The organism is Rouxiella sp. Mn2063 (assembly GCF_049319665.1).
In the GTDB taxonomy this organism is placed as follows: Bacteria; Pseudomonadota; Gammaproteobacteria; order Enterobacterales; family Enterobacteriaceae; genus JBMOUD01.
In genome coordinates this window covers 173015-230685 of sequence record NZ_JBMOUD010000006.1, presented here as the reverse complement: position 1 = coordinate 230685, position 57671 = coordinate 173015, and the positions used below count along the sequence as shown (strand labels likewise).

The following is a 57671-nucleotide window of genomic DNA, read 5'->3' as shown; positions in this document are numbered from 1 at the left end:
ACGGTTGGCAATCCCTTCGGCACGGTCGTTATCAAAGCTGATCGCCCATTGCGGTTTGGCCAATGAAACAATTGCGCTATGTACGGAGTCACCGATATCCAGAATACGCTGCTTCCCTGAGACTATCTGGTATCCCACATGGCCTGGTGTATGACCAGGCAAGGGAACAGAACGAATATCCGGCAGGACTTTATCTCCAGGGGCAAACGTTTTGACCTGAGGTTTAATCACCTTAACCAACTCAGCCATATTGGGCATTGTTTGCAGCCATTTCCAGTCAGGGGCCGATATTTGTACCTCGGCATTGGGGAATTGCTGCTTGCCATCAGCAGTGACCAATCCACCAATATGATCGCCATGGACATGAGTAATCAGTACGTCGGTAATCTGCTCGGGCTTTAAGCCAGATTTCTCAAGGCTTTCCACTAATTGACCTTTTGCTTTAGGCCCCAAACCGGTATCGATAAGGATATTCTTTTGGCCTTCTCGAACTAGCAGCCCATCCACACTCAATTTAATACTGTCAGTTGGCGCCCCGGCGGCCGAGAGCACATCGGCAACCGCTTTTTCTCCAACATCGACCCCTAATATTTTGGCATCGTTAGGAAAAACGTTATCTTTGTCGTGCAAAGACGTCACTGCCAATTTCCCTACCTGGAAGGTTTTAAAGGCGGGAGGATCGTTGGCCTGTGGCGTCTCAGCCCATGCGCTGAAAGTACAGCTTGTTGCTAAAAGAACTGGGATTATCAATGGCTTAATCATATTGCTCTCTATCTAAAGATGAGGAACGAAATAGGGTGGTAACGTACGAAAAACGGCCGGTATATTATTAGTACTCACTTGAGAGATACGGCTTAAGCAAGCGTGATAAAAATATAGCTTTTGGGTAAGAGATGTGTCAAATCGATGAAAGATATGGGGAATATAAGAAATTTCGATAATCACTGAATGTATTTTGCACAAAATACGTATGCCGCGTGCTAATGTAAGGAAATTATGCAGAAAAATTTATTAAACAAAAACGTTGTATTTAATGAACATAAAGGGATCTTCGGGGGTTAAATAATGATTTTTCATCAATTAATGAATTTTACGAACAAGCATCGCTGGAAGTTTTACTTGATATGGGTGATACCAACGTTTTTTATTTGGTTTTTCCTAGGGATTTACGCTTGGCGAAGCAATCCTGAAACCCCAGGAGGATTATATATTTTCACTGCATTGGTAGCATGGGCTACCGTACATTTTTCAACAACCATAATACTTGCCATAATACTTGCTATATGGCGAAACTATGTTAGATCAGTATCTAATTAAAAACGAAGGCCACAATAAAGCAGTCTTCGTTTTAAGGATCAGTCAATTATGATTGGCACATTACCTACGATACTCTTGACTATCTATGTCCATCCCCGGAGAGATTTATCTCTCCGGGCATAGAAATGTAATATGGTGTTCCTGAGAACTGAGCACCTAGGTATGTTAGTGACTCTGCAATAGGCCCTCGGAAATCACCAAGGTTAAAATCATAGTAATCATGGTAAGCCCGAACAACGCCATTGTATGTCCACGCACCTCCACTCTGGATATCTAAATAACCGATAGTACGAAGAGTTATATTTCCTAGATATGCAGCAGGAATCATTCCACCGCTTTCGTAAGTGTTATGATTAAAATTGATATCGATGGGAATATTTCCGGTTACACCAGTATTCACAATGTTCATCAGTTCAGGGATGTGCTGAGGGGTGATTTTCAGCCCAACATCTGGAAGATTGACATAACGCTCCTCTCCATTCCCCCACAAGTAATGACCCAATGCAGAAATGGGCGTTACTGTCTTACCGCTCATCTGTTTTAAGCTCATCGAATTATAGTCGTACTTCGCAGGAGCCATTCCACCAAGTTCAGTATGATAAGCTTCATATACATTTAAACGAGGATTCTGACAAAGCTGAGTGTCAGCATTCAACATATATCGAATGTTGTTAGACACTACCTGAATCGTTAAGGGGTCGTTCGCTCCATGAGTTTTTACATAATCTGCCAGCCAGTTCATCGTATCTAAACAGAATTTTTCTGACTGGTAATAGGGCAGCGTTAACATCAAGAAAAGCTGCCCTGATGTAGGGCGATTTGATATAGAAGGACTAAAAGCACCCCCACCATAACCAGCTGGCTCATACCCTGTAGGCGGAGCAGTAATGACCATAGTATCTGACATAAAATTCCCTCTCTTATTTGTTAAAAATACTGTATGTATATACAGCCCAGAAATTCAAAAGGTACTTGCAAGAGTACAAAATGTCAACAATATTTCAGAGACGATCATCATCTAAAAAAGACTATGATCAGGATGTAACCTGAAGGTGCCTTGAAGGGAAAGGGTTTAGCAGATTGTGCTTTTGGATAGAAGAGGGGGTTATTATCCCATACGGGCTAACCACTTTTGACCTGACAGGTTCTGAAATCCTTGGTTATTGTGTCTACTCCGTGACGATTGTTTTGATGTCAGCGTTCGATAGTTTTCCCAGCAACATGATGCCAAAATAGAAGATATAGTAAGACAAAGCGGACTTTTCATTCATCGTTCAGCGCTGAACGCCTATCTGTCCATAACAGGTGAAGAACTTATACATCGCCGCTTTGCTAACAGGGGATATTTTGCTTGTGCTAAAACAGAACCACTTTGCTGCTAAATTCGGTGATTTAGTCTCTATCATCGTGATGTAGCTATTGCTGAAGCTATGTGCTTTTATGCATGATGCTTTGTACTGCGGTAAACGATTCAGAACGCTAAATATGAAACTGAGTCAATAGGGCTTTGAAGAGCTAAATCATTGAAAGGCTCCATCTCATGATGGTTATTGGTCACTAGGTGCAATTTAACATAATATACATTATGCGCACCAAGATAGGGATACGTAGAATCTGGTGTTTGGCGCTGTCATTGTGTTGCTCGCGGATCTGCCATTTTGCGCCATTTCCCATGCCTTTCTTGTTTTCACTCTTTTATCGGTGTCCCTTGATGAAATCTAACCTGCCAACCATATCGCTCTGATCTTTGCCAGATTGAACTGCGCAATGTGCGCCGTACTTTCACGTTGCCTTCCGTTAACTCGAAACTTTGATAAGTCAGAATAACTTCGTTTTCACTGATTTTACTCAGCGCAAAGTTTTCAGCTTCTATTTTCAGTTGCTCGGTTTCACCCAACAACGCCACGACAATATCGTTTCTGTTGTACAGCTTCCCCGAACGGCCAATCTCTGCAAACTCGCTATGCAGCAACTGCTCAAGGATTTTTTCATCGCGGGGCAACGCTGGTTGATGCAAACTGATTTCTAGCTCAACGATGTGTTGCATTAAATCTGCGTGATTTATCATGTCAGAGTCGCCTCAGAAAACAAAAAAATCGCGAGAATGTCTATGCCTTGATTTCCCGTGCCACAACCCTTGCCTTGGCGACTTATCATAAACCTACGTCAACGTAATTCAGATCAAATGAGCTGTCTGATTCATAGAACACAAGATCGTACTCGCCAGTTAACTGAATGGATGATGAATCTGTCCTGAAATAGAACGCAAAGCAGTAAATCTTGGTTTATTTTTCGTCTCGATTCGATCGCGCTACGTAAAATCTGCTAAAGATTATCGATAATCTCCCAGCAGATTTCGTCAGAAGACGTGGACTTCAACAACAAGATTTTGAGTGTTGCTGCTCATATCGTCAAAATTTTCACGTTCAAAATCTTACTCAGTAGATGCATTTTCCATCAAACAGACCCTAGACTATCGTGAAATATGGTGTCTTATTTGAAATTATCAACATATTAACTATAGGATAAAAATCCATACTTTAAGTAGGTTTAATTGTTGTTCATTTTTCCTAAGTAAAATGCTCGCATACCTTCCCCATATTTTTACGATATCGCCCTATTTTCTCTCACTTTTTAATGATTTGCGAAAAACCTCACAAATCGTAAATTCACATAAATTAGGTAGTTCTGACAAAACTTTACTCTGTGATAGTGTGTTTGTGTCGAGCGGGTTATCTTTGCCCCTCAACTGGGAACGTTACCGGAAAGCGCCATAAAAATGCCATTAACTGCATGATATAAATGTAAATAGCATAGAGGTGTAACAATGCAGCATAGCCAAGAAAAGTGTGCGATGTTTGTTTCGTTCGATGCAGTAGCGGTATCTGGGATCACGGTTGAAGCAATGAAAATTGCCAAGCAACTGAAGAACCGAGGTTTTCGGTCTTATCTGGATCTGGGATACGATATCAAGATTGATAAAGGGAATTTTAATAAGCCCTATAATGAGGAAAATGGCATTTATCGCGATGTGTTTACACTGGTTCGTATCGACGATATTACATCCATCCCTAATTACAACATTAGCTTTATAGAACACGCGCATAACGTGTTGATTAGTCAGAAAACTATCATCTCCGACGATGAAAAAACCGTTTTATTACAGACCATAGAACATACTGCCCAACAGCTCGCAGATCGTATTGTTGCCCTGTGGGGAAAGCTCGGTATCAACAATGTTGTCGTAGAAAACGGGACGCTGCCAGAAAACATTATCTATACCAAGGCGCTTTATCTCGCCATTGAACATTACGGTCAACAGCATGATTTAGATAATTTTGTTATCTGGCGCGATCACGACCTGATGTGGAATAGCGAAAAAACCGTGATGAAATACGGCCCTGCGCCCTATTCTTACGCGATTAAACCCGTTAAATCTAAATACATTACCTACGTCACGCTTAATGATCATCTTAGAAAGAAACTAGAAGCCTGGTGTAATTATAATGTTGATGTGAAAGTGAAGAAAAATACCTACGATTTTTCGGATCAAAAAACGCGATACAATATTAGAGAACAATTAAATGTACGCAAGGATGATATCTTAATTGCCAGAACGACCAGGATTATCCCACAAAAAAGACTAGATCGAGATATTACGCTGGTTAGCCATCTTAATACGCTATTCCATAATAGTAATAGCGATCGCCGAGTCTATTTAGCTGTCGCGGGTAATGAAAATGAAAATTACGACTATTTTCAAGAATTGGATACGCTCTCACAAGAGTTAAAGGTGCAGCCATATATCAAATTTATTGGTGCGCTCCCCCATGAGTGTATGCAGTCTGAAAGTGATGCTATCGCGATTGAAGACCTTTATCATTCGTGTGATTTAGTCTCGTTTCTGACATCCTATGATTATGATAGTTATGGAAATCCTATCGGTGAGGCTGTAAGCAGTCGACGTTGTTACATTACAACCAGCTACGAATATTACCAAGAGGTGTATGGCCAGCACGGCTTCGAAGCCCCTGTGATGGCTATATCGGAGTTGCAGGACGGTCTGCCTAATCAAGAATTTATTAATAATTTATTCCAATTTATCAATGATAAGGAATATATGTCGCATGTTGCAGAAAGAAACTTTAACTTGGGTAAACAAGTACTTTCTAATAATGTGATCGATATTTTAAACTTAAATTAATTATCAACTCAGCCTGACTCTCTATTTGTTATTTAAATAGGGCTAATTTCCATACATAACATTCTGGATATTAAATCCTGGAGAAGCTATGCGTGATTCAATTTTCGTGTCAGTAGTGCTGCCCGTTTATAATGAAAGCGATCGTATTGATGAAGTGTTGGTGTCACTATTTAATCAAAAAACTAAAGAGAATCTTATTTCTCATGACACCTATGAATTGATCATAGTTGATAATAATTCAACCGATGACTCTGTTGCTAAAATAAATGCGTTTAGTGCCAAGAACCCATCAATGGATATTCATATTATTAATGAAACCATTCAGGGCGTGTCTTCTGCCAGAAAGCGCGGTATGGATTATGCGTCACTGCGCTCCAAGGCCCGCGATAGTCGTCTTGGACTAAAACGTAAGCATTATATTGTTTCCGCTGATGCCGACTGCACCGTTGATGCTTATTGGTTGTATGAGCTGATTAATACCATGGTGAGCCAACAAGGGGATTTAGGCACCTGTAACTATTACTACAATATCGAAGCTTTTGAAAAGCGCCCTAATCTGTTCAAAGAGATCCAGAAAACGCTGCGTCTGCGCGAATACTCTTTCTCGCTGTTCGGCGGTTTCCCTGATGGTAAAGGCTTTGGCGTGGAGCGCGGCTTATACGACACCATCGGCGGCATTGAAATCTTCTATCAGTTAAACAATGGCCGCTTTGTCGAGCACCTGTCCGATGACTGGGACTTTGGTATCAAAGTTATCGCTTACGGTGGCAAGCCGGTATATGCCAAACATTCCTATGTTGAAATTAATAGCCGCCGGGTCGATACAATTCTTGATGAAGTGATCAACGGCATCGCTTACGGCAGCGACGGCATCATTATCATGAAGGATGTGCGTCCTGACGTGGAGCAGCAAAAACCGACGCTGGTCGATACTACGACAGCGGAGTCGAAACAGGCCTGGGACTATTCGGTAAAAGATTACACGCCGAAAAATATCATTCTGCCAGCCCTGCTCAATCCGCATATTTTGCTAGAAAACAGTGAAGTCAGGGACTTCTTCTCGGGCCCGTTAGCCGACAATTTATATCGCCGCATACATGAGCTAAAGCATGAGATGCGCATTATCGATTTCAAACCTATTCACGCCTATAAAACCCCGGCGTACCGTCTTTATTTTGAGTTCCGCGATGAAATCTTTGCCGCCATGCGCCGCGCCGTTGGCGAAGACATTGGTTTCCCGCCGGCATTGCCTGCGTGTTTCGATAAGGTCAAAGCCGAAGATTTTACCCGTTTTGTTTACTACTTCTGTGAAGACCGCGAGTCCGGTGAAGCCCACAACTATTTTGCTAATGGAGGCGTATTCTAATGAACAACGACGCACTGAACTCATTGTTAGATATTGATGAAAATTACCCGGTTCCGCTCGTGAATGCCTTTTTGGCGAAGCCGGAAAACCACGCTTTTCTCGAATATGTCCATAAAGACCCGTTCGGCTGCCACGTTTTCCCCGGCGATATCAACGATTATCCGTTGCCGTCGTTCTTTGCCGATATGGATAGCGATATTAAAAAAGCGGGTAAAATTCACCTTTGGGCTTATATCCCAACCTGTCGCTATCGCTGCCATTTCTGCCAGTATCCGACGGTAATTTTGAACCCTAAAGCGGCGTCATCACAGGATGTATTCCGCGACTTAGTTGATTTTAATATCAAAGAAGCCCTGATGTGGCTCGAGCGTGTGCCTAACCTGGCGACAGTCGAAGTCGGTGAGTTCAACATTTTTGGCGGTACACCTTCTCTGCTGCCAGAGTCAGAACTACGCCGCATGATGGCGTTTTACAAAAGTCACTTTAACTTCTCTAGCGCCACCATGCGCTTTGAGGGGGAACCCGGCACGCTGAATAAAGAGTATCTGGCGATATTGAAAGATCTCGGCTTTAGCAAAATCAGCTTCGGTACCCAGTCGTTCAATGACGAAATCATCACCGCCTGCGGGCGCATGCACTCGGCTGACGAGTGCGTGGAAACTATTTTCCAAGCGCGGGATATTGATATCGATTGGGTCAGCGTCGACCTCATTTACGGCATGCTTGGCCAGACGGTAGACGATGTGAAGTACGACATGGAAAAGACCCTAGAGCTAGGGCTGTCCCACGTTGTTTGTACCAAATTGCACATGGATGAATTCATCAAAAACCGTACCGGCGTATCGGGCGAACGTGAAAGTCTGTGGCAGAAGAAAGGCCTGATTAATATCAATAATATGACCTTCCCAGGGCTGGGAAAACAGTATCAGATGCGTGAGTTAGTGGAAAAATATCTGGCCGACGGCTATACCGAACACCCAACCATGTACTTCCACCGTAACGATCAGCAGCCAGAAAAATGGAAAGGCCTGATCACCGACCTCGATAAGCAGTACCCAGAGGTCGCGATTGGTCTGGGCGGTAGTTCTAAATCGACCCGTTCCGAAGCCATCAATATTACTGGCTATAAAAAGTACAAAGAAGCGTTAAATGAAAACCGTCTGCCTATCGAAGAAAGCCGGGGTTTCTCGCCAATTCAGCGTGAAGTTAACGCCTTCAAAATGGCGCTTTCTACCCTGATTCCAGTAGACGATAAGGTGTTCAAGCAACGCTTTGACGGCAATAGCTTCTTCGAGAACCAAATCATCAACCGCACCTTAGATAAGCTGGTTCAGAAAGAGTTGGTGACAATTTCAGGTGACGTTGTCACGTTGACGCCAATTGGTATCACATTGGTTGAAGCCATTATTAACACTCAATTCTCGGCCGAGTCTGAATAAGGAGCGAATTTATGGCAACCACATCTGTTGCATCCAAACCCGTATTCAGCCTCTATTACATTGGCATAGATACTGAAGCTGGCGTGACTAACGAACAGTTTGAAGCTTTTGTCCGTGAAAAAGGGGTACAAATCCCCTGCTATCCCGGTTGGCGCTGGACGCTGCTGCGAGGTTTACGCGGTGAGCGCGCCGGGCAGTTTTTGATGCTGTATGAAATTGAAAGCCAGGCCCATCGCGACCGTTACGTTACGGCTACCGGTCAAAAAACCGAGGAGGCCAAAGCTTTTTGGCAACAGAACGCCGCCGCACTGGAGATCCTTGCCGAGTGGAGAAAACTCGGCACCTTCAGTCAACTGCCGACGCTATTCACCGACTATCAGTTGCTAGCGGAGAACGCTAAAAGTGATGTGCCTCATGGCCCGCGCTATCAGGAGCGTCCGGGTGAAGAACCCATTGCACGCATCATCGGCATTCACAATCTGGCGCTGCGTGAAGGCGTAATGCCAGAGCAGTTTGAGCAATTTATTGCCGAAAATCATCATCGTATTGAAGATTACCCAGACTGGAAGTTCCATTTGCTCAAAGGCGAACGCGGCAACCGGCTGGATCAATATGTGGTGATGATGGAGATAGCGAGTCTGGCGGCGCTGGACGTGTTCTACCCAGAGCCGGATATCGCCACCGATGAAGCGGCTAAGTTTGCCAAAGCGCATCGCGATACTAAGCAGATGTACGAAGAGTGGAAGCAACTGGCGTCGTTCTCTGGCTCACCGCAGATTTATACCGACTATTTATCGGTTGCTGAAAGCCGGCCAGGGATAGAAAGCGCGTCTGCTGAGGAGAGCCGCTCGTTATGACAATTAATCTTTTGAGCCGCAATGCCACGGACAATGTTCGTCAGCAAATCGCTACCCGTACGATTTTCTTTCTTGCCGGGTTAGGCATGTCGGCCTGGGCACCGTTAATCCCGTTCGTGAAGTCGCGAATTGGTATTGATGAAGGCTCGCTCGGTTTGCTGCTGTTTTGTATCGGCGCAGGCTCAATGTTGATTATGCCCTTTACCGGTTTTCTGATTGGTAAGTTGGGCTGTCGTAAGATTATTTTGAGTGCAGGTTTTTTGCTATGCCTTGATTTACCGCTACTGACATTAATCGACGCCCCGCTGTTGATGGGGGCGGCATTATTAGTGTTTGGCGCGATCAACGGAATAATGGATGTGGCGATGAATTCGCAGGCCATTATTGTGGAACGAGAAAGCGGACAGGCAAAAATGTCCGGCTTTCATGGTTTCTACAGTATTGGCAGCATTTCAGGTGCTGGCAGCGTGAGTATATTGCTGTGGATGGGGGTAACCCCATCCTTTTCCATCGGCCTGATTGCCACGCTTATCGCTCTCCTGTTGCTTATCGCATCGGCAGATTTATTAGCCAAAAGTGAAATTGACGGTGAGCAAAAAGGCGGCACATTGTTTGCGCTGTCCCATAGCAAGATTCTGTTTATTGCCCTGCTGTGTTTTTTTGTGTTCCTGACCGAGGGCGCGATGCTCGACTGGTCATCACTGTTCCTTAATGCAGAACGTGGGGTTGAAAAATCACAGGCAGGATTGGGCTATACGCTATATGCCATCGCAGTTACCTGCGGCCGCCTTTATGGTGACCGACTGGTTAACGCTATCGGTCGCTATCGCATGCTGCTACTCGGCAGTCTGTGCGCGGCAGGTGGTTTGCTGCTGGTGACGTCGATTAATGTGGCGTGGATCTCGTTTGTCGGGCTGATTTTAGTCGGCATCGGTATCTCCAATATCGTGCCAATTCTGTTCAATGCCGCAGGAAATCAACAGCAGGTTCCACCGAATCTGGCTTTCCCGGCGGTGACGCTGGTTGGTTATGTCGGCTTACTGGCAGGTCCTGCGCTAATCGGTTTTATCGCCAAATACTCCAACCTGACGCTGGCCTTTAGCTGCGCCATTTTCTGTCTGTTGTTGGTCAGTATCAGCGCCAGGGCGGTAACGCGCTAAGCATTCGAAAAATAAATGAACTCGAAAAACTCACCTATTTTACGATTTAGAATAAAGAGGAGATCTTCATGAACGCATCATCAAGCCCTGTTTTCTCTCTGCATTATGTGGGTATCAATCTCAAGCGAGGCGTTGCCTCGGATCAATTCGAAGCTTTTGTGCGTCAGAAAGGTGTGAATATCCCGGCCTATCCGGGATGGCAATGGACGCTGTTACGCGGGCTGCGTGGTGAGCGAGAAAATCAGTATTTGATGGTTTATCAAGCCAAAGATGCGGCGACTTACGCGCGTTATATTGATGGTAATGGCGTACCGACTGAAGAAGCACACAACTTTTGGCAGCAACACCCAGAAGCGGCCGAATTGATTGCTGAGTGGAAAACTTTCGGTACCTTTGCCGAGCTGCCGACCATTTATACTTATTACAGTCTGGTGGCTGAAAATACCAACAGCTCATTACCGGCAGGCCCGAATTATCTCAACGTGCCGGGTGAGGAAAAAATCGAGCGTATCGTCGGTATCCATAATCTGGCGTTAAAACCGGGTGTTTCTGCTGCACAGTTTGAGAAATTTATTACCGATAACATTCACCGGGTGGAAGATTATCCGGGTTGGAAGTTCCATATGCTGAAAGGTCAGAGCGGCAACCGTTTGGATCAGTACGCCGTGATGTTGATTATCGAGAGTCTGGATTCACTGAATTCGTTCCACCCTGATATGGATGTATCAACACAGAAAGCGCTGACGTTTGTGGCCGAGCATCAGGATACCGAGCTGATGTATACCGAGTGGAAAGAGCTGGCCTCCTTCTCAGGTGCACCGCAGATCTATACTGATTACATCACGATTGGCGGTAATCAAGGGTAAGCATCACGTATTATCATCTCTGATGGTTAATCTAAAGCAGCCTTCCCCGGCTGCTTTTTTTCTGGCTTTTATTCTTTCTCCTCGCCACAGAATGCGTGATTACACTGCCAATTCTCACCTTAAAAGCCAAAGAATGATGTCGGTTTTTTCTTGGTTAACCTGTGTTAGGTTCACTTGGTACTTGTTACTACGACAAGGTATTATGTTTTTTTGACGATTTTATGCGCCATTTTGGAGTTTCTTTATGTCTATTCGTCGCTACAGTATCGAGAGTCGCCGCGCAGAATTATTTGAACGTATCAAGTACGACATTCCTCTTATCGTTGCTCAGGCTTTACGTGAAGATCTAGGCGGCGAAGTGGACGCCAGCCGCGATTTAACGGCTCAGCTTTTATCTGCGGATAAGCATGCATCGGCGACTGTGATCACTCGTGAAGCGGGAATTTTCTGTGGAAAAAGCTGGGTAAATGAAGTCTTTCAACAGCTTGGTGAAGGTAAAATCGACATAAATTGGCGAGTTGAAGATGGCGATCGCCTGGAAGCTAATCAGCATCTTTGGGATATTTCAGGCCCTGCCAGATTACTGCTGACAGGCGAAAGAACGGCACTTAACTTTGCACAAACTTTATCCGGTGTTGCCAGCACCGTTAACCATTATGTCAAGCTTCTGGAAGGGACCCAAACTCGCTTGCTTGATACTCGCAAAACACTACCGGGTTTACGCACCGCACTGAAATATGCCGTCCTTTGTGGCGGTGGTGACAACCATCGTTTAGGGCTAGCTGACGCATTTCTTATCAAAGAAAATCACATTATCGCCTGTGGCTCAATTAAAGCTGCCATCGATCGCGCACATTGTATACATGCAGATGTTCCAGTTGAGGTCGAAGTGGAATCCATCACAGAACTCAAGGCCGCCTTGGAAGCCGGTGCTGACATTATCATGCTGGATAATTTCACCTTGGATATGATGCGTCAAGGCGTAACCCTGACAGCCGGTCGCGCATTGCTTGAAGTTTCGGGCAATGTTACTGATAGCAGCCTGCGAGAATTTGCAGAAACCGGTGTTAATTACATTTCTGTAGGGGCACTCACCAAACACGTGCGCGCGATGGATCTGTCGATGCGTTTCCGCTAGATTTTAGTGGCTTCCCGGCCCTCTATTATGAGGGTCGGCATATTTCCTGGTCGACGCTTATTGAGTATATTTGATAGTTTCTATGTTTTTCTTTACATATAATCTTTGTAGCCAGCGATCTTTCCCATCAAATTGTGCTTTGAATAATGCTCTGCCATGCAACATTTTATTATTATCAATAATTAATGCTGAACCTGGCATGAGTAAGGCTCCAAAAGAATGTTCATTAAATAGCGCGCGCATTTTTTCAAATAGTACACAGGCTTCAGCCTGTAAACAATATGTAACACCTCTATTGAAATTAAAAGAATACCCTTCTCGACCATTATTATTAACCAGGGAGCGTAGATAATAAATATCGTTTCCATTAGAGAAAGAAAATGGTGCTCTAATGAAGTATTTTTTCTCGTGAAGAAGTTGTATTTCTTCCTCCGATAGACTCGACAATGCTGACTTAATATTGACGAGCATTGTAGGGATATTTTGTTCTTTTCTGCTTCTTACCGCTGTGAGCAAGAGATAATCAGGTTTATCAAGATCAAAAGCGATTTCCGTATGAAATTCAAGATCGATTTCCGAGCCAGTCCCTGATGCTAATGTTTCGTTTCCTTTTATCGGATAGAGATCATGGATGAATAAACCATTGTTTTCACACGCATACGAATAAGGCCTACCGAGTAAAGATGATAAATAGATAAGCGTTTTCTCTGTTATATAACTGCCTTTAGGTTTTTCAATTATTTCAGTATGAGGTGTTTCGGGTTTGTCAGCATCGATGGGGAACCCTGAGATAATTGCATAGCCATAGTTATTAACTTTTTTACGTATAATGTCGGAGATAGTACCGCTAGGATCTAAAATACTACCCACTCTTTCCCATAATTTAAGAATGTTTTTATTATCCCTTAGTTCATTCTCATCAATAAGTAACTCAAATCTCTTTGCAATGTCTGGCGGGATAGTAAAATTAGGCGAGTCATCATCTGAGCCTGAAGTTAACATTGAAAAACATTCCGGTTTTACTTTATTACCGATCATATAGACCTCATGAAATTTTATAGGATTTCGTTTTCCTCAACGGTTGTACATCTTCTTTCACCTACCTTTTCAGCCGTACGGCAAAATCAAGCATGCGATTCAGTGGAACAAGTGCTTTCGCGCGAATCGCGGCGTCTACCTGAATTTCATGGTGTATCCCGCCCTGTTCTAATCCTTCGGCAATCGCTTTTAGACCGTTCAGCGCCATCCATGGACAGTACGCACAACTGCGGCAAGTAGCACCTTCACCAGCCGTCGGTGCAGCAAATAGCTCTTTATCCGGACAGACCTGTTGCATTTTGTAAAAAATACCGCGATCGGTGGCCACGATCAGTTGCCTATTCGGCAGATTTTTTGCCGCTTGGATAAGCTGACTTGTCGCCCCTACGACGTCAGCCAAATTGACTACTCCCAGTGGCGACTCTGGATGCACCAATATTGCTGCATCCGGGTATAAGGTTTTCATGCGTATTAACGCCTGAGTTTTGAATTCATCATGGACAATACAGGCGCCATGCCAACACAAGATGTCCGCTCCGGTCTGCTTCTGCACATAGTTGCCAAGGTGGCGATCCGGGGCCCAAATGATTTTCTCCCCCAGACTGTCGAGGTAATCAATTAATTCAACCGCAATACTGGACGTCACCACCCAATCGGCGCGCGCTTTCACCGCCGCTGAGGTATTCGCGTAGACCACTACGGTACGATCGGGGTGACTGTCACAAAAAGCGTGAAACTCTGCTTCGGGGCATCCCAGATCAAGAGAACATTCCGCATCCAACGTCGGCATCAGTACTTGTTTTTCTGGGTTGAGAATTTTGGCGGTTTCACCCATAAAACGTACGCCAGCGACCAGCAGAGTTGAGGCCGGGTGAGTACTACCGAAACGTGCCATCTCCAACGAATCTGCCACGCAACCGCCAGTTTCCTCCGCGAGGGACTGAATTTCCGGGTCGGTATAATAATGTGCCACCATCACCGCATTGCGCTGCTTGAGCAAGATTTTAATCTTTTCTCGATAAAACATTTTTTCCCCGGCATCCAGTGGCACTGGTTTGAGCGGGAACGGGTAAATCTGTGCATTGATATCAAACATTTCACTCATTTTACCGCCTCATGATCGATGGACGCCTTACGGTCATATCTTCTGTATCTACCCCTCAAGTTTTATATACTAAACACAATGCCGTTATTTATGCAAAAAAAAACCATTTTTTTGTTTTGATGTTTTTTTTGTTTAATATTTTAAATTTAGTAAAGATGGGAGATAACCAGGGGGAACAAACGCTGGGGTTGTAAGTTTACAGGGATAATTATGGCTTCACAGACTACTGCCGGCCGAGTTCAGCGAAACAGTAACCCACTTTCCCATGGCGGCCTTAAAGCGCCGCCATGGGAGTTAACTTAGAATGCGGCCCACCATAATCTAAATTTCAATCCCCAATAGCTGGTCCAGCCGGTAGTGCTTTGTACAACCTGACCTTTATTGATGATCACAAAAGTGGGTGTCACGCCAATATTCCAACGGGCAGAAAGAGAACCTTGTGGATCATTAACCACCGGTATCTTCATGCTTTTCGCCGTTAACCAGCGTTCTACCTGCTGGTTATCGCCTGAACGTAAAGCGATGCTCAGAATGTTTTCTCCATTACCAGCCAGCTCGCTTACCGTTGGCGTAGTGAATTTACACACGCCACACCATGTCGCCCAAAAATAGACTAATAACGGCTTATCCTGGCTACGTTCAGCCAGAGATAAGGTTTCGCCATTGAGGGTTTGCAACACCTGAGTATCAAATTCAGGTGGTGCCTGTGGCGCGCGAAACATATCCATCGCAAACGTAATAACCAGCAGCAGAACCGCCAATACGGCCAGTTCTTTTGCCCAACGGGTCAGCCTTTTCATTTTTTGATCTTGGCCAGTTGCTCTTTAATGACGTCTTCAAGCTGTTCATAAGAAATGGCACCGGGTACAAGCTCATCGCCAATTAAAGTTGCCGGCGTTCCTTGAATGCCGAGCTGCTGTGCCAGCTGCATGTTAATCGCCAATTCGCCGGCGCTTTCTTCATTAGGCTCGACGTGTTTTACCCCGGTTTTTTGTTCCGCCGCGGCGATGCTGGCATCATCATGGAAGCCTTTTTTCGCCATTAACCGTTGATGCAGCGCCCAAAACTGTTCTGGATGCTGCTTCCAGGTGGTTAAAGCAATACGCGCTGAGCTCACCGAGCTTTCACCTTTAAACGGTAGGAATTTAACCACTAACGCCACTTGCGGATACTGTTTGATAATCTTCTCTAGTAACGGGTCAAAGCGCTTGCAGTATGGGCAGTTATAGTCGGTAAACAACACCATCGTTAGCGCGGGTTTCTCTGCCCCCATGCGCGGACTGTTAGGGTCTTCAAACAGTATTTTGTGTTGTTGTTTAATGATTTGGCTTCTCACCTGCCCTTGTTCTTGATCCGCCTGTTGCTGCCAGGCATCGGCTGCCTGAGCCAGAATATCCGGGTTGGCGACCAGCGTTTCACGGATCATCTGTTTAATGCGTGCTTCTTGTTCTGGGGTGAACGGCGCGGCGGTTGCCCAAAGTGGGGTCAAAACTAACATCAATAGTATGGTGAAAAGTTTCATTATTGGTTTCCTTTGGCTTCGGCCATGTTATCCAGGACGGACTGACGAGTAAGTAGCGGAGATAAGATCACGCCATGAGGCATACCCGGACCGTAAATTTGGTTAAAAGGTACCGCGACACTGCCGCGTTTTTGTAAGAAGGCGCTGATTTCAGCAGATGGGCGACTCCAGTCACCGCGTAAGGCGACAACATCATCAGCTAGTAATAGTTTTTGCACATCACTGCGCATCAACACATTGAATTTATTAGCCTTACAGGTTACGCACCAGTCGGCTGTCACATCGATAAATACGCGCTTGTTGTCAGCCAACGCTTGAGTAATGGCCTGCTCTGACAGCGGTTGCCAGCGCACGTTATCCTGTAGAGGCTGCCGCCAAAGATTGGCTGTCAACGAACCAATTAGCAGCACAACTCCTATCAATAGCAGTATGCCTGCTGTGAGTAATCCGGCTGTGCGCCAGCCACGGTAACGAACCACTGCTACTAGCATAATCAGCAGTAAAACCGCGGCAATTCCCCAAGTAATGACCGCACCAACATGCGGGATCATCAGACTCAGTAACCACAGACAGGAAATAAACATCAACAAGCCTAGTGCCAGGCGCACTTTATTCATCCAAAGCCCGGGACGTGGCAGGCACAGTGCCAACGATGGCCAACCAGCGATCAGCAGCCAAGGCAGACTCATGCCGATGCCTAATGCAATAAACAATCCCCATAGCACTGGCAGTGGTGCGACTAAGGCAAAGGCGACGGCAGTCCCAAGGAATGGCGCCGAACAAGGCGTGGCTAATAGCGTGGCAAATGCGCCCTGCCAGAAATGTCCGCTAAGTCCATGCTGGTTGTGCGTTGCCAGACGAGTGTTCAACGATGATGATAGTTGTAGATGGAACAGACCAAAAAGATTAGCGCTGAAGGCGAACGTCACCAGTACCATAAAGCCGATAAACAACGGATTTTGGAACTGAATTCCCCATCCTAACGCGTGATTGCTTAAACGCAGGACAGTCATTAACAACGCAAGTGCCAGGAATGAGGCCACAATGCCGGTTGATGAAGCAATAAATTGCCAGCGAATACTGCGCCGATCGCGCTGTTCTACCTGAAGAATCGAGCCTAATTTCATGCCCAAAACCGGTAAAACACAGGGCATTAAGTTCAGAATAAAACCACCGGCTAGCGCCATCAGCACAACTTGCCATAGCGGCATCGCATCATTGCCTTCAATGGCTAGCGGCGAACCAATGCTAACGGTTAATTGTTGGGATATCCCGCCATCTGCCAGCACTAATGAAAGTGACTTACCTTTTAAATCTGGTGCGGCATCACCCCAACCGTCGCTTACCGGTACGCGGGCGGTCATCTCTTCACCACGAACGACAATCGTTGGCTTGCCTAAATCCGTGTCCGCCAAGGTATCGAAAAACAGCGCCGGCTGTTGCCAGCCTTCTGCACGCTGAGCGTGGATTTGCAATTCACCACTACGATATCCAGCCTGCACGTCTTTCACTAAACCGTCAGCGATCGGTACTTGCCCCATCGCTTGGGCAAAATCGTGATTAAACTGATCGTCGTTAGCGGAGGTCAGATCAAGTTTGAACGGATAATCCGTCAGAATGCAGACATTGCTGCAGGTTGACAGCGTCAACACTCCTGACAACTGTGTCGGCACTTCACCCCGAATTACGATGGGTAATGTGACTTTCTGGTGATAGCCCTGAGTCGAGATCCCCGCCACATTAAAACGCGATGGCGTTGGCCAGAACCACTGAATATCCGAGAGTTGATGGTCCCAATGAATCGAAGGCGCAATGCCGCCTTCCCCCGGAGAACGCCAATAGGTTTTCCAACCTTGTTGCAGTTCAACGCTGAGCAGCAGGCGAGTTTCGCCCTGTTGGGAGGTATCAGCACGCAGTTGGACTGCGGCATGAGTGTTTTGCGGGCTTTTTAGCCAACCACTATCCGCCGCCTGAACCGCAGGCAGCAATAGCAATATCAGACAGGCAATACCTGTTCTGATGATATTTAACATGTTGTTTCTCCATAAATAAAAATATCAACCGAACCTAGCGGACGGTGTTTTTATTCACGGAAGACGCATAATCGAAGATGGACCCGCAGGGTCGTCGGAGAGATAACTCTTGGTGGAGGCAGCGTGAGGCGTGCCAGTATCACCGGAGCCAAAAGTAAGATCAGCAGCGCCAGCCCAAATAAGGCGGCTTCAAACAGAATTGGCGGTACCGAGAAAAGAGATTTTGAACTGAGTTCACAGGGCGTGGATTGGGCTTCAGCCGAACTTTTACTGGCATCTTGACCGCTCAATTCGACAGCAGGAACTGAACTTGACACGGGTTGCCAACCCGTAACGCGTTGCAATTGACTAAAGCCCGCCATGCGCTGCGTCATACATGTCAGTACGACCAGGCAAGCCAGGAATAGAAACCATTTTGCAATACGTTGCTGTTTAACCATGCCATCCTCAAGCGGTAAGTGCCGAGTATTATAGTGGCTGAATGCGATTGGTCAAAATTTTATGTAGAAATCATGTTGAACTGGATGATTTCGCATGGCAGCAGTTCGCTACCTATCTTGACCCAACTTTAAGATTTTCGCCCAGTTAGCTGATGATGGCGCTTAAAAATATCATCATCCACAGTCTATTCATAAAGTTTATGAATAAATAAAAAGGCCTATAGTTGCATAACAACTATAGGCTCAACAATTGAGAAGAAAATTATATAAAAACATCTAACCTATACTGCTGGGGGAGAGAGAGTAGTACTGCGTTACCAATAAAAAAACGAACGAGCATTTAATTCAATAACAATGTTGAAATTATTACTGAAGATAAAAATCGGCCTTAAATAGTTCCACGTTATTTACTGACAGAATTAATATCGACAGAAAAAGATATTAAGTGAGGCACAGTTCGTTCCAATAACTGTAACGCACTGTGCGTTGATAATCTCTACTTCTGACGATACCAAGAAGGGTCAATGTTACCTGTCTCAATACCATATAAATTTCCAGTAGGAAGGATAGCTTCAAAGATACGATTAGTGTCTACGCCAGACTCAGCACTGAGAACTGACGCGCATTTGCTTTTAACACGCTGCAAAAATGAAGGTGCAGATGTAGGTTTGCTCAGGTTTCGTTGCGACATAAGATTCTCCGTACTGTTAAGTGGGTGTCACGGGTTGATGGAGTCAGTTAAACGCAGAATAATCAAAGATTGAAATACTCATTTAAGATTAATATATCTTTAATTTATCTATACCAATAAACGCCAAGATGAAGGCAGCCAAGACGGAGAGAATATGTTGCTAGTAAATTCATTTCTTATCTCAGGATAGCAATTATTGTTGTTTTACATCTTTGCTCCCCTTTATCAATAATCGATTAATAACCATCATATTTGAAGTTGTCTCTACGTTGGGATCACTTGACCGTAGTCAGTTCATCGGGATGCATTCCCTTTCCGCCTTGAGGCAACGTCAATTATTTGGGACGTATACCAGATTAATTCATTATATAGGGGTCAAATTATGGGATATTTGCTAAGCATACTGGATAAAAGTCCAGTCAATGCGAATGAGCACCCGACTCAAGCGCTAAAAGATACGTTGGCGTTAGCACAGAAAGCGGAGCAATGGGGTTATCACCGTTTTTGGCTGGCCGAGCATCATAATACTCAAGAGGTGGCAATTTCGTCCCCTGAAGTCGCTATTGCCTGGATAGCCGCGCATACCAAACATATTCGTGTGGGATCTGGCGGCGTGATGTTACAGCATTACAGCCCTTATAAAGTGGCGGAGAATTTCAACCTGCTGGCTTCCCTTGCACCGGGGCGTATTGACCTCGGAGTGGGCAAAGCCCCCGGCGGTTTACCGCTATCTACCCGCGCTTTACAAGACGGTATCGATGCACAAAAAAAAGGGGATTTCCCCGCTCAGCTGAAACAATTGAATGCCTGGTTGCATCCTCATGTTGATGCGACAGAAAAAGACACGCTGTTTGCTACCCCGCTACCTCATCAGCCAGCAAACGGCTTTTTATTGGGTGCCAGTGAACAAAGCGCAGAACTCGCTGCCAGCCTGGGCTGGGGGTTTGTCTTTGCCGCTCATTTGAATGCCGATGCCGAGACAATTGCGCGTTCACTTGCACTCTATCATCAACAGTTACCCGGCCGACGTGCGATATTGGCGGTGCCGGTTATTGTTGCTAACACAAGTGAAGAAGCCGACCGACTGGCAGGCGATCGTCAGCAATATCGAGTGACCGCAGATAACGGACAAAAAGTCACGGTAGGCAGCATAGAACAGGCCGAAGCTTATATTCGCCAATCTAGTGCTGCGACTCATAAGATTGAAGAACGACAATCGACCATTATAAAAGGTACCGCTGAGCAAGTTCATGCGCAGTTAGCCGCGCTGCAAAAACAATATGGTGTTGAGGAGTTTGTTATTGATACTCCCTTGGCCGATCCACAGGCGCGTTCAACCTCTCTGGAGTTATTGGCTGCTTGGCAATTATCGGCTCATCCAGAGCTTAGCCACACCATTAATAAGCGTTCTGCTACAGCAACAGTATAAGAATAAGAGAGGAATGATGAGCGACATTATCAGGTTGGCCAAAGAAGACGAAGCGGAGGAACTGCACGCGTTATTGCAGCGCGCCTATGCCCCCTTACTGGCGATGAATATTCATTTCACCATCACGCAAGCCAGTGTTGAGGATGTTCGTGAAGTTATTCGTAAAGAATCCACCTTTGTGCTTGAGAGCGAATATGGGATCACCGCCACCTTGACCGCTCGCTTTCCCTGGACAGCAGATAATCATGATGTCGCGCCTTGGCCTTTTATTCATTGGTTTGCCGTTGATGACCGTTTTAAAAAACAAGGCCAGGGTAATAAACTACTGACTTACGTCGAAGAAACATTTTTGAATAATACCTTAAAAGTACCAGCTGTTTATTTGGCGACCGCCATTCGCCATCCCTGGCTAACCGCATTATATCGGCGCCGTGGTTATGAGCCTTTTCATACAACGGTCACACCACTCGGCGTTGAGTTGGTGTATCTACGAAAAATACTCAATCAGGCGTTGTATCAAAACAGTAAACAGAAAGAATACATCCGCACGGTACCTGATACGCCTATTTTTGCCTGATCGCTGTTTTACCTAATAACTATTTTATCTAATAAATGGCTTAACTAATAACTGTTTGGTTCGATAAACTGTAACGATACTGCAATTATGATAGTCACCATGCCCCGCTTTCTCTCCTACCTAGGGCTTTGAAGCCCTACTGCACGAAACCACGCTACGCGTATATTTTTTAAGCTATCAGGGCGAGTGACAAAATATGCATTTTGTTTACTCCCCCCCGTTAACGCCAGCACAGATAAGGCTTTCATCATTTTTAGCGTTAATAAACCCGGTAATGAAATCAACGTAAAACGATCCGTAAAAGCGACGAATTTAATAGATTTAACACCATATCGAATCATTCTTCCCACGCTAATCATAAATATGTGTATTTAAGATTACACTTAGGAAAAAAATCCTTCCTCAACTTGAGGTAAATCCGTTATTTATCGCGAATAAACTAAATATTCGATGGGCACTGGATTTTAGTTATGGTGCGTAGTATAAAGATGAAACCTCTTTTTTTTAATATTATTGACGACAATACTTTAGAATTTCCGATTATTGATATGAATGTATCACACTCATATATATACCGGTTACTCGTACCCCTGCACGTTTAAAAGAGGAAAGAAAATTATCTCAGATAATGAGATTCAATAGCCAATTAATTAATAGTTGTATTTAATTGTTTCAAATATTTTCAAAGAATAAAAATATGTTTTACCTGGCAATTTAATGACTCATTCCGTCAGGAGTTTTTCAATGCTTATTTATTCGATTAGTAAAGTAGGTCCGAGAAATAACGTGACTCTGGAAACCAGATTATAGCCAGCATCGCGCTCATGAAAATTTAAATAATCTCCCTGCGGAGATATACCAAAACAGTTAGAAAACACTAATCAGGCCTGTCGCTGATAACAGGTGTAGGCACTGGTGGATACTAAAATGGGAAGATTACCGTGACGAGTCTTAGTAATTTGAATGCAAATGCCAACATGTCTTCAGCTGACTTACCAATGTTCGATAATGAAAGTCCAGATTTTGAACTCACTTCCCCTCAGCAAGGCATCTGGTTTGATCAGATAGCCAACCCCGAACTCCCCTATTACAACATTGGTATGCTTCTTGAAATCAAGGGCGAATTAGATGTAGCGCTGTTCGAACAAGCGTTTCAGTTGGTTGTCGATCGCCATGAATCTTTGCGTCTGGTTCTCAGTGTGCAGGATGGCAATGTACGTCAGAGAGTCGCGCCTTACGTCAAATCTAAGCTGAGTGTCGTTGAGCTTTCTGGCGAACAGACGAGCGAAGAACATGCAAGGGCGTATCTACAAGAGATTTTTCGTCAACCGTTCAATCTGCTGGGTGAAGCGCTTTGGGAAGCCAGGTTAGTTCGCTGCGGGCCAGAGCGATACTACTTGCTGCATCGCAGCCACCATTTGGTATGTGACGGTGTCACGGCCTATTTACTCCTTCATGCCGTTGGTGGTGCTTACAACGGTCTGCTGCGTGGTGATGATAATCCTCCGCCAGGAAACTCTTATCTCTCGTTCCTTGCAGAAGACCGCGCTTATTTAGAATCAAGCCGTTTCGAACGTGACAAGGCTTTCTGGACATCGTTGTATGCCGAGTTGCCACCGGCCTTGCTACAGCCACGTATTACCGCTACAGACAAACGCCCGGCGGTCAGTGCGCTAAGCCAAATGATGATCCCTCGGGTTTTGTTTAATAACCTTGAGCAGTTTGCAAGAAGTAAGGGTTTATCACTCCCTCATGTTTTCATGAGTACCATCAGTACCTATTTCAGCCGTACCACGGGCGTCGATTCTATCGTGATTGGCACGCCGGTCCACAACCGGACAACGACTTATCAGAAAAACACGGTGGGGATGTTTTCCTCCTTAAACCCTATCCGTATCGATGTGGACTCCGACGCCTCGTTTCTGGAACTGATGCAAACGACGTCTTCCACGTTGCGCCAGAGCTATCGGCATCAACGCTTCCCTATAGCAGAACTTAACCGAATTTTAAAACTGGGCCAGGCGGGCCGTCGGCAACTGTTTGATCTATCACTGTCTTTTGAAAGTCTTGATGGAAATATGGTATTTGGCGACAGTCCGATAGAATTAATCCCACAGTACAACGGATATGAGCGCCTGCCGCTGGCGATTTTCGTTTGTGACTACAACCCAAATGAAGACGTTTATCTGGACTTCAACTTCAATACGGCGTTTTTCACGCTCGAACAAGTCCAGCAGATTCAAACACGCATTATTTCAATGCTGCATCAGGTCGTCGAACAACAAGACACGCCGGTTTCGCACTTCCCAATTATGCCAATGGCTGAACGGCAGCAAGTGTTACAGACATTCAATGCCACTGAATGCCTGTATTCTCAAGACGAGTTTATACACACATTCTTCGAGCAACAGGCGGAACGCCAACCGGACGCCTGTGCCGTTCGCGATCACAACGGCGAGGCGCTGACATACGCCGCACTGAACCATAAAGCTAATCAACTGGCGCATCACTTGCTTGATATCGGGGTCACACCAGATAGCCGCGTGGCGATCTGCGCCGAACGTAGCGCATCGATGGTCATTGGTTTACTGGCGATCCTAAAAGCAGGCGGTTGTTATGTGCCGTTAGATCCCACTTATCCAGCAGACCGCATAGCCTACATGCTGCAGGACAGTGCTCCCGTTGCCATCCTGGCGCAAAATGCAACATTAAGTTCACTCTCAAGTGCGTCAGTGCCGGTGATTAATCTGGATATTGTGTCATTGCAGGAGCAATCGGTTGCCAATCCACAAATACCAGGCCTGACTGTCACCCATTTGGCCTACGTGCTCTATACATCAGGCTCTACCGGTACGCCTAAAGGCGTGATGAACGAGCACCGTGGCGTAGTCAACCGCCTGCGCTGGGCGCAAGACGTCTACGCCGTCAATGAAACCGACCGCATTCTACAAAAGACCCCTTTCGGCTTTGACGTATCGGTCTGGGAATTCTTCCTGCCTTTGCTCGCCGGTGCCCAGTTACACATGGCGCGGCCGGGCGGCCATCAGGATCCGGCTTATATCGCAGACATCATCCGTGAACGCGGCATTACCCTGATGCACTTCGTGCCCTCGATGCTTGATGTCTTTTTGGAGCATGGCGACAACCAAGGCTTCAACGATCTGCGGCACGTGCTGTGTAGTGGTGAGGCCTTGCCAGGGCATCTGGTTCGTCGTTTCAAGGCACAACTGCCACACATTGCGCTGCATAATCTATATGGCCCGACCGAAGCGGCTATCGACGTCACCGCATGGGATTGCTCGGGCTCCGACACGCCTGACAATACGCCAATCGGCAAACCGGTAGCCAACACCCATATTTACTTACTTGATGCCCATCAACAGCCCGCTCCGCTAGGCGTTGTGGGAGAGATTTACATCGGTGGAATTCAAGTTGCTCGCGGCTATCTGAACCGTGAACAACTGAGCGCCGAGCGTTTTCTGACCGACCCATTCAGCAATGACCCAACAGCACGTCTCTACCGGACCGGCGATCTCGGCCGTTGGTTAGCGGATGGTACCGTGGAGTATCTGGGGCGTAATGATTTCCAGGTGAAAATCCGTGGCTTGCGTATCGAGCTGGGTGAAATTGAAGCGCGTCTGGCCGACCACGAGGCGCTAAGAGACGCCGTGGTCATAGCCCGTGAAGATGTACCGGGCGATAAACGTCTGGTCGCCTATTTCATCGCCGATGCAGAAGTCAGCCCTGACGAACTGCGCGCGTTTTTACAGACACAACTGCCGGATTATATGGTCCCTGCGGCCTACGTGCGCCTGGAGTCTCTGCAACTGACCTCAAATGGCAAACTGGATCGTAATGCCCTGCCTGCTCCCGGTCAGTCATCGCTGATTAGCCGCGAATACGAGGCGCCGATTGGCGATACCGAAATCTCCATCGCTGATATCTGGAAAACGCTGCTGGGTGTTGATCAGGTTGGTCGCCATGACCATTTCTTTGAGCTGGGTGGGCATTCGTTGTTGGCCGTCAAGCTGATAGAACATATGCGACAAATTGGCTTGAGCATCGATGTTCGTGTGCTGTTCAGTCAGCCGACGCTAGCTGCCCTGGCGGCTGCCGTCGGCGGCGGTACGGAAATAGTGATACCGGCTAATTTGATCCCCGAGAACTGCGAACGCATCACCCCAGATATGTTGCCGCTGGTCGCACTTACTCAGGAGGCTATCGACAACATTGTGGCCAAGGTGCCAGGAGGCGTCGCCAACGTACAGGATATCTACGCCCTGGCGCCGCTACAGGAAGGTATTCTTTATCATCATATCTTCGCTGAGCACGGCGATCCCTATGTGCTGAAATCCGTCTTTGCCTTCCAAGATCAAGCCAGCCTGCACGCTTTCAGTCAGGCACTACAACAATTGATCCAGCGTCACGATATCCTGCGCACCGCCCTGTTATGGGAAGGACTGGACGAATCGGTACAAGTCGTGTGTCGTCATGCCACTCTGGCGACGGAAACTCTCGACCTTGATCCGGCACAAGGCGATATCGCTACGCAACTGCAACAGCGTTATGACTCGCAACACTATCGCCTGGATCTGGGACAGGCGCCGCTAATGCGACTGGTCAGCGCCTACGATGCCCCTCAACAGCGTATTGTCTCGCTACTGCTGTGCCATCACCTCGTGCTCGACCACACGGCTCTGGAAGTGATGCGTGAAGAAATTCAGGCTCTGATGCAGGGTCAAGGCCATGACCTACCGGCCTCGGTGCCGTACCGCAACTATGTAGCTCAGGCTCGTCTTGGTGTCAGCATCGAAGCCCATGAAGCCTTCTTCCGCGACATGCTCGGCGATGTCGATGAGCCGACTTTGCCCTTCGAGCTGCGCGATGTACAAAGCGACGGGAGCGCAATTGAAGAGGTTTATCACCGTATTGATAGCACCTTAAGCCAACGCTTGCGTAAACAGGCTCGGCTATCCGGGGTAAGTGCGGCCAGTCTGATGCACCTAGCCTGGGCGCAAGTCGTCGGACGTTTTTCAGGACGCGATACCGTGGTATTCGGTACCGTGCTGGTCGGTCGTATGAGCGGTGCAGCGGGAACAGACCGCGCATTGGGTATGTTCATCAATACCTTGCCAATCCGTATAGACTTAGAGCAGCAGCAGGCACAGGCTGGCGTTCAAACGGCTCATGCACAGTTGTCTGCACTACTGGAGCATGAACACGCTTCGCTAGCACTGGCACAGCGTTGCAGCGGCGTGTCGGGCGATCTCCCGCTGTTCAGTGCTCTGCTCAACTACCGACACACTGACGGCGAAGCCTTGAGTAAGGACGCCGGCGCAGTATGGGCTGGCATTCAAGTATTGAACGTTGAGGAGCGCAGTAATTACTTATTAGCATTGAACGTAGACGATCTGGGAGAGGATTTCATATTCAATGCCCAGACCGTTGTCGAAATTGGCGCACAACGTGTCTGTAATTATATGCAGGCCGCATTAGAAAGCCTGGTCGATGCGCTTGAATATGCACCTCAAGCCCCATTACACAGTCTCTCACTTTTGCCTGAACAAGAGCGCCATCAACTGTTGGTCGATTTCAATGCCACTGACGTCGATTATTCGTTGGATCAGACGCTGCACGGGTTGTTTGAAGCACAGGTCGAACGCACACCACAAGCGGTTGCGGTGGTGCACGGCGATATCCGCATAAGTTATGGTGAGCTAAATAATCGGGCCAACCAATTGGCCTATCACCTGCTCGAGATCGGGGTACAACCCGATAGCCGGGTGGCGATTTGTGCCGAGCGTAGCGAGTCGATGGTCATTGGTTTACTGGCAATCCTAAAAGCGGGTGGCTGTTATGTGCCGTTAGATCCCACTTATCCTGTGGACCGAATTGCCTATATGCTACAGGACAGTGCTCCCGTTGCCATCTTGGCGCAAAATACAACATTGAGCCTGCTTTCGAGTGCTTCGGATACGTCAGTGCCGGTCATTAACCTCGATGCCCAGCCATTATCGTCTCAATCGATTGCTAATCCACGACTACCGAATCTGACCTCAGACCATTTGGCCTACGTGCTGTATACCTCCGGCTCCACTGGCATGCCTAAAGGCGTGATGAACGAGCACCGTGGCGTAGTCAATCGCCTGCGCTGGGCGCAAGATCTTTACACCGTCAATAACACTGACCGCGTCCTGCAAAAGACCCCCTTCGGCTTCGACGTATCCGTTTGGGAATTCTTCCTCCCGTTGCTCGCCGGTGCCCAGTTACATATGGCACGTCCGGGCGGTCATCAGGACCCGGCCTATATTGCACAAATAATCCGTGAACACGGCATTACCGTGATGCACTTCGTGCCGTCGATGCTCGATGTCTTCCTCGAGTATGGCGACACCCAGGGTTTCAGCGATCTGCGGCACGTGCTGTGCAGCGGAGAGGCCTTGCCAGGACATCTGGTTCGCCGTTTCAAGGCGCAACTGCCACACATTGCACTGCACAACCTGTATGGTCCGACCGAAGCGGCTATCGACGTCACCGCATGGGACTGCTCAGGCACCGATACACCTGATAACACCCCAATCGGCAAACCGGTGGCCAACACCCGTATTTACTTGCTTGATGCCCATCAACAACCTGTTCCATTGGGCGTTGCGGGAGAGATTTATATCGGCGGGGTTCAAGTTGCACGCGGCTATCTGAACCGTGAGCAACTGACGGCCGAGCGTTTCCTGAAAGACCCGTTCAGCGATGCTCCCCATGCGCGCCTCTATAGAACCGGCGATCTGGGCCGTTGGTTGGCCGACGGGACCGTTGAATATCTGGGGCGTAATGACTTCCAGGTGAAAATCCGTGGCCTGCGTATTGAACTCGGTGAAATCGAAGCGCATTTGCTGGCCTACGAAGGTGTCAGAGATGCAGTAGTGATCGCTCGCCAGGAAACCGAAGGTGATGCCTATTTAGTTGGCTACTTGGTCGGCAATACCGCAAACGAGATTTCTGTGCAGGCGTTGCAGGAGTATCTGCGCTTACACGTCCCCGACTACATGGTACCGAGATATCTTATCCAGCTCGACCAGTTCCCGCTCAATGTCAACGGTAAGCTGGATCGCAAAGCCTTGCCAGAACCTGAACATACTCAGGAAAACACCGAAATAACCGCGCCATCCACCGCGCTGGAACACGCGATCGCGCAGCTGTGGAAAGACAACCTGAAACGAGATGTATTAGGCGTACATGATAACTATTTCATGCTCGGCGGTGATTCTCTGAAAGTCATCCATCTGCAAATCAAAGCGCGTGAACAAGATATCGCGCTCACGCTGGCGCAGATTTATCAGAACCCAACCATCGCTCAACTGGCTAAGTTGGTTAATACCCAGCAGGCCGTGCCATCACAATTGTCGTCCGTAATGCATGTGCAGCCTTTTGCCCAAGTTTCAGAAGAGTACCGCTTGGCCAGCGAAGGCATGTTCGATGATATGTTCGCCGCGTCTCAGCTCCAGGTCGGTATGATCTACCACTCGATGATGCACCCGGACTCGGCTATCTATCACGACATCTTCCGCTATCGACTGCGTCTGCAATGGGATGCAACATCATGGAGCCAAGCTTGCACCGCCTTGATTAAACGTCATCCGGCCTTGCGTATGTCGTTTGATTTAAGCCACAGCGAAACCCCTATGGCGCGCGTGCACTCCACGGTGATATCACCTGTGCAAGTGATGGATGTTATCGCGTTGAGCCCAACAGAGCGGACACAGGCAGTGGCCACTTATGTTGAAGAGCGTAAGCGTCATCGCCAAGATTGGCAGCAGGCGCCGCTGTATCAGTTCGGTGTATTTGTCTCCGCAAACGACATTGACCTGGTATTTAGCTTCCATCACGCCATCCTCGACGGTTGGAGTGTTGCAACGCTGATGCGCGATCTGATCACGCTCTATACCTCGGCACAGCAAGCAGATGTCCTGCCAATCCTGACCACTACGCCAGCTGACTTTATCGTCTTGGAGCAGCAGGCCGTGGCAACGGATGAGCATCGCCTGTTCTGGAAAGAATACCTGCAAGATGCGCCGGCCGCCTCGATGACCAGTTGGGCTCATGTGCTCGCTCCAGATGCACTACCACACCGCTCGGCCTATCGTGAAATGCCAGCGGCAGATCTGGTGCGACTCGAGGCATTCTGTACAGCACATGACTTGCCGTTGCGCTCAGTCTTACTGACGGCTCACGGCTTTGCACAAGCCATCATGTCCAACCAGCAAGAAGTGCTGTGCGGCGTCATCAGTCACGGTCGGCCTGAGTTCGAGGATGCCAGCGCGATTTTAGGTCTGTTCCTCAACACCCTGCCTATGCGTCTTAACACGTTGGGCAAAAGTTGGGTTGAACTGGTTCGCAACGCGATCGCTCAGGAACAACAGATGTTTGCTCATCGTCGCTATCCGTTTGCGCTGATCCACCGCGAAACCGATATCGCCTTGAATGTCGTATTCAACTATGTCGATTTTTATGTGCTCAATGATGTGTTGTCCCAACACGATGAAATCCTTATCGATTGGGACACCACCGAAGCCAGTAACTTTGACCTGCTGACCACCATCGGCCGTAATCAAAGCACTGGATCACTGATGGTAAAAATGGATTACCGCACTGCCCGCGTTGCCGAAAATCAGGCCCAGGCTTATAGCGAGTATCTGGTGCGCATATTGGCATTGATGGTAGATGCACCGCATGCCAGCCCTAGTATACCGGCGTGGTCACCGGCTCTCGAACAGACCACACTCACCCCGGTTGCGACATTTGATCGCGTTAATCTGGCGAGTATGTTGTTAGACAGCTTTGCCCGCTATGAGCAACGAACTGCCATGAGTTTCGGTGAAACCCAGCTGTCATATCGACAACTGAGAGACGCCAGCGCACAAATGGCGAGCTGGCTGCATCGGCACAACATCGGTCGAGGAGACCGAGTCGCAATCATGATGCCGCGTTCGCCGGAGCTTATCGTGGCGCTGCTCGGTGTTATCGCATCTGGCGCCGCGTATGTACCGATTGACCTCAACTTCCCGGGCGATCGTATCCGCATGATTCTCGACGACTCGCAGCCTAGTTTGGTTCTGTTCGCCGATGCCTCTGAAAGGTTACTGGCTTCACTGCCGGAACACACCAACAGACAGCATTGGGATAGCGTGAGCGCAGAGTTCGACCATAACCTAGCGCGCTGCTATCAGCAGGTAGCCGCCCTCGCGGCGGACATTAAAGCCGAGGACAATGCTTACATACTCTATACGTCGGGTTCGACAGGCCGTCCAAAAGGTGTGGCGATGCCACATCGTGCCTTGAGCAATTTGATCCTCTGGCAGAATCGAGAACAGGCACCGGGTATTAACCAGCTTGTCTCATTGAAAACCCTGCAATATTCATCTATCTCATTTGATGTCTCGTTCCAGGAAATTCTATCGACTCTCACCTGCGGTGCTGAGCTGGTGATTATCGAAGAGGCGCTGCGTTATGACTTCATCAAATTGTTGAAGTTGATCGACGCACAGCAGATTAACCGCCTGTTCTTACCTTACGTCGCCTTCCAGGGGTTGGCCGAAGTGGCGATGCAATTGGGCATTTATCCCCTATCACTGCGTCGAATCAACGTGGCCGGTGAACAGTTGAAGATCACTCATGAGATCCGCGACCTGATTAGCCACCTCGACGATTGTCAGGTGGAAAACCACTACGGGCCAACCGAGTCGCATGTCGTCACGCGTCTGAAGCTCGACGGTGAAGCTGCAGCCTGGCCAAGCATGCCGTCGATCGGTACGCCTGTCGACGGAGTAACAATGCATGTTCTGGATGCCACAGGCCATGCTTGCCAAGTCGGGGTAATAGGCGGGCTGTTTATTGAAGGTCCTTGTCTGGCAAACGGCTACTGGGGTCGCACCGATTTGACCGAGGAACGCTTTATCTCTCGGCAAATAGAAGGCCAAACTCGCAGGTTATACGAAACCGGAGACATCGGTTTTTACCTGCCTGACGGCGAGTTGGTCTATCAAGGCCGTAGTGATGCTCAGGTCAAGATCCGTGGCTACCGTATCGAGCTGGGTGAGATAGAAGTCGCGATGCTTGGCTCTGCCCGATTCGGCGCGGACATCCAGCAAGTCGCCGTGATCGACAAGCCTGCAAACGATGGCAGCCGCTATCTGGTGGGCTTTGTGCAGACAATGCCGGGAAGCGTGCTGGATCTGGATCAACTCAAAGCCGAGATGCGTCTGGCGTTACCTGATTATATGGTGCCAAACACGCTGGTCAGTATTGAGCAACTCCCTGTCGGTCCTACCGGAAAAATCGACCGCCTGAAACTGCAAAAGGTGGAGATTCAACATGCCTTGACGCGGCCATTCACCGCGCCGCGAAATGCCACTGAAATCATGTTGCAAGGTTACTGGCAGGAAGCATTGGGTCTGGAAGATATCAGTATCCATGACAACTTCTTCGAGGTGGGCGGTAACTCGCTCAAAGCCGTACAGCTGGTCGCGAAGCTGGTGATACATCAAGGACTGGAGCCATCATTATCCGACTTCATCCAGGCTCCAACGATTGCTGAATTTGCCCAAGTGCTGCAACGGACCGAAAGCGAACACACCGAGACAAGCACACTGGTGGACTTCAAGAACGCGCCGGGCAAACCACCGGTGTTCCTGGTCCACCCGATAGGCGGTAACGTGCTGTGTTATGCGCCGCTGGCGCGCAGCCTTAAGGGCCAGGTTAATCTTATGGCATTGCAGGCACCGGGCTCCTGGGACGACCGTGAACCAATCCGAACGGTACTCGGCCAAGCGGTGTACTACGCAGATGCTATCGAGCAAGTCGTCCCGCATGGTGCGCTAAATATCGGCGGCTGGTCGTATGGCGGCGTCGTAGCGTATGAACTGGCCTGCGAGTTGCAGCGTCGCGGGCGGCTAATACACAACCTGTTCTTGCTCGACACCATCGTGCGTATCAATCAAGGCCAGGTACAGGTCGAACGCTCTGAGTTCCTCAACTGGTTCATGTGGGAATTGCTCAGCGGTGACGGTCAGAAGGAATACGACAGTGAGCCGATGGACTTCTCATTGATGAGTGATGCAGAAGCCTTCACTGCAATCCGGCAGACCGGTATCAATATGGGCAGTTTCGACGAAAACCTGACGGTGGCGACACTGGATCAGTTGTTCCGAGTATTCCATGCCAACTGGCAAGGAATGCTGGAGTACGGCTTCCCGCCACGAGACTTGCCGGTGACGCTATTCGCGGCGGATGTCGAACTCCCCGGCGTATTGCAAGGCCCGCATGAGCTGGTGGGTACAGCCTTTAACGATCCGTACCGCGGGTGGCGCGCAGTTTCTCCTCAGGTACAGCGTATTAGCGTAGAAGGCGACCACCTGACGATGATGCGCGACCCCTATGTACAGCGGGTTGGCAGCTTCATCAAGTTACATATGGATATCGCACTAACAGGCAACGTGGAACACGAGGCCGGACTCACAACGCCGTCAGATTTGAATGGCTTGATACAGGTGAAAACAGCATGACAGAACGTAGAAAAGCCATTATCGCAGGCGCCGGTGTCGGCGGCCTGACTGCGGGCATCGCACTACAACGAGCGGGATGGCAGGTAAAGATATTCGAGGCGGCGCCGATGCTGCGCACCGGCGGCACCGGTTTATCTATTATGGCTAATGCCATGGCGGCACTGAATTCGATCGGTGCCGATGGGCCGGTCGAACAAGCAGGCCAGGTGATCCGCAAGTTCTATTTCAAAAAACCGGGGGGAAAGCTTATCAGCCGGATCCCGATTAATGAGATAGGCGAGCAATTAGGCCACCCCAATATCAGCATCCAGCGGCCTTTGCTATTGCGTGCGCTGGCACAACAGCTGGCACCCGATACGCTGGTCACCAGTATGCGCTGCTCAGGGTATACGAATCACGCCAATGGCGTGACCGTAAGCTTTGAAGATGGCAGCACCCATGAAGCTGACCTGCTAATTGGCGCGGACGGTTTCAACTCGGTTATCCGCCGACAGATGCTGGGCGATACACCGATACGTCATCCTGGCTATATCGCATGGCTGGCGGTCACGCCGTTCAGCCATCCGGTCATGACTGAAGGTTACGTCGCGCACTATTGGGGCCGCGGCAAGCGCTTCGGCGTTTGTAGTGTGGGCAATGGGCATGTCTATTGGTGGGGCACCTGTAACCAGAAAAACGCCTCACCCGACGATTATAGCGTCAGCAAACAGGATGTGCTCGATGCCTATGCTGGGTGGGCGCCGGAAGTCTGTGCCGCCATTGAGGCAACGCCCGAGGATATTATCTTTAAAATACATGCCAGGGATCGCCAACCCGTTGAACAGTTCTGCGACGGACATGTCGCGCTGTTGGGCGATGCGGCTCATCCGATGTTGACGAGCCTGGGTCAAGGGGCTGCACAGTCTATCGAAGACGCAGTAATACTGGCAGAACGACTGGCAACGACCCCAGATCTGCGCACCGCTCTGGAGGAATACCAAGCGTATCGACATCCCCGCGCGAACGAAATGGTCAACTCAGCACGTTTCATGAGTGGCATCGAGCAGGTAGAATCCGGCATCGCCTGCTGGCTGCGCGATTGGTATATACGCCTGACGCCTAAGAACAACATGCGTAAAAAGAACCTCAATATCCTGTCGTTTAACTCAACAATGGGTAAGAAGTGATCCACTGACTCTGTTGCAAAAACACAGTCGCGGGATTTGAGGACTTACCGTACAAAAAGTACGGTAAGATAAAAAGATCTTCTGAAAAACCTATGTTTAGGTAATGGTGTCTATTTAATGCTATTTTTCGATTGAATAGGCACCCTTTTAGGCCGTTTACATGCTGGCAGTTTCGCTGCTGACGATTGCTCGCCGACAATTACAGGCCAATCATCCTGGCAAATTTATGGGTTCAAGTGACAAAAATAAAGGTACCACAATGAAGTCTATGACTTTTTTTAGTCGATTTGAGGCAGATATTTTAGCGGATCGCAAAACGATTACTCTACGTGACCATAGTGAATCAGATTTTCAGGCCGGTGATAAAGTTCGCGTTTCTCGTCATGAAGATGATGTGTACTTCTGCGATATACAAGTACTGGCAGTGCAACCGGTCAAATTATCAGAACTTAACGATGACCACGCACGCCAAGAGAATATGTCCCTTCCCCAGCTACGAACAACCATTACTGATATTTATCCCGGGATCACTGAACTGTTTATGATTAAATTTGTACGGCTTTAGCCCACAATTAATAGGGCATGGCGAGCCAAGCCAGTGCAGAGACAGCGCTAAGTACGACGGGTAATTATGTCTAAAACAGGAAGACGCCTGCAGGCTAAATGGCTCTACAGGCGCCCTCCCATTTGTTTACTCTTCTGGATTCACAAAACCAATACATAGCGGATAGCTATCATGCTTGTTGTCCAGCCGGAATGTGACCTGGCTTATTGCATCGATCCGCAGTTGTGGCCACTGTTGCATCACTTTCTTGAATGAAATATCAGAACACTTCCCCTCTGACTGGCCAATCAGCATGACACCTGAGCGTCTGATATCAGCAAGGCGGATGTGTGCATTATAAACATTGGGCTCAGAAGTATTACTCCACGGCGTAATGATCTTGGGACGCGAAGGAACATAGAACGTTAGCCACTCGGCTAAATATTCACCGCCAACATAGCTTATCGGTGTGCCATAACGTTGCTGCCACACTTGGCCGAGTTCGCGGCTGAACGGAATGATGCCATTCATTTTTTGTCCAGCATTAGCAACATTGGTTAGCATTACAACTGAATACCCAACCAGAAGCAGGCAACCTGTACTTATTAGCCCGATGTATCCACCGCGCACCGGTTGTACCTTGGTGTTATCTACACAACTCACAAATAACGCGGGTGCCAGAATGAAGAACGGCTGTAGCCATTCGGTCAATCTGCCGCCCTGATGGAAAAGGAACCACACAAAAATAACCAGCAGCGGTGATAGGTACGTTAGCAGCATTACCTGATTAAAAGGCTGCTGTGGCCATTTTACGCTGGCTTTACTGCGCGACAATATCCACCATAAGATCACTAAAGGATAATAAATACTCAGAATATTAATAAATAATCCAGGGTTAAACTGGTTATTAATTTGTGAGTCTACCCAGCGGAATGCGACAAAGTTATGTTCCCATTGCCAGTACATGTTGGGGGCGATAAGAATCAAACCTATAAGGAGTGAAATATAAAAAACAGGATAGCGATAGCACTGTCGAATCTTTGGCACAATTAGCGTTGCGATAAAGACAGAGGCCACAAACGCCAGGCTTGAATATTTAGCCATTGTTGCCAAACCCGCCGCAACGGAAAATAATAACCACCAATTCGGATTTTTGGTAATTGCCAGAAAGAAAAATAGCATCATCCACGGCCATAGCATAACCAGCAAGTAATTATCATTATAGCTGATAATATCAAAGTTAATCACACCCGAAAGGTTGAGTGTCAGTAATGCAAGCCACGCAAGACGCTCACTTCCACTGAGATACTTTGCCAGTAACCAACTGCCAACCATGCCAATTGCAATGGCAAGAAAATGTGTCGCGTACCAGTAAACATTAAGAGGGACGTTTGTCATCCACAATGCAGGTCGCATGGCCAAGCCAACTAACCACGGATTTTTAGGGGAACCCCATTCAGCATTTTGCGCCCAGTTGAGTGCTTCTATAGCATCGTATGGTACTGTCGGATCCAGACTAATTGTCACCAGACTCCATAAAAGTGCATATCCTCCAACCCACATAATTAAAAGAATACGATTCACTCAACGTCCTTAATAGAAATGAATAAAAACACAATTTTTATAGTATATAGGGCTGATAATAAACTTTAAGGAAACGAGATGGTGTTCAAAAAAAAGCCACATACTCAATGAATAATGCATCGCGTATAGATGACGGCCCCAATGGGCAGAATTCATTATAATGGCACATTAGAATCGTGCATGTATTTTGGCGGGTAATCTGAGCTATCGCTGTAAATCATCACAGGAAAACGCCTCCAAATATCCATTTCAGAGGCAGTTTGAGCGGGGTATTATATTTTATCTACAGTTATTCTTATCCTGAAAAACGGATAAGAGCAGTTCAATCCTCTTAGCGGGCCCAGCGCGATGCACGAATAATCGAGCAGAAATTACCTTTCACAAATTCCGGCTCTTTATCGGCAATAACATCGGCTTTTACATTGCCGAACGTGGTCTGTGGTTTATTCTTAATCCCCTCATAAAATGCCTGAATGATCTCTTCTTTGAAGTTATCTCCCCGAGGATGTTCAGCCACCACTTGTTCTCTAATGCTGGAGTCATAACCTGCGTAGTTGATACCCAGAACATCCATTTCAACACCAGCAGTTACCAGCGCAATAACTGGGTCCATAAATTCAGGGATACCCGGTGTGGTATGCAACGCAATTGCCGTCCATACTTTATCGATATCCTGCTGGTTAACCCCGTGTTGCTGCAAAAAATCGCGGGCGACATTCGCCCCGTCGACTTCAAAGCGATGATCACAACTGCAATGTTCATGAGTTAAGCCCATATCGTGGAACATACAGCCGATGTAGAGCAGTTCTGGGTCGGCCTGAATATTACGTTGTTGTCCTGCCAATGCCGCCCAGTAGTAAACGCGGCTTGAATGGTGAAATAACAAATCAGACTCAGTGTCTCTGACTAATTCAGTTGCTGCACGCGCCATCGCCGTATCGGGGATGTAGATGCCGTTGATATTTAATTTCATGTCATTTCTCCTGTCGCTTTCCACAATGGATTGCATGTAGATACGATAAAGTTCAAACTAAATGTCGACAATCGTCGCAATGCGACCTATCAAGACATAATGAGTATGTCAGACATGGAATCAGGAAAATGATCAAAGAGATGGTGATTTTGGCCGTACCCGGCGTGCAAATGCTCGATGTTTCCGGGCCTTTGGATGTGTTTGCCGAGGCAAATAATCAGTTGGGGCGAATATTATATCGCCCAAGAGTGATGGGCCTTGATAGCACAAATATCACCACATCTTCTGGCATTAAGATCATGGCTGATATGTCAATCAGCGATCGGGATACGACGCCAATTGATAGCTTTTTAGTCGCCGGTGCCCCAAACATTGATGACTACCGCTGTCATAGCGGGTTAACAAATGCCTTAGTGAAACAGGCACAGCGCAGTCGGCGTTATGGTTCGGTATGCAGTGGCGCGTTATTGCTGGCAGAAGCGGGATTACTCAACGGGCGACGCGTGACTACGCATTGGGCCGTCGCTGGGCGATTAGCCGAAGAGTATCCGCAGGTGCAGGTTGAGGCTGACGCGATATGTATTGCCGATGGGCCGCTGAGAACCGCCGCAGGAGTGACCTCTGGTCTGGATTTAGCATTAATGATGGTCGAGGAAGATGTGGGCCGCGATGTCGCGCTTGCAGTGGCGGCTCAGTTGGTGATGTTTTTTAAACGTCCCGGAGGGCAGTTGCAATTTAGTCGCCACGGTAACGCTAATCTTTCTGGTCGTTCAGCGTTACAAGAACTTCAGCGGTGGACCATTGCAACGCTAGATCAACCGCATAATATGCAATCTTTAGCCCAACATATTGGCTTGAGTGCTCGTCATCTTAGCCGACTTTTTATGCAAGAGCTGCAACTGACCCCAGCACAATGGCTCGATCAGCAGCGCATTAGCCACGCACGTCATTTATTAGAGTCGACTGAACTTGCGCCGAAGCAAATTGCGGCACAATGTGGTTTTTCTAGCGTCGATATATTGCGCCGTGCTTTTATTCGTCAGTTAAACGTCACTCCCGCGCAATATCGGAAAAATAACCGTCGTCTTTGAGCACGGTCAATCACAGTAAATTAATGGTATGTAGCGCTTTGGGCTATTGCTTTGATATTCCGTGCCCAAATACTGCAATACCAGCATGTTATGTGACATTTCTTTCCCCTCTGACTATTAGACTTTCCATGTCTTATTTTATTACTAAAGGCTTGAAAACAGTTCCCACTTTCGTTTTTCAGCAGTGGAATAACTAAGAAAGGAAAATAACATGGAAAAGTCAGCCTATTTAATGCCTCTCAACCATTTACTTTTTACAACAATAATCACCCTATGTGCTGCAAACATATCCATAGCGTCTGCCAACTCACACCCTGACCCACAGGAGCAGCAGCAAAAAAAGATCGTGTCTCAGGTCGCTTATAAAATGCAGACTCATCACCCTATCACGCCTTATGATTATCAACCGAATCCCCGCTTAGAGAATGTAGAAGCTAAAAAATGTTATTGGTTAACCCCTTTCCAACCTAGCGAAGGATGTCAGTACCAACAGCAACAGCAGCATTACAATGTGCTACTAGGCAAGTGGCGAAAAGCGCCTCCGCTTTCGCTGCAGCAAAAACAGTTCGGTGTGACGGTTAATCTGTAAATCGTGGACCGCAGAGAGGCCGCAGAGGGTCTCTCTTCAAAAATATGTAAAGAAAATCAAGCAAGTCGATGATTATTTTCAACGCAAACATCACGCTATGAGATATGCTCAGCACATTGCTCAAATCATGTGGGTTGATGATGTTATGAAAGTGCGCTTATTTCCTGCCGGTTCTGCTTTGCCTCTCTTAGTTGCCGGTGCTTTCTTTATGGAAAACCTTGATGCAACGGCGATTGTTACCGCATTGCCGCAGATGGCGCGCTCATTCAACGTGCTTGCCGTTGATATGAATATTGGTATTTCCGCTTATATTCTTACACTAACCGTATTCATCCCCGCCAGCGGTTGGATAGCCAATCGTTTCGGTGCTCGATATGTATTTTCCTCTGCGATTGTCCTCTTTACTTTAGCCTCAATACTCTGTGCATTCAGTACCAGCCTAACGAGCTTTACCGCAGCACGAATGCTACAAGGCTTTGCCGGTTCATTGATGGTGCCGGTAGGTCGTTTAGTTGTATTACGCAGTATTTCGAAGGCAGACTTGATTCGTGCTGTTGCCACCATTACCTGGCCCGGCTTAGTTGCACCAGTATTAGGCCCGCCGATTGGCGGATTTATTACTACTTATGCCTCTTGGCACTGGATATTCTTTTTAAATGTTCCGCTGGGCATTTTCGCTTTGTTCTTTAGTCTGCGTTTAATTCCTCAACAGCAGGGAGAAAAAGGGATCCCTTTCGATTTTACCGGCTTTATTTTAACTGGCAGCGCCTGCCTTGGATTAATGTTCGGCTTAGATATGTTCAGTCAAAATCATCAGGCCGGCTGGTTACCTGGCGTCATTCTGGCGGCTAGTGTGCTACTCGGTGTTTTAGCCGTGCGACATTCATTGCGTAGCCCCCATCCTTTACTCCCCTTGGTGGCGTTGAAAATAAAAAGTTACGCCGTCACTGTATTCGGCGGCTCTTTGTTTCGCATTGCCATCAATGCCCTGCCGTTTATGTTGCCGCTGTTATTCCAACTCGGTTACGACATGAGTGCTTTCAATGCCGGTCTGCTGGTACTGGCGGTATTTGCCGGGAATCTGGTAATGAAGCCTTTTACCTCAGCCATTCTGCACAGATTTCCGTTCCGTACAGTATTGGTGATTAACGGCTTACTTAACGCTTTGACGATTTTTGCCTGCGCATTACTAACCCCGCAAGTGCCTACGGCACTGACTTTGCTACTGCTGTTTGTTAGCGGAATGACGCGCTCAATGCAATTTACCGCGCTCAATACTCTGGCCTTTTCCCAGATCCCGGCGGAGAAAATGATTGGCGCCAATACCCTATTTAATACCGCACAACAATTTTCGGCGGGTATTGGTATTGCCTTTGGTGCTTTAGCGCTGCGTTTTGCTGATTATTTCTATCCCACCGAACAAGGGGCGGTTTTACCGAGTTTTCATGTGGCGTTTTTGCTGGTTGGAATACTCGCCTTGCTGGCCATTATCGATAGCTTGACGCTCAGCGCGACGGATGGTGATGAAATTCGGCATAAAAAATCAGGGGTGGTTTCTTCGTCACCGCAACCAACAAAAGATAAGAACTAAGCCAGGCTAGCGCCGGTCTATCTTTAGAACCAACTCGACTAGCCGATGGCATTGCCAATGTGTTAATAATACAAACCATTAATTAGTGTGATAGACATCAACTTTAAGGGTATGCGGAATGATTATTTTTGTTACCGGCGCGACGGCGGGATTTGGCGCAGAGATTGCACGTAAATTTGTTCAAGCCGGGCACCAGGTTATTGCTACGGGTCGTCGCAAGGAGCGTCTTGAAGCGTTGAAGGCTGAGCTGGGTGACGCGCTGCATATTGCACAATTAGATGTTACCGATCGCGCGTCTATTGATGCGGCTATCGCATCGCTACCTGCTGAACTACAAAAAATTGATGTTTTGGTAAACAATGCCGGTTTAGCGCTGGGTCTGGAAGGTGCGGACAAAGCCAACGTTGAAGATTGGGAAACCATGATTGATACCAATACCAAAGGGTTAGTTCTCGTGACACGCGCTGTGCTGCCTGGCATGGTCGAGCGCAACCTTGGTCACGTCATCAACATTGGTTCCACAGCGGGTAACTGGCCATATGCCGGCGGTAATGTTTACGGTGCAACCAAAGCCTTTGTACGCCAATTTAGCCTGAATTTGCGTACTGACCTGTTTGGTACCAGAGTACGAGTGACTAACATTGAGCCAGGCCTGTGCGGTGGAACCGAATTCTCAAGCGTGCGTTTTAAAGGCGACGAAGAAAAAGTTAACCAGGTTTACGACAATACCAATCCATTAACCGCAGCAGATGTTGCTGAATCCGTGTTCTGGGTATCAACCCTGCCTGCTCACGTAAATATCAATAGCATTGAAATGATGCCGGTTAGTCAGTCGCTTGCTGGTCTGCGAGTCAGCCGCGAAGTTTGGTAAGTTAGCTATTTAAGCCATAGCGATGATAATCATGGGCGTCCGTTTTATTGCGACGCCCTTTTCGCTTTCTAAAGGCTCATTCGCTTTAATAGGATTTCCAGCCCGAAATAATAATCAACATCCCCGCCAACGCGACACAAGCGCCCAGCCAATCGGTCGTTGCCAGTTTGACGCCATCGACATATCTTAGCCAAATTAACGATGTGACCACATAAATACCGCCGTAAGACGCATAGACTCGGCCACTGGCAGCTGGGTGCAGCGTCAAAAGCCAGGCGAATAGCGCTAAGCTGAGCGTTGCAGGGAAAAGCAATAATATGCTCCCTCCTTTACGCAACCACATATAAGGTAGAAAACATCCAATAATTTCAGCAAGTGCGGTAACGAAAAAAAGTAAGGTTGTTTTTATCATAGTGACAGTGAATCCGTGAGTTCAGATAAGCTATTCAATCATACTGCAAACAACAGAGTCGTTAGCGATCTTGTTTAGCCTGCGTAATCTTCAGACCTAAGCAGTTTGGCATAAACAGGATGGACTTTATCTGATAGGTGACGTATTTAGCTAGGGTGTTATAATTAGCGCATTCGTTTTAGCGAATTGTGAATTTAAAAGGATTAGTTAATGAATACAACGTTTACCTCTGGCCTGTTACGCCGCATGCTGCCAATCACATTGTTGGTTTTTGCTGCTAGCTGGCAGATATCTGCCCATGCTGCGAACGTAAATTGCGCTAATGGCAGTTGTGTCTTTAGCGGTGCAGGTGGGGATAACGCGTTAAGCAGAGAAGAAGCTCGTGAGAACAAAGAACAGTGGGATGCCACTCGTAATTTGCGCAAACTGCAAAATCAACGTGCCGAAAAAGAGTTTGTTCGCGATTCTGCTCATGCCGATAAGCAGTACGCACGTGATGAAAAAGACTCTGACAAACAATACAATGCTAAAGAGACTCGTGATAGCTGCAACGCGAGTAGTAATGTTGGCGCGTATTGGGAACCAAATACACAACGCTGCTTAGACCGCCGAACCGGTCGTGAATTGATGGTTCAGTAACGGTTCCGAGCGCATGTTTTAGCACTCTGGAACGTCAATTTTTGAATCCGTATTCTTTTAAAGGAATTAACTATGAAAAAGATTCTGTTAGCTGGTTTAGTTGTCTCAATCCTCGCACCTATCGCTGCCCAAGCATCGTGTGAGAGTGTTAAAGCTGATATCACCAAAAAAATTGTCGCCAATGGGTTGCCAGAGTCTGGATTCACGTTAGAAATCGTTGCCAATGACCAGGCCGATAAAGCAGGTGGGCAAGTTGTGGGCCACTGCCAAAATGATACACAGAAGATTGTTTACAGCAAAACTGGGGATAATAGCGACGCTGTTAGTCCGAAAACTGGCACCAGCCAGGATGCGCCTGCCCAGTAACATCGCTTGTATTAATGGCGGCCAACGGGCCGCCATTTCGTTTATACCCCACCTCTTTTCCCATGCTGATTGTCTTTTTATAGAATGGCCTTCGGGGCATGGCTCTTTAATGCGTCAAACGTAAACACGCTCTTCTAGCGTAGATAAATCAATAAACTTGGTCATATCTCGAGTTTCAGCCCGAGATAAATAAGGAATTTCTCCTAATAAAGGTGCATTGAGATTCGCACGTAATATAGAAATAGTTTTTGAGTAGTTTGCCAAACCTGGATTAATACGATTGGCGACCCATCCGGCAAAGGGTAATTTATCTGCAAAAATAGCCTGTGCCGTTAATAATGCGTGACTGACGCAGCCTTCCTGGATGCCTACGACCAAAATAACCGGGATATTTAACTGCTTTACCCAATCAGAATAATAGCATTGAGGCGTTATTAGTGTTCGCCAACCATCGCCACCTTCAATCATCACAACATCGGCCTCCTGGCCCATGAAGTTTAAACCCTCGGTCATTACATCAAAAATATTCTCAGGCGTCTCGTTCGCATAAATATCCTCACTGATGAGAGCAAAAGGAGTAATGGAACGTAGAGGATAAGAAATAGATGATGAATTTTGCAAAATTACCGCATCTTTACTTTTATCGCCTTCGGCCAAGGCTCCACATCCTGTAGCAATAGGTTTATAGCCAATAGCCGTTTTACCTTTACCAGCTGCGGCCTGCAGCAAGGCCCGACTCACAATGGTTTTCCCAACCCGAGATCCCGTCCCTGTGACAAAAAATCGCGTAATCATAATGTTGATACTCCTTTCCTACGCTCACCTTACTATTAGTAAAGACGAACGATTTAACAAAGAGCGTTCGCATAAATCTTAACGAAGACACACGGATTAATTGGCCTAAGTCTAGGGCATCATTAATGATTACAATTTGCGTTAGCGCAATGTTTGTGTGAACAGCAATATTTTGCGAGGTAATGTTATGGAGGGTTGTTTTATATGATAATTATTGATCAATGACTTTTAAATCTTTGACCAATAAATAAAATAGAACTAATGAAGGATAAATATCGAAGAATTACCCCTGTAATAATTTGACTAACAGAGAACCATTATGGAGTGCATCCTTTACTAAAGCCGCGCCAGGCATTGTGCCGATGTTATAAAATTGCGTTGATTCTAAACGCATATTGTCACTGTATGCTGGCAGTGATTGTTGTTGGATGCAGGAGATAATAGCCGGATGAAGGATATCTTTTGCCGCATTGAGTGGTGAACCGATTAATATTTTTTGCGGGTTAAATATATTAACCATAACTGCCAATATACGCCCGACGCTGTGTCCAACATTCGCAATCACATCACGAGCCATAATATCGCCCTGATTTGCCGCCTCACATAATGACTCAACCGTTAGCGGCTGATGATTAAGCTGTGAATGTGGCGTCAAGCTCAGGCGATGACGTACTAGCTCTAAGATACTATCGATGCTGGCTACCGTTTCTAAACAGCCATGATTACCGCAATAACAGCGCTTACCATAAGGATCAACCTGAGTATGGCCCATTTCAACGACACTGCTGCTGCCGCTATGCAATACTCGGCCACCGGTAATTACCCCGGCGCCAACATTGTGGTCAATGACGACCTGGATAACATTATTAAATCCTCGTGAAGCGCCGTATAGCGCTTCAGCCATTGTCCAGGCGGCGATATCATGCTGTACAAAAACAGATAACCCGGTATGCGCTTCAAGCGCGGGCCCAAGAGGCACACCTTCAGCCTCATAGAATGGCATGCGTTGAATGATACCTTCTCGCGCATCTATCATTCCAGGCAAGGTGATAGCAATAGCAGTCAGGCGCTCTAGTTTCTTTTGGTGACGGATAAAAAATTGATCTATCGACGTAATAATACGTGTGAGGAAAGGTTCGCTGCTTTCAACGGGCAGAGGTAACACATCCTCGACGACCAGCTTGCTGCTCAAATCACGCAGTCCTAAGGTCAACGTGCCCTGATTAATGCGCGCAGAAAGATAGTGCCAGGCCTGTGTATCCAAAACTAGTCCAATCGCCGGTCGCCCTCGGCTACCAGGGTCCTGGTACTCCGTTTCTTGCACTAGATGGGCCAGTAATAATTCGCGGACAATTTTAGTGATACTTGCCGGCGCAAGCTGTGCCATTTTAGACAATTCAATACGCGATATTGGACCAAACTGATCGATTAGCCGATAAACTGCACCGGCGTTTATTTGCTTGATCAAGTCAATATGTCCAGGCTGCCCATCAGCTATCACAGAGCCCGCTCCTAGTATTTTTCGCGCTTCTAAATAAATAGTAATGCTATGTTGGAGCTTTTAAAAAACATCGTCAACTATTTGATTAGTTATGTGATTTGGTGCACACAATGCAGAGAAATATATAAATTATAGCCGATAATATCGCCGTTCCTCACGCCCATGCTTGCCTTGGCAAGACTGCAATTAATAAGTGTTGCTATCGGCCATCATCATTTTGACTAAAGTGGCAGCTGGGGTTGTCAGCGGGCGACGGGCATGATGAACTAGCCACGCATCAGTATTGATATCTGTTTCAGCAAAGTGTAAATAGCGCACACCATCTACCTGAATACGTTTAAAAGACGCGGGCAAAATTGATACACCAAGTCCTGCTGACACCAGACCAATAATAGTAGATGCCTGCCCAACTTCTTGAGTAATAAAGGGTGTCACTCCAGATTGCGCAAGGCGTTTGAGAATAGCATCATAAAGCGATGTCCCAACCTCTTGGGAGAAGAAAACAAAAGGTTGTGAAGCTAAATCTGTCAGGCGCAGCGTCCCTTCTGGCAACGTGGCTAAAGGGTGAGCTTCTGGAACCACTGCCACCAAAGATTCAGATAGCAATAAATGATGTTGCAGTACATCTGGCAATACGCTTTTACGCATAATCCCTACATCAAGTTTACCTTCAAGTAATGGCTCAACTTGCAACTGACTGTTTAACTCTTCAATACGGACATTTATTTTCGGATATAGCATGCGAAAGCGCTGCAACGTGTGGGATACCCTGCGCAGAAATGGTGCGGAAGACGTCACGCCTAGCGTCACAGTACCTTCTTCGCCGCGATGAATTCTGGATGCCGTATTTGAGGCTTCTTCGACGCGCGCAATGATCTGTTTCGCTTCTTTCAGGAATACCTCACCCGCCTGCGTCAAGCTGACATTGCGGTTATTACGCTGGAATAAAACCGCACCAATATGATTTTCTAGTGCTTGTATTTGCTGACTTAACGGAGGTTGTGAAATATGCAGCCGTTCTGCTGCCCGCCCAAAATGGAGCTCGTCAGCAACAGCAATAAAATATCGCAGATGTCGTAATTCTATATTGTGCATATTTCCAGCATTAAGAGGTTTAAGATATCAAATATGATGAATCAATATATTAGATAAAAATATGGGGAGTGAGTAATATTTTCACAATTTATCCAATCGGATTGCTAAGGAAATTGAGTGAATACGCCAAGCCGTCGATCTGTCCCCCAGTCGGCAAATCAATCAGTTAATGATGATGATTTACAGCAGCATTCCACCACAAAGACTGCCGATGACATCGGTGTTGTACATCACGAGAATAATAAGAATATCTTTATAAAACGCGGCACACCTGCCTTTATGCGGGTGACACTCGCGTTATTTTCTGCTGGTTTGGCAACATTCGCCCTGCTCTATTGCGTGCAACCCATTATGCCAATTTTATCGCAGCAATTCGGGGTCTCACCTGCCGCAAGCAGCCTCGCACTTTCCTTATCCACTGGTTTATTGGCAATTGGCCTGCTCTTTACCGGGCCTATTTCTGATGCCGTTGGTCGAAAAAATGTCATGGTTGTTGCTTTGTTACTGGCTGCTGGCTGTACGCTTATCTGTACTCTGGTCAGTAGCTGGCATGCCGTTTTGCTGATGCGGGCACTGGTTGGATTGTCGTTAAGCGGTGTTGCTGCGGTGGCGATGACGTATTTAAGTGAAGAGATCCACCCGAGTATGGTGGCCTTCTCTATCGGTCTATATATCAGCGGTAACTCAATTGGCGGGATGAGCGGCCGTTTAGTCACCGGAGTATTGACTGATTACGTTTCCTGGCGTGTGGCCCTGGCGGTTATTGGGGTATTTTCGCTCGCCTCTGCTTTAATGTTCTGGAAAATTTTGCCCCCTTCACGACATTTTCGCAGCAGCTCTTTGCGTCCACGTACATTGCTGATCAACTTCAAACTGCATTGGCGTGATAACGGATTGCCTTTGTTGTTCGCCGAAGGCTTTTTACTGATGGGCGGCTTCGTCACTATGTTTAACTACATTGGATACCGCCTGCTCTCTGCCCCCTATAATTTGAGCCAAGCGATAATCGGCCTGGTTTCCATTGTTTACCTGCTGGGAACCTACACATCGCCAAAAGCCGGTGTATTGACCACAATCTACGGGCGTGGTCCAGTGTTGATCGGCGCTTTTATGCTGATGTTAGTGGGTATCTTGCTGACGGCATTTAATTCTCTATGGATTATTTTCATTGGTATGGCATTGGTTGCCGCCGGATTCTTTGCCGGGCACTCCGTTGCCAGCGGTTGGATCGGCAGACGCGCTCGCCGCGCAAAAGGCCAGGCTTCATCTTTATATCTCTTCTCTTACTACGCAGGCTCCAGCGTGGCCGGTACACTAGGCGGCTATTTCTGGCATAGTTTTGGCTGGTACGGGATCACTGCATATATTTGCGTGATGCTGTGCCTGGGGATGTTGGTCGGTACCCGGCTAATGCGTTTGCCAGAATCCCGCGCCGTTATCAATTCATGACGTTGTAAATATCTCTATGCGGTGCTGGCGAAGCACCGCTACAATCACTCATCCCCTTTGAATACAGTCACTTCCCTCTAACCAGCTGTAGAAATGAATTTATTTACGCTGCTGAGGTGTGCACGATTATTTATAATGCATTACACTGTATGTTGTAACTAAAATCGGAGGGGATATGGCAGGTTACGACATGATAAGTCGAATGAACGACTGTTTTAAGGAGTTAGAACTGGCGTTAACCGACTTAGAACGCTTCTTGAATCAACTAGAGCTATTACAGGCTCGCGCCTTTGTTCTTCCCGATATCGAGAAAGGTACGGAGCATGATCCTGCCTTACAAATCAATGTCACGCCCTATAGTGGTGAGGCCGCCCACCAGCTAGGGTTGCAACACTTTCAACGTCTATTCATCCATCACAACGCGATGAATATCAGCAGTAAATCCGCCGTACGTTTGCCAGGTGTAATGTGCTACGCCGTCGATAGCCGTGAACAACGCGCTGCCCTATTGCTGATCGAGGAAGTGAATAAACGCAAAGCTGAGTTAGAACATATTGTGACCGTAGAATCTGGGCTGGCGCGCGAAGATCGTTTTGAATTTGTGCACCGCCATCTACATGGGCTGATTACACTAAACGCCTATCGTACTATTGTTCACTTACAAGACCCGGACTCTGTGCGCTTTGGCTGGGCGAATAAAAATATTATTAAAAATATCACCCGAGATGAGGTTTTGGCGCAATTAGAGAAAAGTTTGCAGGCTGGACGAGCGGTTCCGCCTTATAGCCGTGAACAGTGGATTGATAACATTACGCGAGAAATTATTGATGTAAAAAAAATTCCCGCCAGTGCGGTGTTAAAAATCAAACGGCCGGTAAAAGTACAACCTATTGCCCGAGTATGGTATCGCGATAGTCAAAAACAAGTACAACACCCCTGCCCTTCACCGTTAATCGCACTGTGTTTACGCAGCGACATTTTTCAGTTGCCAAAACTAGGTGAATTAAATCATTACGATGTAACGACGATTAGGCATAAATACAAACCAGAAAGCCAACCGCTTAATTTGTTGATTAAACGCCTGCATCTTTATACCGATTATCCGCTTTAGACGTCGAATAGCAGTAACAAAAAAGCCAGCAATACCGTTTTTGCAAACAGCGTATTGGCTGGCTTTAGTTTTATCTTCGTTAGCTCAGGATAATCAGTCCAAAGACTTATTTTTTCATGCTGCCGACCATATCTTCTGGGCGTACCCACTCGTCAAACTGGGCTTCAGTCAAATACCCCAGTTTTAATGCGGATGCTTTCAACGTCAGCCCTTCTTTATGGGCTTTCTTGGCAATTTCAGCCGCTTTATCGTAGCCGATATGGGTATTTAACGCCGTCACCAGCATCAAGGAATCATTAAGCAACTGAGTAATGCGGTCGCGATTAGGTTCAATACCGACAGCACAGTGCTCATTAAAGCCGCGCATACCGTCCGCCAGCAAGCGAATAGATTGCAGATAGTTATGGATAACCATCGGACGGAAAACATTAAGCTCGAAGTTACCTGACGCCCCGCCAATATTGACCGCCACATCGTTACCCAATACCTGAGCACAGAGCATGGTCATCGCTTCGCACTGCGTTGGGTTAACTTTACCCGGCATAATGGAACTTCCAGGCTCATTTTCTGGAATAGAAATCTCACCAATGCCGCTACGTGGCCCAGAAGATAACCAACGCACATCGTTAGCAATCTTCATCAAAGAGGCCGCCAGTCCTTTAAGCGCGCCGTGCCCATGAACTAAGGCATCACAGGTTGCCAAAGCTTCAAATTTATTGGGTGCGGTGACAAACGGCTGCTTGGTTAACTCTGCTAATACTTTCGCTACGCGAACCGCATATTCTGGATGGGTATTTAATCCCGTACCTACCGCGGTACCGCCTAATGCCAATTCAGAAATATGCGGGATACTGGCTTCAATATGTACCAGATTATGCGCCAACATGGCCGCCCAGCCGGAAATTTCCTGACCAAGTGTCAGCGGTGTCGCATCTTGTAGGTGGGTACGACCGATTTTAACGATATCTTTGAAAGCTTCGGATTTATCCACCAACGTTTTGTGCAAAACTTTTAATTCTGGCAGTAGGTGCTCGCGTACTGCGATAACCGCCGCGACGTGCATAGCGGTAGGAAATACGTCATTAGAGCTCTGGCTTTTATTGACATCATCGTTCGGATGCACCAGGCGGGCGTCGCCACGCTCACCGCCGAGGATCTCACTCGCACGGTTGGCCAACACTTCGTTCATATTCATGTTGGTTTGCGTACCGGAGCCGGTTTGCCAGATTGACAGAGGGAATTCGCTAGTATGTTTATCTGCTAAGACTTCGTCGGCAGCCTTAATAATGGCATTACCACGCTCAGCAGGCAGAAGACCTAAATCGATATTGACGCTGGCTGCAGCTCGCTTAGTCAGCGCCAGTGCATGGATCAACGCAGTAGGCATTTTTTCTTGCGAGATACGGAAGTGTTCGAGTGAGCGCTGCGTCTGTGCGCCCCAGAGTTTATCAGCCGGAACTTCAATAGGACCCATTGAGTCTTTTTCAATGCGATTCGCTGCCATTACTGTCTCTCCTTAGTACATCGTATAAAGTAAGTCGTAAGTTGCAGATTACCGATGACGCCCCACTCTCAGAATGAACTGTCAGCGGCGGCTACCATCATGCCACATTTCACAGTTTTAGAACGTCCTGTTAATAAAATAGTGGGGTGTAATTTTCAGAATTTTTTTAGTTATATTCAGTTGATAAACAACCTATCTAATTGTTTACTGTGGATCTTATTTCTACATCACGGGATGAATAAATGAAAAAGATGAATAACAATGTACAAAATTACGCGTGGGGAAGTACGGATGCCTTAACCTCGCTGTATGGCGTTCCTAACCCGGAAGGCAAACCAATGGCAGAACTGTGGATGGGCGCCCATCCGAAAAGCAGTTCGACTATCAAGGATGAGAATGGCAAAGAGCAGTCATTGCGCGAGCTTATTTCTAAAGATTTGGTTGGTAATCTGGGTAGCAGCGTAGCTGAACGTTTTGGCGAACTGCCTTTCTTGTTCAAAGTACTTTGTGCCGAGCAAGCATTGTCTATTCAAGTTCATCCAAGCAAAGCCGCCGCTGAGGTTGGGTTTGCTAAAGAAAATGCAGCGGGCATTCCGCTGGATGCCGCTGAGCGTAACTACAAAGATCCGAATCATAAACCGGAGCTGGTTTTTGCATTAACACCATTCCAGGCAATGAATGGGTTCCGTGAGTTGGCGGAAATAAAATCACTGCTGCAAGGCGTTGCGGGCGCACATCCAGACATTGATGCCTTTATTGCACAACCGGATATGGCACATTTGCAAACGCTGTTCGCCAGTCTGTTGAGCATGCAAGGCGCTCAAAAAACGCAGGCATTGGATATATTACGCGCCGCGCTGAAAACCCACAGCGGCCAACCTTGGGAAACGATCGGCAGTATTGCGGTTGACTACCCAGATGACAGCGGCCTGTTTTCGCCTCTGCTGCTAAATGTCATCACTCTACAGCCCGGCGAAGGCATGTTCTTATACGCACAAACGCCACATGCTTATCTTAAAGGTGTATCGTTGGAAGTCATGGCCAACTCAGATAACGTATTGCGGGCTGGCTTAACCCCCAAATATATCGATATTCCTGAGTTACTGGCTAATCTTAAATTTGAGTCAAAGCCAGCTTCAACATTACTGACTCAGCCTGTCGTGCAGGGTAACGAGCTTAACTTCCCTATTCCGGTCGATGACTTCGCTTTCTCATTACATGAATTATCATCTGCCCCACAAACTTTATCCCAACATAGTGCAGCGATCGTCTTTTGTGTTGAAGGTGAAACCGTACTTAACAAAGACCAGCAGCAGATAACATTGAAGCCAGGTGAATCTTGTTATATTGCCGCTAACGAATCTCCTGTGCAGGCCAGCGGTAGCGGGCGAATCGCCAGAGTGTTTAACAAATTAGCGTAAATTTGTCGTGAACATTCGGGGCCCAATGCATCAGCATCGGGCCCTTATCTTTTTAAAGGGTTGCAAAATGGCACCTCGTTCCACCACAATAAAACCGCCTGCGGGTATTTTATTACCATTTTAACCCTGATTTCTCTGGTGTATTGAATTGAAAGGATGAACAGAACTATGAAAAAATCGTTAGTCGCTGTAAGCGTCATCGTAGTACTTGGCGCGGCCTGGACAGGCGTATCGTGGTATACAGGTAAGCAGCTTGAAAGCCACATGAGCGAAATCGTTAATGATGCTAACGCAAATATTAAACAATCATATCCTAAGTCAGGCGTGAGCTTGAGCTATGAAGACTACCAACGCGGTATTTTCAGCAGCTCAGTACGTTTGGTACTGCAACAAGCCGCAGGTGCAGGCAATGCTGCCGAACTTAAAGCGGGCGAAAAAATTGTGTTCCTGGAAACCATCGATCACGGCCCTTTCCCAACCTCTCAACTGAAAAAGCTCACGCTGATCCCAAGCATGGCTTCAATACATTCAGAATTGGAAAATACTCCGCCGGTCAAAGAATTGTTTGATGCCACTAAGGGTAAATCCTTTATTACCGCAGACACCCGTGTTTCTTACAGTGGTGATACTGCATCAGCGATTACTTTGTTGCCCGTGGATTACCAAAAGAACAACAGCAAGCTGGAATTTAGCGGCGCTAAATTGGATATCGATTTAGGCAAAGATGTCAAAAAAGTCGACGTTGATGCCAACAGCGACAGTGTCGCTTTTACCTCACCAAATCAGTGGGGACAATTAGAGAAGGTTGTACTTAGCGGTATCACCATTAAGAGCAATACTAACGGTGGGAAATTCAACCTAGGTGGTATCGGCAGCCAAAGCCTGGCCGTTAAAAACGCAGCCGTTAATATCGATGGTAAAGACACCGCCACGCTGGCAGGTTTTGCCTTAAACAGTAAATTTGACGAAGATGGCAATAATGTTAATGGTGTACTGAACTACACCATGGACTCACTGAAAATTCAGGGAATGGATTTCGGTGCCGGCAAACTGAATGTCAAAATCGATAAGCTTGATGGCCAGGCGCTGAAACAATTTACTGATACCTATAATCAGCAAGCCATGCAATTGCTGCAACAGTCTGATGAGCTTGACCCACAAGTCTATCAACAACAAGCAAGCGCGCTGCTGTTGAATAACTTGCCTATTCTGCTTAAAGGCAACCCAAGTATTAGTGTTGATCCATTGAGCTGGAAAAATGATAAGGGTGAAAGCACCTTTACTCTGCAGGTAGGCTTTAAAGATCCTACCGCTTCACCACAAGCGACAGACGAAGCTCAACTGGTTTCTAACCTGCTAAGTAAGGTTGATGCGAAATTAACGATTCCTGTCGCCATGGCCACTGAATTAACCACTCAGGCAGGAAGACTGCAAGGTTACGATGCAGAACAAGCTGGTGCGTTAGCAAAACAGCAGGTTCAAGGGTTGGCGGCTATGGGAGAAATGTTCAAATTAACCACGCTGAAAGATGATGCGATCAGCAGCGAGCTGCACTACGCAGATAACCAGATTAACCTTAACGGGCAGAAAATGACCCTGCAAGATTTCGTCGGGTTGTTTGGTATCTTCGGTGGACCGGGTGCCGCGGATCAGAGCGCACCAGCACCACAAGTTGAAGCACCTAGCGCGCAATAATGCCACCAGCTCAGCTGGTATTAGGGTACACAAACGCAAAACCAGCCTTTAGGGCTGGTTTTTTCTTGCCTGCTCGTTTAGGCAACGAACCTTAAGACGTAACTGAGACGGCTCTCAGGCCGATTCCCGCTCAATTAACACTGGCGGTACAATAATGTTCTGCACATCAAATACCTGTCCAGCTATCCGCATTAACAGTCGCTTGGCAGTCGCGTGTCCAATATCCCGTGCTGAGCTGGCAATGGTGGTTAAACGTGGTTCGGTTAATTCCGCCTCTGGCGAGTCTTCAAGACCAATCAACGCAACTTGTCGCTCGAAAAAGTGGTTTACTGCCCCGCTTCCGACCTGATTGCCTGTGCGTAACACCCCAAAATAAGCGCCCATCGCCACCGACGCTTTATGGCAAACAATCGCGCTAATCTTAGGATAGCGCCGCAGCAACGCTTCCGCAGCATCGGCAGCAATTTTGTGTTGGTAATCGCACTCGATAATCCACTCGCTGCGAAAAGGCAGACCATATTGCAGCAGCGTGGCGCAAAAACCGCCTAAACGTTCTGCTCGCGTCAGGGAATCACTTAATCCACCGAGATAAGCAATTTGTTTGTGCCCACGATTGATCAGATATTCGGTGGCCATTTTGGCAGTGAGCACATTATCCGCACGCACCACGTCCAGTCCATCAGCGCCACCAGAACGAGCGGCACAAATTAAAGGAACCTGTTGTTCTTGCGCCTGTTTTTGCAGACCACTCAGGCTGTGTACGCCATCGGCAATCACAATACCATCTACACCATGAGTGAGTAGCGTATCAAAGCAGCGCTGTAATCCCTTACCTGACGGGCCGCTCTGCAATAAGAACAGCACTTTACCCGCGGCCTCGAGGATTTCACTTAACCCGGCCGTCATCTGCGCATAAAAAGGTTCACAGATATCGCGCACAATCAGGCCAACGACGCCTGACTCTCCCCCTCGCAGTGCGCTGGCCTGCCGGTTGCGCACAAACCCTAGCTCATCGATGGTTTGGTTGACGCGTAACGCCGTCGCCGCCGATATCCGCCCTTTACCGCTTAATACCAATGACACAGTGGCAACTGACACACCCGCTTGCAGGGCAACATCGGTGATAGTGATTTTCTTACTGCTCATATTGACCACTCAATTGGCTAAGCATGGGATGACCACATCTGAAAAAACTCTCATCAACATCCATAAGTTAAACGTTTTACCTAAAAAATGATTGCGGTGGTAAAACATCCATAAATTATGTGACTTTTGACACGAAATAATAAGGTAAAACGTTTTATCTTATGCCGACTAAAACACCACACAGACCCAACATGACCTCGTAAAGGTCAACCACAACAATATATACCTAAGCGACTTCGAGATCTTGAAGGGCGATGGGTACAGGGGAAATCATCATGCCGACAAATCAAAAACAACGCATATCGCTTTGGGAGTTTTTCCAAAGCCTAGGTAAAACCTTTATGCTCCCGGTTGCCCTGCTGTCCTTTTGCGGCATTATGCTTGGCATCGGCAGTTCGTTAAGCAGCCGCGATGTTATCACGCTCTTACCTTCGCTCGGCCACCCGATTTTCCAGTTGATCTTTACCTGGATGAGTAAAGTCGGATCGTTCGGCTTTAGCTATCTCCCTGTGATGTTCGCGATGGCCATTCCTCTTGGCATGGCACGTGAAAATAAAGGTGTGGCGGCGTTTTCTGGCTTTGTCGGCTTTGTGGTGCTCAACCTGGCGACGAACTTTTATCTCACCACCAAAGGCATCCTGCCAACCAATGACCCATTGGTGCTGAAAGCCAATAATATCCAGAACATTCTCGGTATTGAGTCCATTGACTCCGGTATTCTGGGTGCGGTGATCGTCGGTATTATTGTTTATCTGCTGCATGAGCGTTTCAATACTATCCGCCTGCCCGACGCGCTGGCTTTCTTCGGCGGTACACGCTTTGTCCCGATTATTACGTCAGTTGTTTTAGGATTATGTGGATTAGTCGTACCGTTAATTTGGCCGTGGTTCGCCGCCGGTATTAACGGCTTGGGATTACTTATTCATGATGCCGGGATTTTCGGCCCGTGGATCTTCGGTACCGGTGAACGTCTGTTACTGCCTTTTGGCTTGCAACATATCTTGGTGGCGATTATTCGCTTCACCGAAGCTGGCGGTACGCTTGATGTCTGTGGCCGTGAAGTCAGCGGCGCGTTAACTATTTTCCAGGCGCAGCTATCTTGCCCGACTACCCATGGCTTCTCTGAAAGCGCGACGCAGTTCCTATCGCAAGGTAAAATGCCTTCATTCCTCGGCGGCTTACCAGGTGCGGCGCTGGCTATGTATCACTGCGCTAAACCAGAAAACCGTCATAAAATTAAAGGCCTGTTAATTTCTGGCGTTGTCGCCTGTGTCATCGGCGGTACGACCGAACCTATCGAATTCCTGTTCCTGTTTGTCGCACCTGCGCTGTACCTGCTGCACGCTATCTTGACTGGGTTAGGCTTTACCATCATGTCGGTATTGGGTGTGACTATCGGTAACACCGACGGCAACCTGATTGACTTCGTGGTATTTGGTATCCTGCACGGCACCGCGACCAAGTGGTATTTAGTACCGGTTGTTGCCGCTATTTGGTTTGTCGGTTACTACCTGATTTTCCGTTTCGCTATCCAGCACTTCAATATCAAAACGCCAGGGCGGGAATCAGAAACGACACCTAACGCGGCTCCAGCACCAAGCGGCAGTAAGTCCGGTTATAACGTGCCGGTCATTCTTAACGCACTGGGCGGCGCAGCCAATATTATTACTCTGGATAACTGTATTACCCGCCTGCGTCTTTCTGTGCATGATATGTCGTTGGTTGATGACGCAACGCTGAAAGCCAACCGGGCAATTGGTGTCGTACATCTTAACGAGCACAACTTGCAAGTGGTGATCGGCCCGCAGGTACAGTCAGTGAAAGATGAGTTAGATAGTTTGCTACGACAAGCAGTAACGTCGTCATCTGCTGCGGGTGCTCCCTCATCCGTCTGATTATTTAATCTATTCAAAAGTGGCCTGCGGGCCACTATTGAGTGAGGCCTTATGTTTGATTTCTCTACCCCGGTCGACCGACACGGTACATGGTGTACGCAGTGGGATTATATTGCCGACCGTTTTGGACAAGACGATCTCCTGCCTTTCACTATCTCGGATATGGATTTCGCCACCGCGCCGTGCATTCTCGATGCGATGCAACAACGTATCGGCCATGGCGTATTTGGCTATAGCCGCTGGCAGCATGAGGATTTCCTCAGCGCCATCGAGCATTGGTATCAACAGCGCTTTGCCAGCACTATCGACCGGCAAATGGTGGTTTACGGCCCGTCGGTGATTTACATCGTGGCGCAGCTGTTACGTCAATGGACACAACCCGGCTCGCATATTGTCACCTTCACGCCCGCTTATGATGCTTTCTACAAAACCGTCGCTGGCAACGACCGTCAGCTTATCGCCTGCCCACTTAGCAAAACAGATAACCACTGGATAATGGATGTTGATTTGCTGGAGTCGCAATTGGCTTCCCCGCATTGCCAGTTACTGCTGCTGTGCAGCCCGCACAATCCAACGGGTAAAGTGTGGAGCAAAGCAGAACTACAGCAAATTGCCGCCTTGTGCCAACGTCATCAGGTCAAGGTGATTAGCGATGAAATTCACATGGATATGCTGTGGGGTGACAGTCAACATACGCCATGGAGTGAGGTTGCCACCTGCGAGTGGGCATTGATCACATCGGCATCCAAAAGCTTTAATATCCCGGCGCTCACCGGCGCTTATGGCCTAATATCGTCCCCCGCCAGCCGTGATGCTTATTTGCACCAGTTAAAACAGTGTGATGGCCTGTCCTCTCCGGCGGTGCTGTCGGTGTTAGCCCATATCACCGCGTATCGGCAGGGCGAATCATGGCTAGATGCCCTGAGAGAATACTTACAGGCTAATCTGCATTATGTGGCAGAACGACTTAACCATGCTTTCCCACAGCTAAACTGGCAACCGCCCCAATCGACCTATCTGGCGTGGATTGATTTACGTCCATTGGCGATCGACGATGACGAGTTACAGCAAGAGCTGATTAACCAGCAAAAAGTTGCCATCATGCCTGGTACCACCTACGGCGATGAAGGCAAAGGTTTCTTACGCCTGAATGTTGGCTGCCCGCGCAGCAAATTGGAAAGCGGCGTCGATAAACTGATTGCCGGTATTCAGGCAATGCAAACGCGATAATCCGTCACGCAGATTAACGTATTTCTATCGGGCATCACTGCCCGATTAGCAGGATATATCAGCAGTTAGCCAGCAAGCAGGTGTTAGTTACATCAGATATGGTTATAATGCTGTGCACTTTATAAATTATAAATAATATAGGTGCTCACCATGATCGATTCCCACATTCCCCTGACTGATATTCATCGCCACCTCGACGGTAACATTCGCGCGCAAACCATTCTCGATTTAGGCCGCCAGTTTAATTTAGCCCTGCCTGCTGA

43 protein-coding genes (2 of these 43 running past the window's edge) are annotated in these 57671 nt (G+C 47.5%); 25 read left to right on the top strand and 18 right to left on the bottom strand.

The features are described from left to right. The 3 genes from ACL9RG_RS11695 to ACL9RG_RS11685 form a co-directional block, all read right to left on the bottom strand. Positions 1–762: the 5' portion of an MBL fold metallo-hydrolase gene (locus ACL9RG_RS11695; RefSeq protein WP_422792786.1), read on the bottom strand. Its footprint begins 123 nt before the window's first position; the window shows 762 of its 885 coding nt (coding positions 1–762); it begins with the start codon at positions 760–762; its stop codon lies beyond the left edge, outside the window. 634 nt (positions 763–1396) lie between these two features. Next, positions 1397–2224: a lipid II-degrading bacteriocin gene (locus ACL9RG_RS11690; protein ID WP_422792785.1), complete on the bottom strand. Its 828-nt coding sequence runs from the start codon at positions 2222–2224 to the stop codon at positions 1397–1399. 780 nt (positions 2225–3004) lie between these two features. Next, entirely contained in the window at positions 3005–3385 is a 381-nt protein-coding gene (locus tag ACL9RG_RS11685) for a DUF4440 domain-containing protein (protein ID WP_422792784.1), read from the bottom strand. Between the two features lie 759 nt (positions 3386–4144). Here ACL9RG_RS11685 and ACL9RG_RS11680 point away from each other — a divergent pair. From ACL9RG_RS11680 to nadC, 7 genes are all read left to right on the top strand, one after another. Then, positions 4145–5521: a glycosyltransferase gene (locus ACL9RG_RS11680; RefSeq protein WP_422792783.1), complete on the top strand. Its 1377-nt coding sequence runs from the start codon at positions 4145–4147 to the stop codon at positions 5519–5521. An 88-nt stretch (positions 5522–5609) separates the two neighbouring features. Continuing rightward, positions 5610–6887, top strand: coding sequence for a glycosyltransferase family 2 protein (locus tag ACL9RG_RS11675; protein WP_422792782.1), 1278 nt, complete (start codon positions 5610–5612; stop codon positions 6885–6887). Next, the gene (locus tag ACL9RG_RS11670; RefSeq protein ID WP_422792781.1) at positions 6887–8326 is read left to right on the top strand and encodes a radical SAM protein; all 1440 of its coding nucleotides are present in this window, start codon (positions 6887–6889) and stop codon (positions 8324–8326) included. Before ACL9RG_RS11675 ends, ACL9RG_RS11670 begins: the two co-directional genes overlap by 1 nt. An 11-nt stretch (positions 8327–8337) precedes the next feature. Next, entirely contained in the window at positions 8338–9183 is an 846-nt protein-coding gene (locus ACL9RG_RS11665) for a hypothetical protein (protein ID WP_422792780.1), read from the top strand. Further along, complete coding sequence (locus ACL9RG_RS11660) at positions 9180–10343, top strand: MFS transporter (RefSeq protein WP_422792779.1); 1164 nt, start codon at positions 9180–9182, stop codon at positions 10341–10343. The genes ACL9RG_RS11665 and ACL9RG_RS11660 overlap by 4 nt, the downstream gene beginning before the upstream one ends. A 68-nt stretch (positions 10344–10411) precedes the next feature. Then, the gene (locus ACL9RG_RS11655; protein WP_422792778.1) at positions 10412–11209 is read left to right on the top strand and encodes a hypothetical protein; all 798 of its coding nucleotides are present in this window, start codon (positions 10412–10414) and stop codon (positions 11207–11209) included. Between the two features lie 244 nt (positions 11210–11453). Further along, on the top strand, positions 11454–12347 hold the full coding sequence (nadC, locus tag ACL9RG_RS11650) for a carboxylating nicotinate-nucleotide diphosphorylase (protein ID WP_422792777.1): 894 nt from the start codon (positions 11454–11456) through the stop codon (positions 12345–12347). A gap of 57 nt (positions 12348–12404) precedes the next feature. Here the strand turns inward: nadC and ACL9RG_RS11645 are convergent, their stop codons facing one another. From ACL9RG_RS11645 to ACL9RG_RS11615, 7 genes are all read right to left on the bottom strand, one after another. After that, positions 12405–13385: a TauD/TfdA family dioxygenase gene (locus ACL9RG_RS11645; RefSeq protein ID WP_422792776.1), complete on the bottom strand. Its 981-nt coding sequence runs from the start codon at positions 13383–13385 to the stop codon at positions 12405–12407. A 61-nt stretch (positions 13386–13446) separates the two neighbouring features. Then, positions 13447–14490 carry a quinolinate synthase NadA gene (gene nadA, locus ACL9RG_RS11640; protein WP_422792775.1) on the bottom strand — a complete coding sequence of 348 codons (1044 nt, stop codon included), beginning with the start codon at positions 14488–14490 and terminating at the stop codon, positions 13447–13449. 299 nt (positions 14491–14789) lie between these two features. Continuing rightward, positions 14790–15290 carry a protein disulfide oxidoreductase gene (locus tag ACL9RG_RS11635; RefSeq protein ID WP_422792774.1) on the bottom strand — a complete coding sequence of 167 codons (501 nt, stop codon included), beginning with the start codon at positions 15288–15290 and terminating at the stop codon, positions 14790–14792. Next, on the bottom strand, positions 15287–16012 hold the full coding sequence (locus tag ACL9RG_RS11630) for a DsbA family protein (RefSeq protein ID WP_422792773.1): 726 nt from the start codon (positions 16010–16012) through the stop codon (positions 15287–15289). Before ACL9RG_RS11630 ends, ACL9RG_RS11635 begins: the two co-directional genes overlap by 4 nt. Then, positions 16012–18045 (bottom strand): protein-disulfide reductase DsbD family protein, encoded by a 2034-nt coding sequence (locus ACL9RG_RS11625; protein WP_422792772.1) that lies wholly within the window; start codon positions 18043–18045, stop codon positions 16012–16014. The genes ACL9RG_RS11630 and ACL9RG_RS11625 overlap by 1 nt, the downstream gene beginning before the upstream one ends. A gap of 50 nt (positions 18046–18095) precedes the next feature. Beyond that, entirely contained in the window at positions 18096–18485 is a 390-nt protein-coding gene (locus tag ACL9RG_RS11620; protein WP_422792771.1) for a copper resistance protein, read from the bottom strand. A gap of 496 nt (positions 18486–18981) precedes the next feature. Continuing rightward, a complete protein-coding gene (locus ACL9RG_RS11615; protein ID WP_422792770.1) occupies positions 18982–19176 on the bottom strand; it encodes a hypothetical protein in 195 nt (64 codons plus the stop codon). Between the two features lie 382 nt (positions 19177–19558). On the opposite strand from ACL9RG_RS11615, the gene ACL9RG_RS11610 reads away from it, so the two are divergent. From ACL9RG_RS11610 to yqfB, 5 genes are all read left to right on the top strand, one after another. Then, complete coding sequence (locus tag ACL9RG_RS11610; protein WP_422792769.1) at positions 19559–20605, top strand: LLM class flavin-dependent oxidoreductase; 1047 nt, start codon at positions 19559–19561, stop codon at positions 20603–20605. Positions 20606–20618: 13 nt separating this feature from the next. Next, a complete protein-coding gene (locus ACL9RG_RS11605; RefSeq protein WP_422792768.1) occupies positions 20619–21182 on the top strand; it encodes a GNAT family N-acetyltransferase in 564 nt (187 codons plus the stop codon). 977 nt (positions 21183–22159) lie between these two features. Beyond that, the gene (locus tag ACL9RG_RS11600) at positions 22160–32740 is read left to right on the top strand and encodes an amino acid adenylation domain-containing protein (protein ID WP_422792767.1); all 10581 of its coding nucleotides are present in this window, start codon (positions 22160–22162) and stop codon (positions 32738–32740) included. After that, entirely contained in the window at positions 32737–33906 is a 1170-nt protein-coding gene (locus ACL9RG_RS11595; RefSeq protein WP_422792766.1) for an FAD-dependent monooxygenase, read from the top strand. Before ACL9RG_RS11600 ends, ACL9RG_RS11595 begins: the two co-directional genes overlap by 4 nt. 259 nt (positions 33907–34165) lie before the next feature. After that, the gene (gene yqfB, locus ACL9RG_RS11590) at positions 34166–34471 is read left to right on the top strand and encodes a N(4)-acetylcytidine aminohydrolase (RefSeq protein ID WP_422792845.1); all 306 of its coding nucleotides are present in this window, start codon (positions 34166–34168) and stop codon (positions 34469–34471) included. Positions 34472–34597: 126 nt separating this feature from the next. On the opposite strand, the gene ACL9RG_RS11585 is transcribed toward yqfB, so the two are convergent. Both ACL9RG_RS11585 and ACL9RG_RS11580 read right to left on the bottom strand, forming a co-directional pair. Continuing rightward, complete coding sequence (locus ACL9RG_RS11585; RefSeq protein WP_422792765.1) at positions 34598–36034, bottom strand: glycosyltransferase family 39 protein; 1437 nt, start codon at positions 36032–36034, stop codon at positions 34598–34600. A gap of 331 nt (positions 36035–36365) precedes the next feature. Beyond that, positions 36366–37007 (bottom strand): HD domain-containing protein, encoded by a 642-nt coding sequence (locus ACL9RG_RS11580; protein WP_422792764.1) that lies wholly within the window; start codon positions 37005–37007, stop codon positions 36366–36368. A 128-nt stretch (positions 37008–37135) separates the two neighbouring features. Between ACL9RG_RS11580 and ACL9RG_RS11575 the strand changes: the two genes are divergently transcribed. The 4 genes from ACL9RG_RS11575 to ydfG all read left to right on the top strand — a co-directional run bounded on the left by ACL9RG_RS11575 (position 37136) and on the right by ydfG (position 41149). Next, positions 37136–38098, top strand: a complete 963-nt coding sequence (locus ACL9RG_RS11575) for a GlxA family transcriptional regulator (RefSeq protein WP_422792763.1) — start codon at positions 37136–37138, stop codon at positions 38096–38098. A 211-nt stretch (positions 38099–38309) separates the two neighbouring features. Further along, complete coding sequence (locus ACL9RG_RS11570) at positions 38310–38687, top strand: hypothetical protein (protein ID WP_422792762.1); 378 nt, start codon at positions 38310–38312, stop codon at positions 38685–38687. 145 nt (positions 38688–38832) lie between these two features. After that, a complete protein-coding gene (locus ACL9RG_RS11565) occupies positions 38833–40278 on the top strand; it encodes an MFS transporter (protein ID WP_422792844.1) in 1446 nt (481 codons plus the stop codon). 118 nt (positions 40279–40396) lie between these two features. Continuing rightward, complete coding sequence (gene ydfG, locus ACL9RG_RS11560) at positions 40397–41149, top strand: bifunctional NADP-dependent 3-hydroxy acid dehydrogenase/3-hydroxypropionate dehydrogenase YdfG (RefSeq protein ID WP_422792761.1); 753 nt, start codon at positions 40397–40399, stop codon at positions 41147–41149. Positions 41150–41234: 85 nt separating this feature from the next. Here ydfG and ACL9RG_RS11555 read toward each other — a convergent pair whose 3' ends face one another. Beyond that, positions 41235–41561 (bottom strand): YnfA family protein, encoded by a 327-nt coding sequence (locus ACL9RG_RS11555; RefSeq protein WP_422792760.1) that lies wholly within the window; start codon positions 41559–41561, stop codon positions 41235–41237. Between the two features lie 210 nt (positions 41562–41771). Here ACL9RG_RS11555 and ACL9RG_RS11550 point away from each other — a divergent pair, with 210 nt between their 5' ends. Together ACL9RG_RS11550 and ACL9RG_RS11545 are read left to right on the top strand one after the other, a co-directional pair. Further along, the gene (locus ACL9RG_RS11550) at positions 41772–42200 is read left to right on the top strand and encodes a DUF1283 domain-containing protein (RefSeq protein ID WP_422792759.1); all 429 of its coding nucleotides are present in this window, start codon (positions 41772–41774) and stop codon (positions 42198–42200) included. Positions 42201–42272: 72 nt separating this feature from the next. Then, positions 42273–42566, top strand: coding sequence for a DUF1161 domain-containing protein (locus ACL9RG_RS11545; protein ID WP_422792758.1), 294 nt, complete (start codon positions 42273–42275; stop codon positions 42564–42566). Between the two features lie 114 nt (positions 42567–42680). Here ACL9RG_RS11545 and bioD read toward each other — a convergent pair whose 3' ends face one another. From bioD to ACL9RG_RS11530, 3 genes are all read right to left on the bottom strand, one after another. Beyond that, positions 42681–43361: a dethiobiotin synthase gene (gene bioD, locus ACL9RG_RS11540; protein WP_422792757.1), complete on the bottom strand. Its 681-nt coding sequence runs from the start codon at positions 43359–43361 to the stop codon at positions 42681–42683. Between the two features lie 283 nt (positions 43362–43644). Continuing rightward, the gene (gene mlc / locus ACL9RG_RS11535) at positions 43645–44862 is read right to left on the bottom strand and encodes a sugar metabolism global transcriptional regulator Mlc (RefSeq protein ID WP_422792756.1); all 1218 of its coding nucleotides are present in this window, start codon (positions 44860–44862) and stop codon (positions 43645–43647) included. A gap of 186 nt (positions 44863–45048) precedes the next feature. After that, positions 45049–45957 carry a LysR substrate-binding domain-containing protein gene (locus ACL9RG_RS11530; RefSeq protein ID WP_422792755.1) on the bottom strand — a complete coding sequence of 303 codons (909 nt, stop codon included), beginning with the start codon at positions 45955–45957 and terminating at the stop codon, positions 45049–45051. Between the two features lie 216 nt (positions 45958–46173). Between ACL9RG_RS11530 and ACL9RG_RS11525 the strand changes: the two genes are divergently transcribed. Together ACL9RG_RS11525 and tus are read left to right on the top strand one after the other, a co-directional pair. Beyond that, positions 46174–47406: an MFS transporter gene (locus tag ACL9RG_RS11525; RefSeq protein WP_422792843.1), complete on the top strand. Its 1233-nt coding sequence runs from the start codon at positions 46174–46176 to the stop codon at positions 47404–47406. A gap of 175 nt (positions 47407–47581) precedes the next feature. Beyond that, positions 47582–48517, top strand: coding sequence for a DNA replication terminus site-binding protein (gene tus / locus ACL9RG_RS11520; RefSeq protein WP_422792754.1), 936 nt, complete (start codon positions 47582–47584; stop codon positions 48515–48517). Between the two features lie 106 nt (positions 48518–48623). On the opposite strand, the gene fumC is transcribed toward tus, so the two are convergent. Continuing rightward, complete coding sequence (fumC, locus tag ACL9RG_RS11515; protein WP_422792753.1) at positions 48624–50021, bottom strand: class II fumarate hydratase; 1398 nt, start codon at positions 50019–50021, stop codon at positions 48624–48626. Positions 50022–50263: 242 nt separating this feature from the next. On the opposite strand from fumC, the gene manA reads away from it, so the two are divergent. Continuing rightward, a complete protein-coding gene (gene manA / locus ACL9RG_RS11510; RefSeq protein WP_422792752.1) occupies positions 50264–51442 on the top strand; it encodes a mannose-6-phosphate isomerase in 1179 nt (392 codons plus the stop codon). 168 nt (positions 51443–51610) lie between these two features. Then, positions 51611–53137, top strand: a complete 1527-nt coding sequence (locus tag ACL9RG_RS11505) for a YdgA family protein (protein WP_422792751.1) — start codon at positions 51611–51613, stop codon at positions 53135–53137. Between the two features lie 114 nt (positions 53138–53251). Here ACL9RG_RS11505 and malI read toward each other — a convergent pair whose 3' ends face one another. Beyond that, the gene (gene malI / locus ACL9RG_RS11500; protein ID WP_422792750.1) at positions 53252–54283 is read right to left on the bottom strand and encodes a Mal regulon transcriptional regulator MalI; all 1032 of its coding nucleotides are present in this window, start codon (positions 54281–54283) and stop codon (positions 53252–53254) included. Between the two features lie 275 nt (positions 54284–54558). Here malI and malX point away from each other — a divergent pair, with 275 nt between their 5' ends. The 3 genes from malX to add form a co-directional block, all read left to right on the top strand. After that, on the top strand, positions 54559–56178 hold the full coding sequence (gene malX, locus ACL9RG_RS11495; protein WP_422792749.1) for a maltose/glucose-specific PTS transporter subunit IIBC: 1620 nt from the start codon (positions 54559–54561) through the stop codon (positions 56176–56178). A gap of 51 nt (positions 56179–56229) precedes the next feature. Beyond that, positions 56230–57408, top strand: coding sequence for a MalY/PatB family protein (locus ACL9RG_RS11490; protein ID WP_422792748.1), 1179 nt, complete (start codon positions 56230–56232; stop codon positions 57406–57408). Between the two features lie 150 nt (positions 57409–57558). Next, positions 57559–57671, top strand: the 5' portion of a protein-coding gene (add, locus tag ACL9RG_RS11485) for an adenosine deaminase (protein WP_422792746.1). The gene runs 889 nt beyond the window's last position; only the first 113 of its 1002 coding nucleotides appear in the window; its start codon is at positions 57559–57561; its stop codon lies off the right edge, out of view.

Bases quoted from the DNA above. Each gene is read 5' to 3' on its own strand.
- ACL9RG_RS11625 (WP_422792772.1), bottom strand. From the start codon at position 18,045: ATGTTAAATATCATCAGAACAGGTATTGCCTGTCTGATATTGCTATTG.
- malI (WP_422792750.1), bottom strand. From the start codon at position 54,283: ATGAGCAGTAAGAAAATCACTATCACCGATGTTGCCCTGCAAGCGGGT.
- ACL9RG_RS11630 (WP_422792773.1), bottom strand. From the start codon at position 16,012: ATGAAACTTTTCACCATACTATTGATGTTAGTTTTGACCCCACTTTGG.
- yqfB (WP_422792845.1), top strand. From the start codon at position 34,166: ATGAAGTCTATGACTTTTTTTAGTCGATTTGAGGCAGATATTTTAGCG.
- ydfG (WP_422792761.1), top strand. From the start codon at position 40,397: ATGATTATTTTTGTTACCGGCGCGACGGCGGGATTTGGCGCAGAGATT.
- ACL9RG_RS11675 (WP_422792782.1), top strand. From the start codon at position 5,610: ATGCGTGATTCAATTTTCGTGTCAGTAGTGCTGCCCGTTTATAATGAA.
- ACL9RG_RS11595 (WP_422792766.1), top strand. From the start codon at position 32,737: ATGACAGAACGTAGAAAAGCCATTATCGCAGGCGCCGGTGTCGGCGGC.
- ACL9RG_RS11610 (WP_422792769.1), top strand. From the start codon at position 19,559: ATGGGATATTTGCTAAGCATACTGGATAAAAGTCCAGTCAATGCGAAT.
- ACL9RG_RS11615 (WP_422792770.1), bottom strand. From the start codon at position 19,176: ATGTCGCAACGAAACCTGAGCAAACCTACATCTGCACCTTCATTTTTG.
- ACL9RG_RS11550 (WP_422792759.1), top strand. From the start codon at position 41,772: ATGAATACAACGTTTACCTCTGGCCTGTTACGCCGCATGCTGCCAATC.
- ACL9RG_RS11685 (WP_422792784.1), bottom strand. From the start codon at position 3,385: ATGATAAATCACGCAGATTTAATGCAACACATCGTTGAGCTAGAAATC.
- ACL9RG_RS11545 (WP_422792758.1), top strand. From the start codon at position 42,273: ATGAAAAAGATTCTGTTAGCTGGTTTAGTTGTCTCAATCCTCGCACCT.
- fumC (WP_422792753.1), bottom strand. From the start codon at position 50,021: ATGGCAGCGAATCGCATTGAAAAAGACTCAATGGGTCCTATTGAAGTT.
- ACL9RG_RS11530 (WP_422792755.1), bottom strand. From the start codon at position 45,957: ATGCACAATATAGAATTACGACATCTGCGATATTTTATTGCTGTTGCT.
- ACL9RG_RS11620 (WP_422792771.1), bottom strand. From the start codon at position 18,485: ATGGTTAAACAGCAACGTATTGCAAAATGGTTTCTATTCCTGGCTTGC.
- nadA (WP_422792775.1), bottom strand. From the start codon at position 14,490: ATGAGTGAAATGTTTGATATCAATGCACAGATTTACCCGTTCCCGCTC.
- ACL9RG_RS11605 (WP_422792768.1), top strand. From the start codon at position 20,619: ATGATGAGCGACATTATCAGGTTGGCCAAAGAAGACGAAGCGGAGGAA.
- tus (WP_422792754.1), top strand. From the start codon at position 47,582: ATGGCAGGTTACGACATGATAAGTCGAATGAACGACTGTTTTAAGGAG.
- ACL9RG_RS11680 (WP_422792783.1), top strand. From the start codon at position 4,145: ATGCAGCATAGCCAAGAAAAGTGTGCGATGTTTGTTTCGTTCGATGCA.
- ACL9RG_RS11655 (WP_422792778.1), top strand. From the start codon at position 10,412: ATGAACGCATCATCAAGCCCTGTTTTCTCTCTGCATTATGTGGGTATC.
- ACL9RG_RS11490 (WP_422792748.1), top strand. From the start codon at position 56,230: ATGTTTGATTTCTCTACCCCGGTCGACCGACACGGTACATGGTGTACG.
- manA (WP_422792752.1), top strand. From the start codon at position 50,264: ATGAAAAAGATGAATAACAATGTACAAAATTACGCGTGGGGAAGTACG.
- nadC (WP_422792777.1), top strand. From the start codon at position 11,454: ATGTCTATTCGTCGCTACAGTATCGAGAGTCGCCGCGCAGAATTATTT.
- ACL9RG_RS11600 (WP_422792767.1), top strand. From the start codon at position 22,160: ATGTCTTCAGCTGACTTACCAATGTTCGATAATGAAAGTCCAGATTTT.
- ACL9RG_RS11635 (WP_422792774.1), bottom strand. From the start codon at position 15,290: ATGAAAAGGCTGACCCGTTGGGCAAAAGAACTGGCCGTATTGGCGGTT.
- ACL9RG_RS11690 (WP_422792785.1), bottom strand. From the start codon at position 2,224: ATGTCAGATACTATGGTCATTACTGCTCCGCCTACAGGGTATGAGCCA.
- ACL9RG_RS11660 (WP_422792779.1), top strand. From the start codon at position 9,180: ATGACAATTAATCTTTTGAGCCGCAATGCCACGGACAATGTTCGTCAG.
- ACL9RG_RS11645 (WP_422792776.1), bottom strand. From the start codon at position 13,385: ATGATCGGTAATAAAGTAAAACCGGAATGTTTTTCAATGTTAACTTCA.
- ACL9RG_RS11575 (WP_422792763.1), top strand. From the start codon at position 37,136: ATGATCAAAGAGATGGTGATTTTGGCCGTACCCGGCGTGCAAATGCTC.
- ACL9RG_RS11565 (WP_422792844.1), top strand. From the start codon at position 38,833: ATGAAAGTGCGCTTATTTCCTGCCGGTTCTGCTTTGCCTCTCTTAGTT.
- ACL9RG_RS11670 (WP_422792781.1), top strand. From the start codon at position 6,887: ATGAACAACGACGCACTGAACTCATTGTTAGATATTGATGAAAATTAC.
- malX (WP_422792749.1), top strand. From the start codon at position 54,559: ATGCCGACAAATCAAAAACAACGCATATCGCTTTGGGAGTTTTTCCAA.
- ACL9RG_RS11505 (WP_422792751.1), top strand. From the start codon at position 51,611: ATGAAAAAATCGTTAGTCGCTGTAAGCGTCATCGTAGTACTTGGCGCG.
- ACL9RG_RS11570 (WP_422792762.1), top strand. From the start codon at position 38,310: ATGGAAAAGTCAGCCTATTTAATGCCTCTCAACCATTTACTTTTTACA.
- ACL9RG_RS11580 (WP_422792764.1), bottom strand. From the start codon at position 37,007: ATGAAATTAAATATCAACGGCATCTACATCCCCGATACGGCGATGGCG.
- bioD (WP_422792757.1), bottom strand. From the start codon at position 43,361: ATGATTACGCGATTTTTTGTCACAGGGACGGGATCTCGGGTTGGGAAA.
- ACL9RG_RS11555 (WP_422792760.1), bottom strand. From the start codon at position 41,561: ATGATAAAAACAACCTTACTTTTTTTCGTTACCGCACTTGCTGAAATT.
- ACL9RG_RS11665 (WP_422792780.1), top strand. From the start codon at position 8,338: ATGGCAACCACATCTGTTGCATCCAAACCCGTATTCAGCCTCTATTAC.